The sequence below is a fragment of the Anaerocolumna sp. MB42-C2 genome, assembly GCF_030913705.1.
In the GTDB taxonomy this organism is placed as follows: domain Bacteria; phylum Bacillota; class Clostridia; order Lachnospirales; family Lachnospiraceae; genus Anaerocolumna.
In genome coordinates, this window is record NZ_CP133190.1 from 3,672,843 (window position 1) to 3,730,513 (window position 57,671).

At 35.6% G+C, this 57,671-nt stretch carries 55 protein-coding genes (2 of these 55 cut by a window edge); 43 read left to right on the forward strand and 12 right to left on the reverse strand.

Annotation, left to right across the window (positions count from 1 at the left end; translation table 11 throughout):
• The 14 genes from RBU59_RS16290 to RBU59_RS16355 form a co-directional block, all read left to right on the forward strand.
• On the forward strand, positions 1 to 107 hold the 3' portion of the coding sequence (locus RBU59_RS16290; RefSeq protein ID WP_308143562.1) for a single-stranded DNA-binding protein. Its footprint begins 331 nt before the window's first position; only the last 107 of its 438 coding nucleotides appear in the window; the start codon falls outside the window, past its left edge; it ends in the stop codon at positions 105 to 107.
• Between the two features lie 59 nt (positions 108 to 166).
• Positions 167 to 451 carry a 30S ribosomal protein S18 gene (gene rpsR, locus RBU59_RS16295; RefSeq protein WP_442871690.1) on the forward strand — a complete coding sequence of 95 codons (285 nt, stop codon included), beginning with the start codon at positions 167 to 169 and terminating at the stop codon, positions 449 to 451.
• Between the two features lie 232 nt (positions 452 to 683).
• A complete protein-coding gene (locus tag RBU59_RS16300; RefSeq protein WP_308143563.1) occupies positions 684 to 869 on the forward strand; it encodes a hypothetical protein in 186 nt (61 codons plus the stop codon).
• A 332-nt stretch (positions 870 to 1,201) separates the two neighbouring features.
• The gene (locus tag RBU59_RS16305) at positions 1,202 to 1,807 is read left to right on the forward strand and encodes a class I SAM-dependent methyltransferase (RefSeq protein ID WP_308143564.1); all 606 of its coding nucleotides are present in this window, start codon (positions 1,202 to 1,204) and stop codon (positions 1,805 to 1,807) included.
• A gap of 223 nt (positions 1,808 to 2,030) precedes the next feature.
• Positions 2,031 to 2,942, forward strand: coding sequence for a hypothetical protein (locus tag RBU59_RS16310; RefSeq protein ID WP_308143565.1), 912 nt, complete (start codon positions 2,031 to 2,033; stop codon positions 2,940 to 2,942).
• Positions 2,943 to 3,005: 63 nt separating this feature from the next.
• Positions 3,006 to 3,971, forward strand: coding sequence for an alpha/beta fold hydrolase (locus tag RBU59_RS16315; protein ID WP_308143566.1), 966 nt, complete (start codon positions 3,006 to 3,008; stop codon positions 3,969 to 3,971).
• Between the two features lie 715 nt (positions 3,972 to 4,686).
• Positions 4,687 to 5,499 (forward strand): hypothetical protein, encoded by an 813-nt coding sequence (locus RBU59_RS16320; RefSeq protein WP_308143567.1) that lies wholly within the window; start codon positions 4,687 to 4,689, stop codon positions 5,497 to 5,499.
• Positions 5,500 to 5,799: 300 nt separating this feature from the next.
• Entirely contained in the window at positions 5,800 to 6,249 is a 450-nt protein-coding gene (locus RBU59_RS16325) for a helix-turn-helix domain-containing protein (RefSeq protein ID WP_308143568.1), read from the forward strand.
• A 442-nt stretch (positions 6,250 to 6,691) separates the two neighbouring features.
• Complete coding sequence (locus RBU59_RS16330; RefSeq protein WP_308143569.1) at positions 6,692 to 7,180, forward strand: GNAT family N-acetyltransferase; 489 nt, start codon at positions 6,692 to 6,694, stop codon at positions 7,178 to 7,180.
• 582 nt (positions 7,181 to 7,762) lie between these two features.
• The gene (locus RBU59_RS16335) at positions 7,763 to 7,951 is read left to right on the forward strand and encodes a hypothetical protein (protein ID WP_308143570.1); all 189 of its coding nucleotides are present in this window, start codon (positions 7,763 to 7,765) and stop codon (positions 7,949 to 7,951) included.
• A 116-nt stretch (positions 7,952 to 8,067) separates the two neighbouring features.
• Positions 8,068 to 9,459, forward strand: coding sequence for a Cys-rich peptide radical SAM maturase CcpM (ccpM, locus tag RBU59_RS16340; RefSeq protein ID WP_308143571.1), 1,392 nt, complete (start codon positions 8,068 to 8,070; stop codon positions 9,457 to 9,459).
• A gap of 77 nt (positions 9,460 to 9,536) precedes the next feature.
• Positions 9,537 to 10,604: a TIGR04066 family peptide maturation system protein gene (locus RBU59_RS16345; RefSeq protein ID WP_308143572.1), complete on the forward strand. Its 1,068-nt coding sequence runs from the start codon at positions 9,537 to 9,539 to the stop codon at positions 10,602 to 10,604.
• A gap of 175 nt (positions 10,605 to 10,779) precedes the next feature.
• Complete coding sequence (locus RBU59_RS16350; protein WP_308143573.1) at positions 10,780 to 11,019, forward strand: hypothetical protein; 240 nt, start codon at positions 10,780 to 10,782, stop codon at positions 11,017 to 11,019.
• 75 nt (positions 11,020 to 11,094) lie between these two features.
• Entirely contained in the window at positions 11,095 to 12,762 is a 1,668-nt protein-coding gene (locus tag RBU59_RS16355) for an ABC transporter ATP-binding protein (protein WP_308143574.1), read from the forward strand.
• Positions 12,763 to 12,775: 13 nt separating this feature from the next.
• Here the strand turns inward: RBU59_RS16355 and RBU59_RS16360 are convergent, their stop codons facing one another.
• From RBU59_RS16360 to RBU59_RS16375, 4 genes are all read right to left on the reverse strand, one after another.
• The gene (locus RBU59_RS16360; protein ID WP_308143575.1) at positions 12,776 to 13,312 is read right to left on the reverse strand and encodes a permease; all 537 of its coding nucleotides are present in this window, start codon (positions 13,310 to 13,312) and stop codon (positions 12,776 to 12,778) included.
• Entirely contained in the window at positions 13,313 to 13,792 is a 480-nt protein-coding gene (locus RBU59_RS16365) for a permease (RefSeq protein ID WP_308143576.1), read from the reverse strand.
• A 93-nt stretch (positions 13,793 to 13,885) separates the two neighbouring features.
• On the reverse strand, positions 13,886 to 14,140 hold the full coding sequence (locus tag RBU59_RS16370; protein WP_308143577.1) for an FAD-dependent oxidoreductase: 255 nt from the start codon (positions 14,138 to 14,140) through the stop codon (positions 13,886 to 13,888).
• On the reverse strand, positions 14,137 to 14,286 hold the full coding sequence (locus RBU59_RS16375; protein ID WP_308143578.1) for an FAD-dependent monooxygenase: 150 nt from the start codon (positions 14,284 to 14,286) through the stop codon (positions 14,137 to 14,139). Before RBU59_RS16375 ends, RBU59_RS16370 begins: the two co-directional genes overlap by 4 nt.
• A gap of 235 nt (positions 14,287 to 14,521) precedes the next feature.
• Between RBU59_RS16375 and RBU59_RS16380 the strand changes: the two genes are divergently transcribed.
• The 5 genes from RBU59_RS16380 to RBU59_RS16400 all read left to right on the forward strand — a co-directional run bounded on the left by RBU59_RS16380 (position 14,522) and on the right by RBU59_RS16400 (position 19,733).
• Positions 14,522 to 16,201, forward strand: coding sequence for a WG repeat-containing protein (locus RBU59_RS16380; RefSeq protein ID WP_308143579.1), 1,680 nt, complete (start codon positions 14,522 to 14,524; stop codon positions 16,199 to 16,201).
• Positions 16,202 to 16,387: 186 nt separating this feature from the next.
• The gene (locus RBU59_RS16385) at positions 16,388 to 16,897 is read left to right on the forward strand and encodes an RNA polymerase sigma factor (RefSeq protein ID WP_308143580.1); all 510 of its coding nucleotides are present in this window, start codon (positions 16,388 to 16,390) and stop codon (positions 16,895 to 16,897) included.
• Between the two features lie 5 nt (positions 16,898 to 16,902).
• Positions 16,903 to 17,916, forward strand: a complete 1,014-nt coding sequence (locus RBU59_RS16390; RefSeq protein WP_308143581.1) for an anti-sigma factor family protein — start codon at positions 16,903 to 16,905, stop codon at positions 17,914 to 17,916.
• On the forward strand, positions 17,900 to 18,580 hold the full coding sequence (locus tag RBU59_RS16395; RefSeq protein WP_308143582.1) for a hypothetical protein: 681 nt from the start codon (positions 17,900 to 17,902) through the stop codon (positions 18,578 to 18,580). The genes RBU59_RS16390 and RBU59_RS16395 overlap by 17 nt, the downstream gene beginning before the upstream one ends.
• Positions 18,581 to 18,896: 316 nt before the next feature.
• Positions 18,897 to 19,733 carry a hypothetical protein gene (locus RBU59_RS16400; protein ID WP_308143583.1) on the forward strand — a complete coding sequence of 279 codons (837 nt, stop codon included), beginning with the start codon at positions 18,897 to 18,899 and terminating at the stop codon, positions 19,731 to 19,733.
• Positions 19,734 to 19,833: 100 nt separating this feature from the next.
• Here RBU59_RS16400 and RBU59_RS16405 read toward each other — a convergent pair whose 3' ends face one another.
• Complete coding sequence (locus RBU59_RS16405; RefSeq protein ID WP_308143584.1) at positions 19,834 to 21,417, reverse strand: hypothetical protein; 1,584 nt, start codon at positions 21,415 to 21,417, stop codon at positions 19,834 to 19,836.
• Between the two features lie 419 nt (positions 21,418 to 21,836).
• On the opposite strand from RBU59_RS16405, the gene RBU59_RS16410 reads away from it, so the two are divergent.
• Positions 21,837 to 23,840, forward strand: coding sequence for a methyl-accepting chemotaxis protein (locus RBU59_RS16410; protein WP_308143585.1), 2,004 nt, complete (start codon positions 21,837 to 21,839; stop codon positions 23,838 to 23,840).
• A 42-nt stretch (positions 23,841 to 23,882) separates the two neighbouring features.
• Here the strand turns inward: RBU59_RS16410 and RBU59_RS16415 are convergent, their stop codons facing one another.
• Genes RBU59_RS16415 through RBU59_RS16425 form a run of 3 tightly spaced genes read right to left on the reverse strand, consistent with a single transcriptional unit; the run spans position 23,883 to position 25,304 of the window.
• Entirely contained in the window at positions 23,883 to 24,752 is an 870-nt protein-coding gene (locus RBU59_RS16415) for a M23 family metallopeptidase (RefSeq protein ID WP_308143586.1), read from the reverse strand.
• A complete protein-coding gene (locus RBU59_RS16420; protein WP_308143587.1) occupies positions 24,749 to 24,961 on the reverse strand; it encodes a helix-turn-helix transcriptional regulator in 213 nt (70 codons plus the stop codon). The genes RBU59_RS16415 and RBU59_RS16420 overlap by 4 nt, the downstream gene beginning before the upstream one ends.
• Positions 24,962 to 24,965: 4 nt before the next feature.
• A complete protein-coding gene (locus RBU59_RS16425) occupies positions 24,966 to 25,304 on the reverse strand; it encodes a DUF3796 domain-containing protein (RefSeq protein ID WP_308143588.1) in 339 nt (112 codons plus the stop codon).
• A 261-nt stretch (positions 25,305 to 25,565) separates the two neighbouring features.
• Here RBU59_RS16425 and RBU59_RS16430 point away from each other — a divergent pair, with 261 nt between their 5' ends.
• The 6 genes from RBU59_RS16430 (at position 25,566) to RBU59_RS16455 (ending at position 34,117) form a co-directional block, all read left to right on the forward strand.
• Positions 25,566 to 28,484: a leucine-rich repeat protein gene (locus tag RBU59_RS16430; protein WP_308143589.1), complete on the forward strand. Its 2,919-nt coding sequence runs from the start codon at positions 25,566 to 25,568 to the stop codon at positions 28,482 to 28,484.
• Between the two features lie 487 nt (positions 28,485 to 28,971).
• Entirely contained in the window at positions 28,972 to 29,343 is a 372-nt protein-coding gene (locus RBU59_RS16435; protein ID WP_308143590.1) for a hypothetical protein, read from the forward strand.
• A gap of 344 nt (positions 29,344 to 29,687) precedes the next feature.
• Positions 29,688 to 30,335, forward strand: a complete 648-nt coding sequence (locus RBU59_RS16440) for a pentapeptide repeat-containing protein (protein ID WP_308143591.1) — start codon at positions 29,688 to 29,690, stop codon at positions 30,333 to 30,335.
• Positions 30,336 to 30,385: 50 nt separating this feature from the next.
• Positions 30,386 to 31,216: a helix-turn-helix transcriptional regulator gene (locus RBU59_RS16445; protein ID WP_308143592.1), complete on the forward strand. Its 831-nt coding sequence runs from the start codon at positions 30,386 to 30,388 to the stop codon at positions 31,214 to 31,216.
• A gap of 221 nt (positions 31,217 to 31,437) precedes the next feature.
• Complete coding sequence (locus tag RBU59_RS16450) at positions 31,438 to 32,379, forward strand: hypothetical protein (protein WP_308143593.1); 942 nt, start codon at positions 31,438 to 31,440, stop codon at positions 32,377 to 32,379.
• A 361-nt stretch (positions 32,380 to 32,740) separates the two neighbouring features.
• A complete protein-coding gene (locus tag RBU59_RS16455; RefSeq protein WP_308143594.1) occupies positions 32,741 to 34,117 on the forward strand; it encodes a sensor histidine kinase in 1,377 nt (458 codons plus the stop codon).
• Between the two features lie 80 nt (positions 34,118 to 34,197).
• Here RBU59_RS16455 and RBU59_RS16460 read toward each other — a convergent pair whose 3' ends face one another.
• A complete protein-coding gene (locus tag RBU59_RS16460) occupies positions 34,198 to 34,908 on the reverse strand; it encodes a LytR/AlgR family response regulator transcription factor (protein ID WP_308143595.1) in 711 nt (236 codons plus the stop codon).
• An 82-nt stretch (positions 34,909 to 34,990) separates the two neighbouring features.
• On the opposite strand from RBU59_RS16460, the gene RBU59_RS16465 reads away from it, so the two are divergent.
• From RBU59_RS16465 to RBU59_RS16515, 11 genes are all read left to right on the forward strand, one after another.
• A complete protein-coding gene (locus RBU59_RS16465; RefSeq protein WP_308143596.1) occupies positions 34,991 to 35,305 on the forward strand; it encodes a hypothetical protein in 315 nt (104 codons plus the stop codon).
• Between the two features lie 97 nt (positions 35,306 to 35,402).
• Positions 35,403 to 36,302: an alpha-hydroxy acid oxidase gene (locus RBU59_RS16470; protein ID WP_308143597.1), complete on the forward strand. Its 900-nt coding sequence runs from the start codon at positions 35,403 to 35,405 to the stop codon at positions 36,300 to 36,302.
• A 290-nt stretch (positions 36,303 to 36,592) separates the two neighbouring features.
• Positions 36,593 to 37,288 (forward strand): response regulator transcription factor, encoded by a 696-nt coding sequence (locus tag RBU59_RS16475; RefSeq protein WP_308143598.1) that lies wholly within the window; start codon positions 36,593 to 36,595, stop codon positions 37,286 to 37,288.
• A gap of 12 nt (positions 37,289 to 37,300) precedes the next feature.
• Complete coding sequence (locus RBU59_RS16480) at positions 37,301 to 38,533, forward strand: sensor histidine kinase (RefSeq protein WP_308143599.1); 1,233 nt, start codon at positions 37,301 to 37,303, stop codon at positions 38,531 to 38,533.
• A 59-nt stretch (positions 38,534 to 38,592) separates the two neighbouring features.
• Complete coding sequence (locus RBU59_RS16485; protein ID WP_308143600.1) at positions 38,593 to 39,279, forward strand: ABC transporter ATP-binding protein; 687 nt, start codon at positions 38,593 to 38,595, stop codon at positions 39,277 to 39,279.
• On the forward strand, positions 39,276 to 41,810 hold the full coding sequence (locus RBU59_RS16490) for an ABC transporter permease (RefSeq protein WP_308143601.1): 2,535 nt from the start codon (positions 39,276 to 39,278) through the stop codon (positions 41,808 to 41,810). The genes RBU59_RS16485 and RBU59_RS16490 overlap by 4 nt, the downstream gene beginning before the upstream one ends.
• 64 nt (positions 41,811 to 41,874) lie before the next feature.
• Positions 41,875 to 42,213: a hypothetical protein gene (locus tag RBU59_RS16495; protein ID WP_308143602.1), complete on the forward strand. Its 339-nt coding sequence runs from the start codon at positions 41,875 to 41,877 to the stop codon at positions 42,211 to 42,213.
• A 493-nt stretch (positions 42,214 to 42,706) separates the two neighbouring features.
• Complete coding sequence (locus tag RBU59_RS16500; protein ID WP_308143603.1) at positions 42,707 to 44,767, forward strand: DHH family phosphoesterase; 2,061 nt, start codon at positions 42,707 to 42,709, stop codon at positions 44,765 to 44,767.
• Positions 44,768 to 44,791: 24 nt separating this feature from the next.
• Positions 44,792 to 45,238: a 50S ribosomal protein L9 gene (gene rplI / locus RBU59_RS16505; protein ID WP_308143604.1), complete on the forward strand. Its 447-nt coding sequence runs from the start codon at positions 44,792 to 44,794 to the stop codon at positions 45,236 to 45,238.
• Positions 45,239 to 45,261: 23 nt separating this feature from the next.
• Positions 45,262 to 46,599 (forward strand): replicative DNA helicase, encoded by a 1,338-nt coding sequence (dnaB, locus tag RBU59_RS16510; protein ID WP_308143605.1) that lies wholly within the window; start codon positions 45,262 to 45,264, stop codon positions 46,597 to 46,599.
• Positions 46,600 to 47,118: 519 nt separating this feature from the next.
• The gene (locus tag RBU59_RS16515) at positions 47,119 to 47,775 is read left to right on the forward strand and encodes a helix-turn-helix domain-containing protein (RefSeq protein WP_308143606.1); all 657 of its coding nucleotides are present in this window, start codon (positions 47,119 to 47,121) and stop codon (positions 47,773 to 47,775) included.
• A gap of 74 nt (positions 47,776 to 47,849) precedes the next feature.
• Here the strand turns inward: RBU59_RS16515 and RBU59_RS16520 are convergent, their stop codons facing one another.
• Positions 47,850 to 48,017, reverse strand: a complete 168-nt coding sequence (locus RBU59_RS16520) for a DUF362 domain-containing protein (RefSeq protein WP_308143607.1) — start codon at positions 48,015 to 48,017, stop codon at positions 47,850 to 47,852.
• 291 nt (positions 48,018 to 48,308) lie between these two features.
• Positions 48,309 to 49,832: an exosporium glycoprotein BclB-related protein gene (locus RBU59_RS16525; protein WP_308143608.1), complete on the reverse strand. Its 1,524-nt coding sequence runs from the start codon at positions 49,830 to 49,832 to the stop codon at positions 48,309 to 48,311.
• A 663-nt stretch (positions 49,833 to 50,495) separates the two neighbouring features.
• On the opposite strand from RBU59_RS16525, the gene RBU59_RS16530 reads away from it, so the two are divergent.
• Positions 50,496 to 50,702, forward strand: coding sequence for a DUF1858 domain-containing protein (locus tag RBU59_RS16530; RefSeq protein WP_308143609.1), 207 nt, complete (start codon positions 50,496 to 50,498; stop codon positions 50,700 to 50,702).
• A 195-nt stretch (positions 50,703 to 50,897) separates the two neighbouring features.
• Here the strand turns inward: RBU59_RS16530 and RBU59_RS16535 are convergent, their stop codons facing one another.
• Positions 50,898 to 51,692, reverse strand: a complete 795-nt coding sequence (locus RBU59_RS16535; RefSeq protein WP_308143610.1) for an adaptor protein MecA — start codon at positions 51,690 to 51,692, stop codon at positions 50,898 to 50,900.
• Positions 51,693 to 52,056: 364 nt separating this feature from the next.
• On the opposite strand from RBU59_RS16535, the gene RBU59_RS16540 reads away from it, so the two are divergent.
• The 5 genes from RBU59_RS16540 to RBU59_RS16560 form a co-directional block, all read left to right on the forward strand.
• On the forward strand, positions 52,057 to 53,412 hold the full coding sequence (locus RBU59_RS16540) for a serine/threonine protein kinase (RefSeq protein WP_308143611.1): 1,356 nt from the start codon (positions 52,057 to 52,059) through the stop codon (positions 53,410 to 53,412).
• 16 nt (positions 53,413 to 53,428) lie between these two features.
• Complete coding sequence (locus RBU59_RS16545; RefSeq protein WP_308143612.1) at positions 53,429 to 54,061, forward strand: hypothetical protein; 633 nt, start codon at positions 53,429 to 53,431, stop codon at positions 54,059 to 54,061.
• A 522-nt stretch (positions 54,062 to 54,583) separates the two neighbouring features.
• On the forward strand, positions 54,584 to 56,290 hold the full coding sequence (locus RBU59_RS16550; protein ID WP_308143613.1) for a glycosyl hydrolase family 18 protein: 1,707 nt from the start codon (positions 54,584 to 54,586) through the stop codon (positions 56,288 to 56,290).
• A gap of 176 nt (positions 56,291 to 56,466) precedes the next feature.
• The gene (locus tag RBU59_RS16555) at positions 56,467 to 57,195 is read left to right on the forward strand and encodes an N-acetylmuramoyl-L-alanine amidase (RefSeq protein WP_308143614.1); all 729 of its coding nucleotides are present in this window, start codon (positions 56,467 to 56,469) and stop codon (positions 57,193 to 57,195) included.
• A 193-nt stretch (positions 57,196 to 57,388) separates the two neighbouring features.
• On the forward strand, positions 57,389 to 57,671 hold the start of the coding sequence (locus RBU59_RS16560; RefSeq protein ID WP_308143615.1) for an L-threonylcarbamoyladenylate synthase. It continues 773 nt past the right edge of the window; only the first 283 of its 1,056 coding nucleotides appear in the window; the start codon lies at positions 57,389 to 57,391; its stop codon lies off the right edge, out of view.

Sequence of the window (57,671 nt, forward strand, 5' to 3'; positions counted from 1 at the left end):
GAGATTCTAACTATCAGCAGACTTCAAGACCTGCACCAAGTCAGGCGGTTGGAGACGGTTTTATGAATATTCCGGACGGTTTAGATGAGGAATTGCCATTTAATTAAGCATTAAGAATAATATTAGTATACATTAAAAATGTATTCATCGGATAAGGAGGTCAGTTATGCCATACAATAGAAACGACAGAAATGATAGAAACGATAAAGGCGATTCTCCAATGAAGAGAAGAACCACTCGCAGAAGAAAAAAAGTTTGTGTATTCTGTGCAGACAAAAATCATGCAGGTATTGATTATAAAGATGTTAACAAATTAAAGAGATACGTATCTGAAAGAGGTAAGATTCTTCCTAGAAGAATTACAGGAAACTGTGCGAAACATCAGAGAGCTCTTACAGTAGCAATCAAGAGAGCAAGACACATCGCGCTAATGCCTTACACACTGGATTAAACCCAGTAAAGTCAAGGGTTACAGAAACAGTGTATTCGCATTGACACCACTTTTACACCAAAGTAGGTAAAAGGATACAGTGTTATAAGTAAATAGCTGAAATAAATTAGCCGTCATATTGTAAAAGATGTGGCGGTTTTTTTGTATTTAAAATTATTACATTCTAATGTCTTTCATTCAGATCTAAACTATTAACATTTCAAACCGATGGAATGCCGCCAGAAATATAGGAATGATGGAAGTTCCAATTATAATCATGGATGGACTAACCGATGAAGAAGCAATGCTGATCGTAACTGAAACAAATTTAATGCAGCGCTCCGTTGCTGATTTACTTCATTCGGAAAGGGCTCTGGTACTGGCAAGACACCATGAAGCACTGAAATGCCAGGTTAAGGGAACTTCAAAAACTGGATAAGCTGACAGAATCTGTGATGGAGAGTGTTTTAGCCGGTACCTATGACAAACCGGTTAAGGCACACTCCATTTTTATTGGAATAAAAAGGTAGATATGGTCTATTTTTAATGGTATAATTTAAGCATTGATTCGTTATAGGTATAGATTGTGAATTGATTTATACATTAATACAGGGAAAAATCATAATGCAATTCTAGAATTTGATGGCTATAAACAAGCTAAAATAGATGGCAATAGATAAAATAAGTAATCAGTACCGATTGGTTTAAATTGTGAATTAAAATTAAAGATTTTGTTATACTGTGGCAAATTGAATTGGAGGAGAAAATGACATGGAAAAAAAGACGGAGCAATCTCGAATAACATATAACAAGATGGCTTTAGAATATGATTCATCGCCAGAGGGAAGTTATACAAGAGCTCATAAAGCTGAGCTGATAAAAAAAGTCGTTGTTAAGAATGGAGATACCATCTTGGACGTTGCATGTGGCAATGGATTTCTGCTTGCGGAACTTTCTAAAAAAGCAAAAGTAAATGCTCTTGGTGTTGATATTTCAGAAAACATGATTGCAGTTGCAAAGAAACATTATCCAAATATTACATTTTTAGCACAGCCTTGTTTTCCGCTCAGCCTTGAGAATATGAGCATAAATGTGATAACTGTGTCCTGTGCATTTCATCATTTCGAACAGCCTCAAGGGTTTGCAGATGAATGTATGAGGATTTTGAAAAATGATGGGGTTATATACATGGCTGAACCATATTTTTCTCCTCTTATACGGTGGATTGCCAATATGGCTGTATTTCCATTCTCGCATAATGGAGATGTCAGAGTTTACAGTTCAAAAGAATTAAGCACTTTTTTTAAAACAGCAGGTTTTACTAAGATACAAACTTACATAAAAGACACTATACTATTTTTTGAAGCCAGAAAATAATAGTGAAATATATGTGGATGAATAAGATAGAAATGCAGATTAATTCCCTGTTGTTATAGATTGAGAAGTGAATATTATTTATATAATATACAAGTAAAATTATACAAGTCTGTCTTGTATTGACATAAATATCTTAAATGTAAAGGAGTTGATATTATGAATATGCTATACAATAAAATGTGGAGGGTGACCATATTGTAGCCCTCTAAAACTTGGAGGAATTATGGTTAATATTAAATTAGATAGTGTTGATTTTAGCTTAAAAGAAGAGCACGATTTCTCATGGCTTAAATCATTTGGCAAAGTTTTTGCTGTCTTTGCCCAAAATGATTCGGGGAATATAAGTTTTGGTGTTGATAATGGGGAAGACAAGTATTTTATTAAGGTGGCAGGCTTAAAAACAATAGAATCCATACGGACACAGCAAGAAGCAATAGCAGCCTTAAAGGCGGCAATGCCTATATACGAGGATATCAATCACAAAAATTTGATAAGACTCGTCAAGCATTATTCTCTTGGTGAGATTTATGTCGCTGTATTCAAGTGGACTGACGGTGACTGCTTATTTGACTATTGGAATTTTGAGAAATATAACAAGAATCCAAAGATTGTCCCCCCTGCAAAGTGCTTCAGGCAACTACCAATTTCCAAACGAATTGCATCAGCAGATGTGTTGTTTTCGTTTTTGGATACCGTTTCTAAAAATGGATATGTAGCCGTGGACTTCTATGACGGTAGCATAATGTATGATTTTTTACGAGATACTACGACAATCTGCGATATTGACTTCTTTAGGAAAAAACCAACATTCAATGATATGGGTGTAGATTACTGGGGGACAAAGAGGTTAAAGTCACCGGAAGAATACATTTATGGTGCTGTTATTGATGAAGCTACAAATGTATTTACACTTGGAGCGTTGCTATTTGCCAGTTTTTTCGGTAACTATACAGATACTGAAGTAAGACAGCGATATAAAATGAATGCATTTATACCTTGCTCTTTTATGAACTGGGAATTAAGCAAAGCATGTTTTGATGTTGCACTAAAATCTGTCGCTATAGAAAGGTCTGAACGGTATGCCTCGATAAATGAATTTTATACCGCATGGAAGGCAGCTCTATTCACTAAATAAGCATAATGTGCTGGCAGATTGAAATTGGTAACGATGATTATTAATAATTTGCGAGGTAAAAAAATGAACGAAAAGTTCTTCATAGAAATCAATGGGTCAAAGCAAGGCATGTTTTTGCAGAGCGAAAATACTGAAAACCCTGTGTTGCTATATTTACATGGAGGAGCTGGCTCACCCGAAATTGCATTTGCTGAAAAATACACGACTGGCTTAGAAAAGCTATTTACTGTTTGCTGGTGGGAACAAAGAGGCAGCGGAATATCATATAACCGTAAAATTACTCCGAAAGAAATGACACTTGAACAGATGGTTTCGGACACGATTGAGGTGACGCGTTATTTACGCAATCGCTTTGGAAAAGAAAAGATATATATCATGGGACATTCATGGGGTTCTTTGTTGGGGGTGATTACAGTTAAGCAACAGCCTGAGCTTTTTTATGCTTATATAGGCATTGGACAAGTAGCGCAACAGGAGCGGTCAGAACGTTTGGCATATACATATATGCTGGAGGAATTTTGCAAGTCAAACAACAAAAAAATGATACGACAATTAAAAAAATTTCCAATTGAAACTGGTGGTGACATCAGTTTAAAATATCTTATTGGAGTACGGAGTAAAGGCATGAATAAGCTTGGTATCGGTGTTATGCGAAGCATGTCATCCATGCTGGACTTTGTTGCAATTGTGCTTAGATATAAGGGGTATACTTTAGGTGAAAAGTTCAAATTTCCGCAAGGTAGCAGCTTTTCTCTAAAATGTTTGTGTGATTGTATGATTCAAATGGATTTAATAGACCAGGTACCTAGCTTGCAGGTGCCCGTGTATATTTTCCAAGGTAGGCACGACTATCAAACATCTTATGTAGTTGCAAAGGATTTTGCAACGGCGCTAAAGGCTCCCATAAAAGGTTTCTATACATTTGAAAATTCCGCACACAGCCCTTGCTTTGAAGAGCCTGAAAAAATGTGCAATATTTTACGCGTTGATGTTTTGCAAAATCAAGTAAGCTTATCTGACAAGATATAATCGTTTCACCTTATGGTGGAAACAATACAGGAAGATTATGAGCATAATCTGTAGCATAATAAATGCCAGTATGTAGAGTTAATGATATATCAATTTAAAATGAAATAATAAGTGGCAGACTAGCTAATATAGTAGTCTGTTTTTTCGTGTTAAAAAAGAGGTGATTCAATTTGGAAAATAGTAATGTTAACAAACTAATTGAACTTGTCGCAAACGAACATAAACATTTCCATCCGGTGATACAACTCCAAGCAAGGAAGATTTAGCGAATGATAATTACATCAATAAGGAGGGACAGAAGATATATGGTATTAAATAATGGTTGATGAACTGGAATTTGTCGAAAGTAAAGCCCGTGGGATTAAGCAGGATACCAGTCAGGCAAGTGGAGACGGTTTTGTAAGTTTACCGGATAGTTTGGATGAAGAATAGCCATTTCCCTGAGGAGGGTTAAAAAGAAATGCTTTAATATTGATATCAGGGAGTGGATAATAATGGTATTGAATTAGAAAGGTTATTCGGGATTTAGAATATTAGGTATACTGAATGCTAAATATTGATAGTTGTACAATTGGAATAAATAGGTAGATATAATATGTTTAAAGTGGTATAATTTGTGCATTGATTCGTTATAGGTTTAGATTGTGAACTAAAGATTTTGCAGTAATGTAGTGATAAAAATTAGTATTTAACGAGCTATTAAGGAGAATCGAATTTGATAATAAATATCGGAAATCATGAGTTTACAGAGGTATGGGATGGCGTGCTATACAAAAAACTTTCTGGCTACCCTAATATAAGCGAGTGGGAACTACGCAATATCATAGAGTTTGTTGAATATGAAAAGAATCACGGCAGAAACTGTGAAATTGAGTGTGAGGATACCAGAATACTTCATTTGGTTCAAGAAGCGATCAGTAAGAAAGAGAAGTATATGGGAATACCAAAGCCCGACAAGATAACAGAATGTACTGCATGTCCAAAACGAAGGGGATGTATGACTGATTTGGTTTGCCATACGACATCCATAGAGAATGCTATAAACATATTAAAATGTGGTAGTCTCTTATCTGCACTCAGTGTCAAAAAAGTACCAGTAGAGCAGTTAATAGCAGAGGATAGGAATGCTGCTGGAGATCCTGCTGATTACTTTGAATATATTATGTTTGCATGGGGAAATTGTCAAGCAGGAGACAGGCTGGTAATAGAACGAAAATTAAAGCGGTTTCCTACAGATGAAGATTTAAGCATAAACTTTATACCTGGTATTAGATTCTATTTTAAGTATGATGACCTTATAAAACATCCTGCGTGTATACATGATGGTGTTTTGCCGATGAAAGTAAAAGATGAAGTGATTCTAGAGGATTGGTTATATAAATTTGTAGTTCCACTAGAAGAAAAAGAAAAAATAGAAATATATATACCTGATAAGTTAAAAGAGAAGGTATTATATGTTAGAAATGACTGTTATGATATTTGGGACTGGTCTGAAAAAGTATATTCACTTGTTCGTTCGTCTAAGTGATTTACAAATTTTAATATATCTTAAGGTTCGGGTTCAATGGTTCGCAGTTGTTCTATATTACGAACTTAGGATTCATTAATAACTGAAAGGAAACATTTTTGGTTGAACTTCCCCTAGAAATGTAACAGGAAAATATACAGGAATTTGAACAGGATCTATAAGAATAATGATTGGAATGGCTAATTCCTAAGACTGAACACTATTTGCAACCATGAGTTGCTAAAAAGTACAGAGTGCTTTATGGATTGCAACCATTGATTTTGGTACACTTTTCATACCAAAATCAAGGAGGAATTTTATATGAATTTTACAGAAAAACTTTTAACGCTTAGAAAGAGTAAGGATTTAACACAAGAGCAATTGGCAGAACAACTCAATGTTTCGAGACAATCCATATCAAAATGGGAATTGGGCCAAGCTATACCAGAGTTAGATAAAATAGTGGAATTGAGTAATATTTTTGATGTTACAACGGATTATCTTTTAAAACCCTCAGAAATAGATGAGTTATCCGTAAAAACCGAAATATTAGAAAAACAACAGCAACAAATGTTGCTCAGAGAGAAACAACGAGGCATTATTCAACATTGCATTATTTATTGTGTTGGAGTTTATCTCTTATTCTTTGCTATATATTTTATTGGGCATTTTTATTTTAAGATATGGAATCCATCTATTATCTTTGCGGAATTTTTAATTGCTACAGCGATATCAATTTTTATTTGCATGAAGCATATAAAAAAAGATTGAAATAAATTGCTTATAATGAGCATAATTTGAAGATCATAAATCCCAAGTTACAGAATGGATTTGATTCGTAATTGTTATAAATTGTTTATTAAAGCTTTTTTAAAATTCTGATAAAGATAGATCACAAATAGTTATTCGTTTATATAGTTCTGCATATCAGTTTATACATCCCTATATGTATTTGGGTTGGTTTAGGTAATCTTATTACGGATCCTTCTTTAATTGAAAAAGTCGCTTACATCGAAGGTGGTTAGAATTGTGAAGTTGAGGAAAATGCAGTATAATAAATACAATAAAAGATATTTTGTGACTAGAGAGGTGAGTGATAATATGAATAATATTCGTCCCCCGTGGTAACCATTAACTCTGATTCGAGGTCCTCCAAGTGAAATGGTACCTAGACATGTAAATACGCTATATATTTTTTATGGAGGTCTAAAGAATGAAAAACAAAGAATTGATTCTTCGTCCCCTCAATGACACGGACATTGTTTTACTAACCTTGTGGTTAAATAAGGACTATATCTTGAAGTGGTATCATGAGACGGACGAATGGCTTGCGGAAATCAATGATCGGCATGGTACTTATACATGGATACACCATTTCATTGTTATGGACGGCAAAACCCCTATTGGCTTTTGTCAATACTACGACTGCTATGACGCAAACGATATGGAAGACTGGTATAACATTACCGTACCCGGCGATACTTTTTCGATTGATTACCTGATTGGTAATGAAGCCTATCTGGGGAAAGGGTATGGAAAAGCGATTATCCGGCTATTATCCGATACCATTCAAGCCGTGGAGAGAGCCATGCGGATTATTGTCCGGCCTGAAACGGAAAACCACGCATCTAACCATGTATTGATGGCGAATGGCTATGTATACGATGAGCAGCAAAAATATTACTGCAAATCTCTGAACTAGTTTTCTGAAAATTTGAACCAGCGATAGCGGTAGTAAGTTGCGGTCATATACTTCACAGAAGTATATGACCCACTCTGACACTTTCCGCTTCCTATAATACAGATTGCCAGACCCTCGTCACAGATAATGGAGTAAGTTTTACAAAGTTTTAGTTAGTTAAGAAACAGCCTACTTTTATGCTTTGAAATCAAAATGCGGATTCCGATACTAGTGTTACCATTAAGTTTTAGGACAGTCGACCAGATATGTCCTATTTTTGTGCCCCAAAAAAGAAAAAGCGTGCTGCAGACCCTTTAAAAATAGTGCATTATATCAGGATAACGACATATAAGATCGAAAGCAGCCATAATTTCTATTTTATACAAAAAGCACTCAATAATTTACAAAAACAGTAAAATTTCACAATTTTATATTTACAAATAATTACAATTATGGTAAAATTATTACATATTTAATATATGTTAATAAGACATAATTGATTAGTTGGTACATATTTGGGAGTATTAAGGAGGTTATTCATTTCTTGTGTTTTAAATAAGAGGTGATGTAACTATAGAATTAAGAAAAAGGAGGTGAATAGGTATGGAAAAAGGTAAAAAGGTTTTGAATAAGTCACATCACGCTAATTTACTCAGTACATTTTATGATCTGAGTGCTGGTTGTGGCTGTGGTTCATGCACCTGTGCCGGCTGTTCGGCAGGTTTAAATTACGGCAGTACTACGGCGGCTTTTGAAACTTCCTACAGAAGTGCTATGGACGCTCACGCATAATGATAAGATCAACCTTGAGAACATTTGATTGCTTTATTATGCAATCAAATGTTCTTGCAAACTATAATTGGTGAGGCAGCAGATATCTTAAGGAATAAACGTATAGGGAGAATGTTATGATTTATAAGGTGTTTAAGGCAAATAAAAATTCATATTTATATGACCGTCAGGAAAATCGGATTGTAAAGATCGACGAAGCCGATTATAAAGGCCTTTGTGAATTAGAAAAAGGAATAATAACAGAGGAAAATGAAAAAGTTATTAAAAAATATGAAAAATATGGATTATGTAAAGAAAATGAATTAATTGAAATCGAACATCCTAATACTGCAAGTTTAGAATTTTACTTAAATGAATGTATAGAACAAATCACACTGCAGGTAACCCAGAATTGTAATCTCCGGTGTGATTATTGCGCTTATTCGGGAAAATACAATAACCGCACACATTCAAAAAAGAGCATGAGTTTTGAGACCGCATATAAAGCGATAGATTTCCTCGTAAAACATTCAAGATGTACAAAAAAAAGTATAGTGGGGTTTTACGGCGGAGAACCATTATTAGAAATAAACCTTATAAAAGAAGTAATCTCTTATATAGAAACTAATTATGAGGGGAAAGAATTTACTTATGCAATGACTACAAATGCTACTCTGCTTACCGATGAAATTGTTAATTACCTGGCAGCAAAGGATGTCTGGTTAACAATAAGTATAGATGGACCGAAAAGCATACATGATTTAAACCGCTGTTTTGAAAATGGAAGGGGTTCTTATGATATAGTTATAAAAAATTTAGCAAGAATGAAGGAAAGATATCCCGATTATTATAGAAAATGCAGTACCAATACAGTTATAAGTCCAAACCAGGAATATGATTGTATTAAAAACTTTTTTACAAAAGATGATGTGATGGATAGTTTATATTCAAAAGTATCATTTATTAGTGATGCCTCAATCAACCGGTCTATTGTCTATGAGGATGCAGTATTTATCGAACAGCGTAAAGATGAATTGAAACAAATGTTATCTATGCTTGGTGAAATTGATAATAGTTCCACTAAGTTTCTATTTGGGGATTATGATCATGAGCTGCATCGTAAGTATGTCTCCTTGCATATGGGAGGTTTGCATGCAAAGAAGGGACATCCTAGCGGACCGTGTATCGCGGGCGGAAAAAAAACGTTCATAGATATTGACGGAAATATTTATCCGTGCGAAAAGGTACCAGAATGTAAAGAAATGACACTGGGAAACATTAATACAGGTATATCAGTAGAGAAAGCTAAAGATATGATGAACATTGCCCGTATTACAAAAAAGCAATGTCAGAATTGCTGGGCTTTTATTTTCTGCACTTCTTGTGTGGTAGCCTCAATTGATGAAAATGGTATTTCGGCAGAAAAGAGACTCAGTAAATGTAATGGAGTGAGAAGAAGTACACTGGAATATCTTAAAAACATAATTCGCCTTCAGGAATACGGGTATAGATTTGAAACGGTCAAATAAAAATTATCAAAGTATACCAAATATATGTTTCATGATTATTTGAAGACGTGAATTTATTAAGTGAAAGGATGAATTATATGAGTAGTATATTGATATATCCATTTTGCAGAAAGTTTAGTGAATTTGCCAGGTGCAAAGAAGCTTTAGAAGAATTTAATGAAGTAATACCGATTGCTCCCAAAGGTTTTGGAATGGAGGGCGATGATGTAAGTGTCTGTGATGGAGGGAATCCTCTCAATATTAAGATATGGAGTGATTATGCGGCAAATATAATACAGGCAGACGCAGCTTTTTTTGGATATGCGGATGCTAATATATCTGCAAAAAGCTATAAGGAAAAAATAAATGAGGCAATTTCTTTAAAGAAAAGGGTATTTATTACGAAAGAACTAAAGGATTTTCTTGGCGGTACATTTGATTTGCAGTCAGTAGAACTTATTGATTATACAAATTATACGCAGGAAAATGAGCTTGCATTAAATCTGTTAACAATTCCTGCCCCCGTTATCATGATTGCCGGAATTGGGGACAGATGTGATAAATTCAGTATTCAGGTGAAATTAGGAAATTATTTCTCCGAGCAGGGTTATTCTGTTTTGAATTTCGGAACCAAGGATTTTAGTAAGCTCTTTGGGATAGAGACTTTACCGCGGTTCTTATTTGAGCCCATGGATAACGGCATGAAAGTAAGACAGTTTAATTCATATATATATAACCGCGTTATAGAGGAAAACCCGGAAGTTGTTATTATTGGAGTGCCCGGAGGTATTATGCAGGTTAATCCATATGAATTTGGTGAGTTTGGCGAATTGGCATTTATAATCAGTAATGCAATTAAAAGTGATATAAGTATTCTGAGCCTGTATAACCAGGAACTGAATCAGGATTTTCTTGATCACCTGATCAAACTCTGCAGATATAAATTGAATTATCAAGTGAACTACATAAACATAGCAAACACGGACCTTCTTATACTGCCGGACGAAAAAGAGTGTCAATACACTACGGTTCCGTCGGTACATATTATGGATAATATAATAAAGACATTCCAATATGAAGATGCTTTTCTGTTTAATGCTTTAGATGAGATAAGTATGAGAGCAGCATGCAATGAGATATTGTTCGAATTGGAGGAGAATCTATAGATCTCATTCAAAACTTCTTTCTGTATTATTTGAGATGCAGTTAGAGCGGTTTCATGTCTTAAAGAGTGAAAGAAAATATAGATTAAGAAAGGATGCCCGAAAGCGGTTCTTTCACTTCTTTATTATTTGCGGAAGTATCGCAGACGGTTCTGCGGTATGTAAAGGGGTGTAAATTATGGATAAACGAGATGAAAAAATAGCTGATTTAATTGAAATTTTAAAAGCGGTTAAAGAATGCGAAATAAATGATTTAGATAGGGACTTATTTGGACATTACTATGATTTTACATCCGGAGATATGTTGGATGTATGTATGGAACTTAGAAAAAAATACAACATAGATTTAAATGAATTTATACATAGTGTAAAGAAATATACAATAAATAATATGGCGGATGCTCTATGTAAATTTTAGATATTTAAAAACTACATAGCAGGGATAATATAAATATACAATTATTGCACAATGAAAGGCAGAGTGAGGGAGCGAATGCGGAAAAGAAACCCAAACCTATGGTTTCTGAAAAGAATCTTAAGTTATTTAAAACCATTTAAAAATAAAATATGGATTATTTTAACCTGTCTTATACTATCATCAGTATTAGGTTTTTTTCAACCGCTTATTATGCGGCGAATTACCGATAATGGCATGATACAGAAGAATCTGCAGGTTATCATAGGGTCTGTTACTATTCTATTAGGGATAGTTCTGTCTAATCAAATTCTAGAGGTTTTTCAAACAAAAATATTTATTGATATTCATAATAAATTTAAATTCACAATTTGGAATCAGGCGTTTAATAAAATATTGCATCTTAAAATGGAATATTATAATGATAAAAATAATTCGGAAATTATTAATTGTGTGCAAACAGATGTTGATCATGTTTCCTCCATAATGGATCGGTTTATGATATTAAATATCAGCTTTTTATTCCGGGTAATAAGCGGTATTGCAGGATTGCTTTTCATTAGTTGGAAGCTTACTATAATAGTTCTAGTTATGGTGCCGGTAAAATATCTGGCAGTGTCAGCTATTTCCAAACAGAAGAAAAGGAAAATGGAGAAATTGATTCAAAATGCCTGTGATTTTTCCTCATGGCTGGGTGATAATATAGAGGGGGTAAAAGATATTAAACTATGGAACCTCTATAATCAACGTTATACATTTTTTGAAAAGAAGCTGAAAAACGTCTTAAAGAATGAGAAAGAAAATACGATGCTGGATACATATAATATGTGTTGTGAGATTGTATTAGGGTGGCTGGTGACCGGTTTACTCTATATTCTCGGCGGAATTCTTGTTGTTAGTGGATCTCTGACAATCGGTGGAGTTTTATCCTTTATAACATATAGCAATTACGTTACCGGACCGATTTCTTCAATAATAAACTTGAAATATTTCTTATCACGTATATATCCGTCCGGTGAAAGACTTTTTAAATTTCTTGATTTAGAAAATGAATATGATTCGAATCAAGGGATAGAGATAGACATAGAAAATCTGAAGATACAATTTAATAAGGTATCCTTTACATATAAGGAGAAAGGAGAAGTTTTAAAAGACATTAACTTTTCAGTATCAAAAGGTGAGAAAGTCGCAATTATTGGGGCAAACGGAAGTGGAAAAACAACCTTGATAAATCTATTATTACGATTTCTTGATCCAACCAGCGGTACAATAGATATTTGTAATAAAAATATAAATCAAATCAGTTTAGAAAAATATCGTTCGCTATTTTCGGTAGTGAGCCAGGATCCTTATCTGTTTTATGATACAATTCAGAGTAATATCAATCTGGATGGATCTGGAGGAGAAGCTATGGTTGAGAAAGCTTGTTTGCAAAGCGGAGCCGGGGAATTTATCAATAAATTGCCTGAGAAGAGAAATAGTATGGCAGGGCAGAACGGAGCGAAGCTTTCTGGCGGAGAAAAGCAGAAACTTGCCGTAGCAAGAGCAATCGTGAAAGATTCTCCTATTGTAATACTAGATGAAGCCACATCCGGATATGATGTAGAATCAGATACATACCTGCATGATATTATATTGAATGAGCTTATTGGAAAAACGGTAATAATGATTACACACAGGTATGAGAACTTAGCAGGAATGGATAGGGTTTACCGGCTATCCGAAGGCAGACTGGAGAGGCTTTAAAATAAATCATGATCTAATCTAGTTTCTTAGCATTCTCATAGATCGTTTCTATTTCTTTTTTTGACATGATCTTGCTTAAAATAAATGCAATTATAATAATACCCGGAATATCAATCAACAGCCTTGTTATTGCAAACCTGTTTCCCAGAGCTGCCATTTCAAAAAGAAACATTGGAACTTTGGTGGTTGACCATGCACCGATGAAAATCAGGAGATTGGTAAATTTAACACCTTTTTTCAAAAGAACGGCAGCAACCGGAAACGCTCCATAGAGAGGGCCTGCAGCAGCGGAACCTATAAAGATAGCCAGTAAGATACCTTTTAAACCGGAACCCTCACCCATGTACTTTATCATGGTTTCTCTTGGAACCCAGATATCCAGCAAGCCAAGTAATATAAAAATAGGCGGAATTACAAGTAACATTTCCCTGATAGAATTTCCGGTAATGGTAAAGGCCTTGAAACCTAACTGTCTGTTCAATATGGTTAATACAATCATGAATAGGAGTACAAATAAGAACACACGATATCTTTTTATCCATTTTTTCATTTAGATCACCACCAATCCGATTATAAAAGCAACAATAAAGGAAAATAAAAAAGCCATTAAATTTCTAAGTATAGAGATTTTTTTGCCGAAATACTTTATTTCAACGGGAAGTGTTATAATACCAACCATCATTAAGGTTGAGATAAATGCAGCTATCTGCATATAACCGGCACCATTCTCCACCAGTATAGCTGCTGTAGGGAATGCAACAAACCCGGGAATCAGTGTGATGGAGCCGATGAATGCTGCAAGAATAGTACCGAACCATCCGGATTCGGATCCTATAATTTTAGAAATAGTTTCCGGGTTTAAAACAGCAAGTAAAAATCCTACCAGCAATATAACGACAAGAAATTCCGGAAGGATATTTTCAAATGCTTTCCAAGCCTTTTTTAAAGCCATCTTTGTTTTTCTCTTATCTTTAAAAAATGAAATCAGCAGCAGGATAATTGCTAACCCATAGAAAATATAGGAATCCACGGAATTACCTCCTTTTTTTGGTTGTAATCAGATATATTTATCATTTATAATTTAGCATCATTTGGATTAAGATGCAAATAGTACTGCATGTAATTACGCACTTTTCTTTGAAGTTTTATTTCTTATGAATTTTATAACTTCAGTACCTGCCCTGGCTCCTTCATAGATAGCTTTGGATATCTGTAATAAACCGCCAGTACAGTCACCGGCAGCAAATAAGCCAGGTATAGTAGTTTCTGTATTTTCATTGATTAAAATTTTATTCTCTGCCGTAGATGCACCCACCTTTTTTGCCAGGTCCGTGCTTCCTGCAACACCAATGGCTACAAATAATCCTGAGATACTCAATTGTGTTCCGTTCTGGAATACTCAGAAGCTTTTCCTAAAGCACCGGAATCCTTACCGATAATAATAGTATCAATACCTGCTCTGGTGGTGTATAAAGAAGCGGAGATACCGGCCGGACCTTTTCCAATGATAATTACGTTTGACATATAAATACCGCCTTTCATGCTTTTTGTTCTGGTGTAATTATAACAATTGGAACATATCCATTCTGTGATAAAATCACATGCGGCCTTAACAAAAAAGCACAATGAAATCGACATAAAATCTTAATAATATTTAAAGTATCTTAAGGTGAAATTTTTGGATAAAAGATTATAATGTATATTATAGGTTTGGATTAAATAGTAACAATTAACAAGAAATGCATGGGAGGCAAAAGAATTGAAGCAACTTAGGAATTACATCAAAAAGGCAGCACTGGTAGGAGTTATAACTTTTGCAGGGTATCTCAGCTGTGCCAAAATCACGGATGTGGCGTATGCATCAGGGAGTTGCAATACGGCGATGGCTGACACCGGCCGGGTATTATTAGCGGAAAAATCGACAAAGTCAGGGAAGTCAACTGCTTTATACCCTATCTCGGTTCAAACAAAGGAAGAAGTAAAATACGGTTATATCGATGGTGCGGGTAAAACTGTTATCCAGCCGACTTATGACAGTGCAGGAAATTTTTCCGAAGGTCTGGCTGTAGTTTATAATAATAACAAAAATCAGGTAATTAATCAAAAGGGTGAGGTGATTTTTGAGACGGAGGGCTGGATTTCAGAGTTTCATAATGGGCTGGCGGCATTTTACGATACCAAATCAGATGGCAAGTATGGTTACATCAATACAAAGGGAAAAATAATTATAAAACCGCAATATAATAATGCCGGAGATTTTCGTGCGGATCATACGGCTGTTGTTTCAAAAGGTGATAACTACTATGTGATAAATAATAAAGGGAAAGCTCTTAAAACCTACCGTATCCATAAAAAAGAAGATGAATATTATGATGATATTACCGGTGACGGTTATATTATTATAAATGATTCGAAAACCTTTCTAAAAGGGGTAATATCTTTAAGCGGAAAAGTGATTATAAAACCGGCTTATGGTGAAATCGTTTATCTTGGCAATGATTTGTTTGGGGTTAAAAAGAAAGTGGCCGAGACAGAGGGGTATTTACTTAACGTAAAACCAGCTGCAATATTTAACGGCGCCGGAAAACAGCTTACACCTTATCAGTTTTACGATCTGAGTAAATTTAGTGGAGGTTATGCATCTGCTACAGATGATAAGTACACATATTTGATTAATAAGAGCGGTAAAAAAGTAACGTCACTTCCCGCAGCAGAGGGAAGAGGTACCATGGAGGTACTTGGAGATATTATTCAGGTTAATATGGATAATGAATTTACATATATGAAAAAAGATGGAACGATAATCTGGAAAAAGGATGAAATTACAAAACTTTCTTCCGGGATTACCGTGAATACATTAAAATCAAGACCAAATAAGTACGTTACAGTAAATTATCCCAAGATTAGCGGTTTAGGAGATTCGGCTGTTGAAACTACAATCAATAAGAAATTGAAATCCTTATTTACAGACAGCAGAAAAAATTTAAAGAAAAGCGACTATTTATTTGTAAGTGATTCTTTTACCGCTGAACAAATCAAAGATCTGCTGATCATTAATAAAACCGGATATGATTATCCAGTGGGTGCGGCTCATGGAACGCCCCTTAGCTTTTATTATATTATTAATGTTAAAACCGGTGAGTTCTATCAATTAAAGGATTTATTTCAGAATAAAAGTGATTATGTATCAAAACTTAATAAGATAGTAGCAAAACAGATGAAAGAAAATACGAAGAAGGGAATGGTTTATTTCGCTGATGATAAAAACTTAATTCGCAAAGACCAATTCTTCTTTATCAGTGAAGATTCACTAACCGTGTATTTTGACAGCGGAGCCATAGCTCCGTATGCGGCAGGTTTTCAAAAGTTTGAGATACCGTTTCAGGATATTAACAGTATTATAAATACGGATGGAGCTTTCTGGAAAGCATTTCACTGATTTATATAATAGTTCAAAATTAAATTTCTGAGTTTTAAAAAACCTCCGGACTGATATGTATATTATATTGGTTTGGAGGTTTATTTGTACAAAATTGTTAAAAAGAAAAATATAGTGTAACTTTTTATTCTGTTTGGAGTCTCTATTATTAGATAAGTATTTCAACATGTAAGAATGGGAGGCTGTATGGGAAAAGAATTTAATAAAGTATATGAGAATAACAAAAATGCAGTCTACAGCTACCTTTATTACATGACGAGGGATATAGGAGATGCCGAAGATTTATGTCAGGACACCTTTTTGAAGATCTACAAAAGTTTAACGAACTTTCGCGGGGAATGTAATGAAAGATCCTGGTGTATTACCATAGCACGAAATACGTTTCTGTCATGGGCGAAAAAGAAAAAACCCGATATTTTAGAAGATAAAGTTATGGAATTAATTCCTGTAGAAGGAAGCAACCCGGAGGAGGTGATTCTTGCAAAGGAAGGAAGTACCTTAGTAAAAGATATTCTTCTTAAGCTTAAGGAAGAGTATCGGACGATTATATTACTTAGGGATTATGAAGAGTTATCTTACAAAGAGATTGGTGTCATTACCGGACTGTCGGAATCAGCAGTAAAGGTTCAGATCTATAGGGCACGGGAAAAATTTAAAAAATTGTTTCATGACTATCAATCATCAGTAAGGAGGTGACATATTTGACTTGCGAATACAAGGATAGGGTACTTGATTATTTGAAAAATGATCTTACAGACGATGAAATCGAGGCGCATATTGAACAGTGTGAACAATGTAAAGCAATGGTTGAGGGATATCTGGAGAAAGAGAAAGAACTTCTGCCTGAAATCCCAAGGATTGAATCTGATAGTCCGGGACAGAAGTTTAATTTGAGAGTGATTAAATATAACAGGGGCAAAAGCCGTATTATACTGTTTACGGTAATAGGACTTATAATGGGATGGCTTTCTTTTAATTATACCATAGACACTTTTTTTATCACAAAATTAATTATGGCAATACCTTATAAAATCAGTGAAATTATTTATACAACATTACATGATGTTCCATATATATACAGAACTGAAGGAGTGATTAATGAATTTTTTCCCCAGTCAATGATTGTGACTTTTATGGCGGAGCGTTTTACACCGGTTCTGATCGGTGGTGCCATATATGGCAGTATCGGTTACTTTACCGGGGATAAAAAAATTTTTACATTAAGCAAATACCTGAAATTTGCCGCTGTCTGGTGTGGGATTATCCTGCTCTGGGTTGGGACAGTATTTGCAGGTAATACAATCAGTAATAGAGAAAATTCTGAGTTAAAGGATATCAGAGGGTTTTTTCTGAATGCAGAAGATCACGGAGATGGGTTTTATATAGATGATGAGAATACACGGGGTGAGACTTTCGAGCTTCTCTATACCGCCCTGGGAAATGTAACACAGCTTAAGGATATAAAACACTATCAAATAACGGATAATCAAACTACCGTAGAAATTTATATGGGAATAGGAAGATACTGCCTTACAACTGTTAATTGGGAGGAAAAGTTCATGATACTGGATACCGGGCGGGTAGTAGCAATACCGGATGCTTTTGCCGAACTGGTCAGAGAATATTATAATGGAAACGGTTATTTTACCGAACCGTACTCTTCTAAAACTGATTCTTCTGAAATGGAGGAAAATAATAATGAAACTTCCGATTAAAACGAAAAAAGATTGGTGTATTTTATTTTTAGTTATGTTTATAGCGTTATATTATATATCCATGTATTATAATTTTAAGATAGAAAAAATAATGATGAGGTTTGCACCGGACAAGATGAATCTAATGAATTATCCGGGAGGCTGGGGTAATCTTGTCCTTACGGGTATCATTATGACAATTCTGGTTTCCGCCCTGATGATAGTTCAAAAAGAGAAGAAGAAAAAAATATTTCTTGCAGCGGGAGCGGGTATCCTGTTTTCGGTTTTAATGTTTGCAGGTTACCTGATTCATACCAGTCTGATTGTAGGTACCAGTAAGGTTTTGCCAGCGGATCGGATTCATATAAGTGACTATGGAGATACCAATATTACTTTGACCGAAGAGACGGATGAGGGCAGAAGATTGACCGCTTTGGCAGTATCCCTTAAGGCAGAGCCGAAATCAAAACAGAAAGAATTAAAAGCCAAGGTGGTTGACCGTGAGGAGGACTTATTGAATATCTGGATATCCTACCCTAAGAAATACGGTCATAGTTATGACCTGATCCTGTATGTAGGCGGTGGCCTGATTTATTCTTATCATGGTACAGGAGAATCGGAAAGCAGGATTTTTTATGAAGATAATGGATTTTATGATATGCTGCAAAGTATAATTAAGAAATAATCGGATATACAGGACCAAAGCAGGACCTTTTATCAGCAGTTTTCAAAGCAACTTCTGATAAGTTGGAACATGTAAATTAATATATTAGGCAATTGCGAAACGAAATAGTTTTTTGAATATGCCATACAATTGATACTTGTTTCTAGCTTCAGTTGCCCTCTGGGCAAGCTTCAGCTCTGAAATTGTATGAATTGCATGGCATAAAGATACAATATGTGAGTTTCGCAATTACCTAATAAAATATATACATAACAGGAAAACTCTGGTATAATTGAAGTATTTACATAGAAGACGATAAAAGAGAAGGAGGCTTCCTATGATACCCTTGGATCATTATGAAAAGTGGTTACCGTTTTTGAAAGAGAATGCTCATTTCTATCTTAATAAGAAAGAGCATGAGGAATTTGGTCTGCTTTCGGAGGAAGAGATAAAAAGGCAGCTGAAAGATTTACTGGAAAAGCCCATTGCAAACTTTACCGTAGTAAATGAATTATATTTCAGAGCCAGATGGGCGGAAGTAATAAGAACGATTTATCATGGAGATGATTTGAAACTTCTGGAGGTAGCTACCGGTGATGCCGATATGATTCCTCAGGTAATGAGCTGTATCTACCCGGGTAGCCAGTATATTACTGCCAATATGAACAAAATTTTAAACCAAAGCTTATTGGATAAGACCAAAGATTTGCATCTGAAGATGAGAGTGATCGAAGATGATGCGGCATATATTGAGAAGCATATCGGCAGGGAGTATGTCGATGTCATTGCTTTTCAGCACGCCGCTAACGATGTAATTCAGGCTATATTATGTGACAGAGAGGGTATTGATACAATTTATTCCGACTGGATGGAAACCCTGCCGAAGATGATAGAGATATTACAAAAAGAAGTTAAAGATAACACATTGGAACAACATGCCAAAACTCCTTTTTTGGGACTTTTAAAGACTTTATCAGGTGTCCTGAAAAAAGGCGGTGTGATTGCCATAAACCACTATATGTTTCAGCTTGACTTAGACTGGGGGTATCCGGCTGACTTATTTGAAAATATGATTCCGATGGTAAGGCAATGGATGGCTGGACTGGATGGATGTGAAGAGATATTTTTAGAAGAATTTGATCCAAAGTGGTGGATTTTTTTGAAAAAAAACTAACTAAAAAGGGGTAAAGTAAAATGGATAAGTAATCATTTTGCTTTACCCCTTTTCTCATCAGACACCATGCTAGGATTAAGATGGAGTTTTTAATGAATGATTATGTATCACAATCTTCCAGTAATTGTATTTCGGCTTCAAAAAAGCGGATAACTTCTTTCTTATCCTTATTAATAGGAGCAATCTGTTCCCAAATATCTTTGATATATTCTTCATAAGCTTTAATCAGCATAGGTTCTTCTACAGACAATCGGATATCGGATAAGTATCCGGAGGCAGGGTAAGCTTCTAGAAACAAGGCTTTTCTTTCTTTAAGCAAACAATCAAACTCTCCGCTGATTAATTCATTTTGCTTATTCTGATGAACTAAGGCTATGTGGTAATTATTGTTTGTTTTTAAGAGGTTTATAACATTTCTCAGCAGGTCAATCGTTTCCGATTTGGTTATATCCAGTTTCTCATTTCCGGCATTGTAATAAAATAGTATTTGCCCGTGTTTGAAGATATGTCTTAAAGATTCCATAAAAAATATATCTTTATATTCATAATGCTTTGTATTTAACATAAATGCATGGAGTCTTCGTTTATAATATTCAAGAGCACTAAACCTCTCCTCTTTAGGAAGAGAGGATCTTTCCAGCAATCTTTTATATAATTTTTCGGGCACCATTTGAAGGCTGACACCATATTTATTCAGGTAACGCACTCCGATACTTTCTTCATTTTCCATTAAATGCTTACTGTATTCTCTTATATGTTCATCAGTGTAATATTTCATTAATGGCTGGGAATGGGCGGTTATCAGTACATTAAAATAAGAGCATAAAACGTTGATTGCCGGCTTATTTTTGAAAATCATTGCACTGTCGATGCCAGCGTAAGGTTTTGTAATAAAACAGGCTAAAGCGCCGATATCCGGTATGATAAGCGCGTCCATACCGGAGGTTATGGCATCATATTTTTTAAAATAATATGGGATAAATTTACCCGTCAGGATTAATGGCTTTGCAAAATCAATAAAACGAATTGTTCTCGCGGTATTATTATTGAACCGCAGTAAAAACAGTACAGTCCATCCGTTATCGATAGCCTTTAACAGAGAATTTTGCCAGCTTATGTAGTTGGTGGGCAGAGTACTCAGCATATCCGTATCATTATTGAGTGATATGTAGATGGTATTATCTTTGCTGCTTTTTTGTATGGCAGCGGTTTCTATAAGCTGTGCACCTGCCGTAAAAACATTATTAACTCCAAGGATGATACTGTCCTCATTGGATAATCCTATGGTATCGGGCATTAATTTAGATTTAAAATTTTGATTTACCATATGAACGGCAGGGTCATGAAGAGAAGTATGCTTACTTTCCAGGGAATTGCCTTGTGATTCTAATAGTATCTTTTGGATTTTATCTTTGTTGCTTAAGCTCTCCTCGTTATCATTGATTACTTTTAGAAAGATATCATTTAACAGCTTTAACTGAAATGAATTTAATACATTTTTGGACAGATATTCAGAAATATTAGTAATGTAGGAAGTACTTAAAGGCGGTATTCGCTTACCATGAATCCAGCGATTCACCAATGAACTGTCAACGTTAATTGCTTTGGACAAACGGTTTGCACTGATATCGAATGTAGATAGCAATAAATTTAAACATTCTCCGAATTTCATTTTTGTCTTCATAACATATTCTCCCTTTCGATTTTATTATTGCATGACTTACAATAACCCCATATAAATGTTCACGCCATACATAGATAAAATTGTCATTACCATGGCAATGACAATTAGCAAATTACAGTATAAATGATTTAAATAAAAATATATAATATTTTAAATCAACATAACAAAAAAGTATAAAAATCGACAGGAATCATTCATGTTTTTACCATTTATCGTTCATTAATAGTAAGATATATCTTTCCTCAACGGTTTACAAGTGGTATTTATTGCATAAAATCGGATATTGTTTTTGATTGATGCAGAGTCAGGTAATAAAAGTTATGCCTGCTTTTTATTCTGAATATTTTGTCTGCATCGGTAGGTTGCAGCCGTTAGGACTGAATAAATAAAAATTTATTATACTTAAGGAGGACAAGTTATTGAAATTTAAACGTATTAAAACAAAACTGGTACTATTATTCGGCACATTGCTGTTAGTTATTTGCTCTGGGATAGGAGTAGTCTCGTATCTTTCTTCTTCTGATGCTTTAGCGGATAATATAGACGAGACACTTTTGCGATTATCATTTGAAGCATCCCAAATTGTAAAAGAAAGAATAAATACCCAGTTGAATGCGCTGGAAGCTTTAGCAGGAAATGAACAACTTAAAGATACCGGTATACCCATGGAAAATAAATTAAACTACTTAAAGGGCGAGTTAAAAAGAAGTGCCCATCTTAATATGAGTCTTGCGGATACAAAGGGAAATGCTTTCCTTACAAATGGGGAGAAAACAAATATAGCCGATCGGGAATATTTTAAAACTGCTTTATCCGGAGTGAGCAATGTATCAGATCCTATTATCAGTAAAATCGATCAAAGTGTTATATTATGTTATTCAGTACCTATAAAGAACGGAGACAAGGTAATCGGTGTACTGAGTGCTATCCGGGATGGAAATGAATTAAGCTCACTGGTAAGTGATATTGGTTTTGGTAAAAACAGCGAAGCTTATATGATAAATAGTGCCGGAACAATAATTGCCCACAAGAACAGCGAACTTGTAATAGGGATGGATAATGCATTAGAGAGAGTAAAGAATGAGCCGGAATTAAAAGCGTTAACAGATTTAGAAAAAAAGATGATAATGGGTGAAAGCGGGGTAGGACAATATGGATATAATGGGATAACCAAATATATGGGTTACAGTCCGGTAGAGCGGACCGGCTGGTCACTGGCAATTACCGCACCAAAAACTGTGGTTATGGAGAAAGTTACGGATTTGGGCGTAAAAATTATCCTTATATCAGTTATTGTCCTGATATTAAGTATTATTATTACAATAAACATTGCCTCCGGTATTGCAAGACCGATTAAAGCGGTTGCTGAATATCTTAAAGTTATCGCTACAGGTGATTTTACCGGCACGGTTCCGGAAGAACTGCTAAAGAGAAAAGATGAAACAGGTGTCCTATCCAATGCTATGAATACCATGCAGCAATCCGTAAAGTACATAATTACGGAAGTTATGAATGAATCCTCTGCAGTAAGCCGGATTCTCCTTAAGATTAACAGTCAGATGGAATCGCTTGGTCAGGGCATCGAGGATATATCTGCCACTACGGAAGAGTTATCGGCCGGAACAGAAGAGACAGCTTCATCCACGGAAGAAATGAGCGCAACAACATCGGAAATTGAAAAAGCAGTTGATTCCATTGCTTTAAAAGCCCAGGAGGGTGCCATTATGGCAGGGGGAATAAGCAGGTCGGCAGACTCAATGAAAGAACATGCAACTGCTTCCAGGAAAACAACAGTAGATATTTACAACAGTACTAAAAACAGCCTGAAACAAGCTATCGAACAATCCAAGTCAGTCAGTCAGATATATGAATTATCCGAAGCGAATCTCGTAATCGCTTCCCAGACTAACCTGCTGGCGTTAAATGCTGCCATAGAAGCTGCAAGAGCAGGCGAGGCCGGAAAAGGTTTTGCGGTTGTGGCGGAGGAGATACGCAAGCTGGCAGAAGATTCGAAGAGTACAGTCTCCAGAATACAGGAAGTTACGGACATCATTGTGAGCGCAGTAGAGAATTTATCATTAAATTCCGGAAGTATTCTGGATTTTATAGACAAGCAGGTATTAAGTGATTATGAAAAACTTGTAAAAAACAGTGAGGAAAACAGTGAGAACTCTTCCGGTATAAGTGATATGGTCACTGATTTCAGCGCTACTTCACAGCAGCTCTTAGCCTCTGTGCAGAATATGGCTAAAGCGATTAATGAGATAGCAGTATCTTCTGACGAAGGGGCACAGGGCGCGAGTAACATTGCAAATAATGCAGCATCGATTACCTCCTTATCAAATGAGGTCATTAATCTGGCAAAGTCGGCGAATGATAAATCGGATCAATTATTGGAAGCAGTAGCCAGGTTTAAGATTTAAACATTATTTTGGGGGTTATATCAAAGTGGATTCATATCACAATCATAGGTTCCTTACATTATACCCCCGTGTAATATAACATTCCGGCAAGCCTTCAGTAAGTGGAAGCGGGCGAGGGTCAAATACGGAATAATTCGGTGCCGGTTCGGCAGAGATTGCTTCAAATTCTATCGGCAGTCCTGCCGAACTGTAAAAACTTATTCCGTTTTGTAATTGAAAGTGCAGATGTGGTTCTGAACTGTTACCGGAATTACCGCAGCGTGCAATCTTTTGACCGGATCTCACGACTTCGCCGGCTTTCACGCTGATACTTCCGGGTTTTAAATGTGCCAGAAGACTGTATTCACTTTCCCCATGGCGAATTAGAATATAGTTTCCACGTATATCACGGGCGGAACAATCGACCCTGCCATTACCTAAAATGAGGCTTTCGGGACAACGGGATCCGATCTCGATTACCTGACCGTCTGCAGGAGCCAGAATATCCCTGTCATAACAATGATAAGCGGCAAGCTTTTCTGCGTCACCTGTAAAGCTTTTACCATTCTCATTTAGGATAAGAAAATCATAAGCATAACGTTGGGCCGGAATGTTCCAGGAATGCGAGAACTTTTTGTCGACACCGCCATTTACAACGGTCCAGGTCCCGGTAAACGGTAAGGAGTATTTGACTTTACAGCAGTAGTTACTTTTATTTGGAAAGTGAGAACCGTAATGCAGCGGAACGTACAGCATTCCCCAAAGCTGTTTTAAGGATTGAAGGAACACAGGAAAGTTATAGAATATCCCGACAAACCCAAACAGCCAGAATAACCAGAAGAAATCAAATAATCTATAATCAAGAAAGAGACCGGGCAGTCCCAAAAGACCCAAATATTTTATCTTTTCACAAAATCTTATAAACCATCTCATTCTTTGACCTCCTCATCAAAGTAAAATAAATCCTCCACGGTACAGGAGAAAATCCCTGCAATATCCATAGCAAGCTTAAGCGATGGATTGTAGCGGCCTTTCTCCAAATTAATGATAGTTTCCCGACGCACGCCAACAAGTATCGCGAGTTCATCCTGTGTCATGTTATTTTTGGCTCTATACTCACGCATTTTTGTAATCAATGCCATACCATCACCCCCGTTGTTCTTTTATTTCAAGTGATGCAAGCACAAGAGTAAATACAGACATAGAAACAACGTAACAGGTGACCAGGGCCAGACTACTTGTTATAACAGCCGGAAATAGAAAGCGTACGAAGATTGCAAGGCCGGTAGCGGCGACTCCCGAAAAAAAACCAAAACTTGCCGCCTTCTGTACATTCAGCACGAACATCTCATCCGGTATTACATAGAAGTACCGGATATAATAAGCAAAACCAAAAAATCCCATCATGCCTCTGTGATTCTCAAATAGTCCCAGAATCCCCAGAAGTGCTAATAACGATAAAAAACCCAATTTGTTGATTTTCATAAAGAACCTCTCCTTAATAGTGATATATTTCTAACATATTGTTATAAATATATCACTATTAAGGTTCACTGTCAACCAGGAATTACCATTTTATTATTTGACATTTATTACAGGTTGAAATAGATTTTAATAATGCATACAATACTATTATGTAAACAAGTTATGTAAACAAAACTATTTATGATACCAATGATATAAGCAGCAATGCAAATATTAAATTCAGAATAAGCTGGTAATAATGAGCTGAAGGAGAAAGTAATAATGAATAAAAAGAAGAGAAATTTATTGGCGGTATTAGTGGCTGCAGGGCTTCTGTTCATAATGAAAGGGATATCGGCAGAGGCGTATATAGGCAGTATCTTTACCTATACTTATGACAACCAAACCCTTACTTATAAGGTACTTAGTGAGCCGACGGAGACAGAGAACGGAACCGCGGAAGTAATCAACCGGGAGGGAAACAATAAAAATCTAAAAGGTGAAGTAAATATACCTCAGGTGGTTACGAATAAAAATATGACATATAACGTAACCGGCATTGAGGAAGAGGCCTTTATGGATGCTGGTAGTATATCAGGTGTTAAACTGTCTGATAAAATAACCTATATTGGTGAAGAGGCATTTAAAAACTGCACGAGTTTAATAAGGATCAATATACCGGGTGGAGTTTCCGGTATAAAGGATGGTACATTTTCCGGCTGTAGCAGTCTTATAAGTGTACATTTGCCTGACGGGGTAACCTCAATTGGAAATTATGCATTTGAGAATAACAGTAAGCTTTCAATGATTAATTTACCGACAGAAATGAAAAGTATTGGGCGAGGTGCATTTTCCGGCTGCAGCAGTCTCACCTCGATAAACATACCGGAGGGAGTAACCGTCATTGAAGATAAGGTATTTGAGGATTGTAATAATCTGGCGTCAGTTATGCTGCCGGATAGTATTAATAGCATAGGCAAGTATGCTTTTTACAATTGCAGCAGTCTGAAAAATATACATTTGTCGGATGAGATTACAAAGATAGGGGAATATGCTTTTTATAATTGTTCGAGCCTTACCAGTATCAAAATACCTTACAAAGTTACTAAAATAGAGAATAGGACGTTTTTTGAATGTAAAAGTTTAAGCAAGATTAGAATATCAGATAAGGTAACCAGTATAGGTGATTTTGTATTTTATAATTGCAGCAATCTAATCAGTATTAGTATTCCGGACAGTGTTACCAGTATAGGAAATTTTACGTTTCATGGGTGTGATAATTTAAGGCCTATAAAGATTCCAAGTGGTGTAACAAGCATAGGATATGGGGAATTCCCTTATACCGGTGTCTTAGTATATAGAAATTCATACGCAGAAACTTTTTTTGAAAAGTATTTTCCTGAATATTACCAGATAGTCAACCTCCCATTGGAAGAAATGGTATTTTCTGAAGATAATAAAAATATTAAGGTTGGAGAAAGCATTACGTTGAAACCGGATTTTTATCCGGCATTTTCTTCTGATATAACAGGCAGAATTATGTGGACCAGTTCCAATTCCCAAATAGCAATGGTGGATGCCAATGGAACAGTCAGGGGAGCAGGATCCGGTGAGGCCGAAATTACCGCTGTTATGGGAAAATATCAGGCAACCTGTCACATAATCGTTGGCGGTGAGATTATTAATCCAACTTCTATTACCCTTGACGAGAAAAATCTGGTTATGAATAAAGGTGAATCTACACGGCTTACTATAAATTTTACACCTGCTGATTCAACAAACAGAGCAGTTATATGGAAAAGTTCGGATAGTTCTGTTGTTGCTGTGAAGAATGGACGTATTTATGCAAAAGAGCCCGGAACCGCTACGATTAGTGTAAGTACCGGAGCGAGTTCGGCAAGCTGCCAAATTACAGTAGAGAATCCGCTGAAAGAAATTTATTCCGACTACAGCGAGATAAAACTCAATAAAGGCGATACAAAAAAGATTACACTGTCTTATAATCCAGTGGACACAACTGATAATAGGACTGCAGTATGGAGAAGTGAAGATGAATCCATAGCTACGGTAGAGGATGGTATACTAAAGGCAGCAAGACCGGGTAAAACTAAAATTATAGCTACGGTGGGGACATTAACCCATAGTATACCGGTAAGTGTGCTGGCACCTGTAAAGTCAGTCACATTTTCTCAAGCTTCGATTGCTTTAACAGCCGGTCAAAAGCAAACAGTTACTCTTGATGTACAGCCAAAAGATACGACGGATGAAGTGGTAATAACCTCTACGGATGAATCGGTTGCGACTTATTCGGATGGCAGTATAACCGCGAAAAAGAGGGGAAAAGCAACAATTACCGCTGTATGCGGTTCATTATCAACCTCTATTCAGGTTACGGTGAGTACGGATATTAAAAGTATTTCTCTGAATAAAACAAATATGAATCTGTATCTGGGCAAAAATGAAACACCGGCTGTAGTTTATAATCCAGTAAATCCGGTGGATGATAAAACTGTTACCTGGGCAAGCAGTGATGCGACCGTAATAAAAGTAGATTCAAAAGGGAAATTGCAGACGGTAGGAACTGGAACTGCTACCATTACAGCAACTGCCGGAGGCAACAAAAAGGCATCTTGTACCGTTACGGTTAAACTTGCGGTACCTGCTGTTGTAAAAGCGGTATCCGGAGGTTTTAACAGTGCCAAAATATCCTGGGGAACCGTAAGCGGTGCCTCCGGTTACGAGATTTACGGGGCGGATAGAAAAGACGGTGTTTATAAAAAGATAAAAGATACCACTGCAAAATCTTTTACTAATACTGGGCTGACTACCGGTAAAACCTATTATTATAAAGTCAGAGCATACAGATATAAGGGAACAAAAAAAGTATACGGAAGTTTTACCTCCGTTACCGGCGCTAAACCCGTTCCCTCCATACCCGGTAATGTGAAACTGGTGAAAGTAAGCTCCGGAAGAATCAGTTTTACCTGGAATAAGGTAAGCGGTGCCTCCGGTTATGAGATATACAGGGCATCTTCCAAAACAAAAACTTATGAGCAGGTTAAGTCCACCACTTCCTTACATTTTATTAATTATGGATTAACCAAAGGAAGAACCTATTATTATAAAGTCAGAACTTATAAAATTATTGGAAATAAAAAGGTGTACAGTAAATTCTCTGCTATTTATACTGTGAAAATATGATTGAAAAAATCCGGCATAAAGACCGGCCTTGAAATATAACCGGGTGGATAAAGCAAAGGCCAGAGTGAAATAATACAATATTCAGCAATATATAAGCAGTATGCCAGGGGGAAAAGCTCCTAATATTACAGACAGTAAAGCAATTAATATCTGTTTGTTATATTAGGAGTTTTTTAATCTTATATACGTCCTAAAAGATTAAAAAGCCCTCCGGGCAGGATGCACACGAGATGCAAAAAGGATAGTATCCTTTGGTAGATGTCACTGGCGTGACTGCATTCGGCGCACAAAGCGGTCAAATCCCTCATGATTGAGTGGTTTAGGGAGTTGATGCGGACTTGTCTGTTTTGTCCTACATAAATACCCAAAAAAGGAAAAAACAGTATAAAATTAGTCCGATAGTCCAGTAGAAATTATTGATATGGTCGTATATAATTGAGACGTTGTCGAATTTGACAAAATTTTATCAAAAAAAGGAGAGTAAAAAATGAAAAGGAGATTATCAATTTTATTATCAGTTTTATTAGTACTTAGCTTGACTTTAGTTGGCTGTGGAAAAGAAGCTGCATCCAAGTATGAGGGTACAACTTGGACTATGACCGGCGGAAAAGATGCATCTGGAATTGAAGTTACAGCAGAGCAGTTAGAACAAGTCGGAGTGAGTGATTTTACACTTGAACTTAAAAAAGATGGAGTTGTAACAGCCAGTGTTTCAGGGACAACATCAGAGGGTACCTGGTCAGAAAAAGATGGTGAATTAACAATCGGTATGGACGGAGATAATCTTACAGGTACAGTAGAAGATAATAAAATGACTGTAGTACAGGATGATATGACCTTAATTTTTGAGAAAAAGTAATATCATATCAGAAATTGATAAACAAAAAACTAATTAAGAAATGACTGAATTCCTGAAATTTTAATCTGGGAAGTAGTTTCTGAAATTATGTAAAATAACAGATCGCAAATTGAAATAAGCACCAAAGGTAAGACAAAAACCAATCTGGGTGCGAATTACTTCAATTTATGATCTGTTTTTTTAGACCTGCTTTGAAACGAAGCAAATAGATAGAACTTTTCCTTACAGCTCAGTCGTAAGGCTCAATTGTAACAACTTTTCTCATTTTAGGATTGAATATGAAAAACATAATGTTACAATATTATTATAGATTAAACTGATTACTTATGAGGATGGAGACAGCTATGAGAATTAATATACCACGGATAACAGATTTAAGGGAAGCCGGTCCGCTGTTAAATCAAGTTATGGAATTACAGGCCGAAGAGCGGGCTGCGGAAAGGTTATTGTTTAATGGTGATTACCTTTCCGGCGAGGATTTATCGGGAATTGATTATAGTGTCGTTGAATTCAATAACTGCAAACTTATTGACTGTAACTTTAATAAATCAGGTTTTACCAATGTATATTTTAAGCAATGCGATATATCCAATTGTACCTTTGAGAACGGTTATTTTAACCAGGTGGAATTTATTTCCTGTAAAGGTGTGGGAAGTAAATTCCAGAATACGATTATAAAACAGGTACTATTTTCAGACGCCAACTTTACTTACACCAATTTTGAACATTCTAAATTACAGAAAGTGGGCATAACATCTTCAAACTTCAGCAATACATGTCTGGCAGAATGTACTTTAAAAGAGATGGAATTAAAGGATGTAATATTAAATAATTGCGATTTTTTTAAAACACCTCTAAAAGGAATTGATTTCAGAGAAAGTACGATAGACGGTATCTTACTCTCCGATAGCCATAAAGAACTGACAGGGGCAATCGTGGATACCTATCAGGCTGCTGCTTTAGCACGTCTTTTGGGATTAGAGATTAAATAGATTATATTAACTTTTACAGGTAAGGAAAAGGATAAGTCAATGGAGGCACCATGATCACGAAAGAAAGTATTCAATTTTTTCAGGGCAAATCCCTTAATCGGGGAGATAATTTCCTTTATCTATCTCCGCATTTTTTGCTGCAGCCGTATATTGCTAACTATACAATTTCTTTTCCGACACCACAAACAATGCCGGATGAATATACGGTTTTGCCTACCGCCAGTTCAACCCTTACCATATCGGTCAATGCTGATACCATAATCAGTGGTTTGCGAGGGGTTAATACTAAGTCATGTAATGTCGGAAGTCATGCAAATAAAATGAAGCTTCTGCTGTTAATTGAATTTCATCCGGGCGGATTATTTCCATTTATTCCAATTGACCAGATTGAGTTGGTTGACACGTCCTTTAAATTGGACGAGTTGGATAAGATATTTACAAAAACACTGGAAAACGAGCTTGTTCAATCTATGTCTGTTGAGAACCTGATTGAAACCCTGAACAGGATATTTTTAACCAGACTGACAGAAAGTAAGACAAATATGAGTGTTTTGGATATGATGCAGGTTATCGTCAGACAGCATGGAAATATTAGTGCCAAAGAGTTGTCTTCTGAGTATTATTACAGTGAAAAACAGATCCGGCGGTTATTTTTACGTTATGTCGGCACCAGCCCCAAGATGTTTTCCCGAATTGCCCGAACCAATTATGCACTCCGGTTACTGCAGAGAAACTCGGATTACCTTACTGATATTGCGGTACAATCCGGTTATTTTGACCAACCTCATTTCATCCATGATTTTAGGAGGGTTTGTGGTTTGACTCCTCAGGATTATTTACGGAATATGTCCGTTTTTTACAATGACCGGTTCAAAATGTAAGGTACAATAGAGATAGCAATCAATGCATTATCATGTTAAATAGGCAATTGCGAAACTATATAGTTTTTGAATATGCCATACAATTGATACGAATTTCATAGCTTCAGTTGCCCTCTGGGCAAGATTCAGCTCTGAAATTGTATTAATTGCATGACATATAGATACAATATGTGAGTTTCGCAATTACCTAATTATCATATTAGAATTAAGGAGGAAAACATATGCAACTTAGTGCATTATCTTTCGAGGAAATACGCCGGTGGATATACAAAAACGCAAGGCCGCTTGATTTAGCATTATGGCAATATCAATTTGAACATGGAAGCAAAGAGGCGGTGCTTTCAATCCTGTTATATTATCAGAATAGCGACGGTGGTTTTGGAGGTCCCATAGAACCTGATAATTGGAATCCGGCTTCAACACCATATAACGCACAGTTTGTTACAAGAATTCTTCGTCAGATCGATTTTTATGATACTGCACATCCTGTATACAGGGGATTATTCCGATATCTTGAGAATACGGAGCACAAAGACAGCTATGGATGGTATTTCGTTATTCCGTCAAATGACAATTATCCTCATGCCCGGTGGTGGGATTATAACCAACAGGATAATGTTTATCAGAGTATCGGAATTACGGCAATTCTTTCCGGTTTCATTCTTAGGTATGGTGATAAGTTATCAAACCTTTATCAAATGGCAGAAGATTATACAAAATCAATAGTTAAAAATCTGCCTGCAACAAAGAATTTTGGTGATATGGGAATCGGTGGATACTGCAGATTATTGGATGACATAGAAAGTGCGGGACTTACAAAAGAATTTGATTACCAAAATTTCCGTGGGATAATATCAAATTTGATTCGAGATAAAATACATAACGAAACCGATAACTTTATGGCGAATCCCCTGGAGTTTGTATTATCTCCTGACAGCAGATTCTATGAAGAAAATAAAGACGAAGTAGAAAGTGCACTGGATCAAATAATTCTCAATAAACCTGCTTCGGGTGTTTGGGACATTCCGTGGGAGTGGTATAACGGTAATAAATACCCTAAAGCGTTTGCGATTAGTGAGAACTGGTGGAAATCCTTTGAAGCGATTGAAAAACTTTTACAATTAAAGAGATTTGGACGTTTAGACAAGAATATACTATTGTAGAGAAAAGCTGTTGCAAAACTTAAGTTATGCAGCAGCTTTTTTCTAATTTCCTTAACTCAAGCACTCCTTCATAGTTTTCAGAAAAATCGACGAGTTATTACAAAATTCTACGGAGTTATGACACCTATATGGAAATTTAAACGGATTGATGTTATGATGTTACTGTTCACAGGCAACAACGCGAAGCGTGTTATTGTTCACGGAACTGCTGCTTTTTGTAGGGGAGTGAACAGTAACGTTATGATTTATGAAAAGTTATGTATAAGAATCCTATGGTTGACGCTACGAAATACTTGATGGTATTATTTATATTACAGGGTAATGACCCTATAGCATCTATTAGGAGGATATTATAAATCACATGAATTTAAATCCGTTTTTAAATTTTTTTATACAGGATTTTATTTATCAATTCTTATTGTATTTAGTTTTATGCAACGGTTATAAAAGGAAAGTGAGCAGAAAAAAAGCATATGTTTTGGCGTTTCTATCTTCCCTGTATCTTCCGTTTGTAGATGCATTATCTGCAATTTACGTAGGGGGCAGAATCATCCCCTATACATTTGAAGTAGCCATTGGTTTAAAAGTATTGATGGCTGTTGAAGAAATATTTCTATTGTTATTTATTATTTTTGTTTTGGAAATTGAATGGTATAAGTGCTACTGGTGGTCTATCATACTGCATTTTGTATTATTTATTCCTGATGGCATTTTATATGCGGATAAATTTACGCGGGTTGATACAATAAATAATTATTATATTATAATGCCGCTTACACTTAATTCATTGCCGGTCTATCTGTTATCAATATTCTGTACTATTGCTTTGGGATGTTTGTTATTTTTAGTTAGCAGATATAATCAGAAAATCAATAAAATAAATTCATTGTCAAAATGGACCTGGTATGTAATTTATACTGTATGGGCGTTTGTAGTTATAGGTTCCAATAAGAGCTATTTCAACAGCAAATATAACGGAGTGCTGAAACATTTTGACAATTTCAATTCAATATTACTTATTATTGTAGTGATTATCATAACTTTATTTACTTCTATTAATTTATATGATAAACATATTTTGAAAATGGAAAATAATTTACTAAAACAACAAAACGAAATCCAATATGCCAATTATTTAATGCAACAACAGCAAGAAATGGAGATACATAAATTATATCATGATATCGGTAACCATATAGAAACAATTCAAATATTAGTAAATAACGGAGAACATCAGGAAGCTAAGGATTATACGGGTAATCTGGTTAAACAATACCGAAATATCAGAAAAAATTATTATTGCAGCAATAAAATTATTAATGCGGTTTTTAGCCAGAAATTAAAGTTATGTGAAAAATGGAATATTTCTTATGATTTAGATATTAATATCCCGAAAACGCTTTCAATTAATGATATTGATCTTATGAGTGTAACTTCTAATTTACTGGATAATGCCATAGAGGGTTGTCATAGAAATCCTGATTCTGAAAACTATATTAATATTAAGCTGGCAATAATAGGAAGTTATTTTACTGTAAAAGTAATAAACAGTAAACCGGATGAAGCCGGTATGTTAAAAGAAAGAACCAACACCTGGAAAAAAGATAAATACTTGCACGGTTATGGTTTAAAGATCCTGGATGAAATTGTAAAACGTTATGATGGACAAAAGGAATTTATTGATAATGGCAATGAATTTTCAGCAATGTTAATGTTAAAGGCAGAAACAGAAAGTTAATATAAAACACCTTATAAATGAAATTAAGAACATCCCTCAGGATTCTTTTCTAATGGCTCGAATGTCTTTTACGAAACTATTTACAATAGCTTTCTGGAAACATATTTAACATATGCCGCATGAAAAGTCCTTGCATAGGTTTGACTGATCGGTATATTATCACCGGTTGATAATTCACAATTTTTACGGCTTACGGAACGAATGTAAGCTAAATTTATAATATAACTCTTGTGGCATCTTGCGAAAGAGTCCGTAAGTTCAGAAGATAAATCTTTTAAGGATTTTATACATTTATAAGATTGTTTTGCTTCATGAATATAAAGATACCGTCCTAAGGCTTCAATGTATTTAATATCCATACAGGCTATCTTATATTCCATACTATTATAAGTAAAAGCAAGATAGTTATTATTTTGTTTTTTATAGACTTCAAAAGCTTTCTTAAGAGCTTTAGGTAGACGTGTTTCTGCCTCAGATTTCAGTATAAAGTAAATATGGTCAACCTCATACACTTCCGTTGCCAGGTTTATATAATTGCTTATAAAAATAATGATACAGTTAGGATTAATTACTGCAAGTTCTTTAGCAAAATTAATTCCGCTGTAATTACCCAACTCAATATCTGTTATTAAAATATCATATGGACAAGTTTTGTTTTGTATATGTAAATATAAATCATCGGGGCTTAATGTTTCAACAGTATTATTCGAGAGATCTGAGAACAATTGATTTACCATTTCGCTTAGATGATTCAAGTATAATTTATTATCATCGCATATTCCTATCTTCAAGCAAGTCACCCATCCTTATAAAAAAAATATAGCATAGGGGCAGGGAAAAATCAATATATATAGTAAACTAGGAGGAAACATAATGGAAAGGGAACAGGAACTTGTAGTAAATCTGTTGCATGGGGAGAATCAAAAGAACAGAGCAGGAATACAGCAGGAATTAGAAATGGAATTTAATCAGGAGGGGGAGGAGTGCACAGATTTTACATGGGAGAATCTAGAATCTCTAAGCGGTTATATTATATCTGATATACTTCCGGTTGTAGATGATGATGAACCGGATAAAATAAAGGGGGTCTCCCTGAATCTGGTTCCAAGTGTGCCTGATCGACAATCAAACAGTGTAAGTTTATTGCATTATTTTGATGGTACGATTAAGCTATTCTATCGTTTATAATTCTTTATTGGTGTGTAAGGAATAAGTCGTTTTATTGTAGACAAAAGGAAGAAAAAAGGATAAACTACAAGTAATAATGAAAAAGCTGGAGGTAGATATGAAAGACAATAATTATAGAACCGGAGATGCCAATCTGATTACCCGCGAATACTTTGATTCCTTATTAATTGAAATGCGGCATATAGATGGGGTTAAACCATCTACTTCCTTAGAATTATTTGGGGAAACTTTTTCAACCCCTATTACAACTGCCGCATTATCCCATTTAAACGGTTATCATCCGAAAGGAATGGTAGAACTGGCCAAAGGAGCGTTTGCGGCAAACGCTGTAATGTTTGCCGGTATGGGGGATGAAACTGAATTGGAAGCTATCACTCAAACCGGTGCAAAAACAATAAAAGTAATAAAACCTTATGTGGATAATGAATTAATATTTAAAAGGATTGAACATGCGGAAAAATGCAATGTTTTAGCTGTAGGAATGGATATAGACCATGGATTTAACGGTAAAGGAGAATACGATACTGTTTTAGGCTTTCCTATGGCACCTAAATCCCTGGATGAAATAAAAAGCTTTGTGCAAGCTACTAAATTACCTTTTGTGGTAAAAGGGGTGCTTAGCGAACAGGATGCTTACAAATGCCTGGAAGCCGGCGTAAAAGGGATAGTTATATCCCACCATCACGGAATACTGGATTATGCGGTACCGCCCCTAATGTTATTACCTAAAATTGCAAAAATTGTAGATCAAAAGATACCTATTTTTGTGGACTGTGGGATAGCAAGCGGTATTGATGCCTTTAAAGCATTGGCACTTGGAGCAACAGCAGTATGTGCCGGCCGTTCCCTTATGGATTCTCTTAAAGATTTCGGGGCAGAAGGAGTTGCTAAAAAAATATCCGATATGACGGAAGAGCTGTCCGGTGTTATGGCTCGTACCTGTTCCAAAGATATTAAGAGCATTGAGCCCTCCTTAATCTGGAATAGATCGTTTTAGCACTTTGAACTGGTTTCTGTTATAATAATTGAAAGGGTCCGTCTTTCATAGTTGATTACTGATTTTTACATTAATAGTAACTGGGAAAGGCGGATTAACTATGTATAAACAATTTCCTGCAAATAATCAAAGGATTACCTGGCGCTATAACGCTGTTTTTCCCTATAAATTCCCATTAAAAAGTTGATAAATGTCAGTTTATGTATTATGATACACCTAGGACTAAATGTGAAAAGTATACTGCAAAAATACATCATGTTTAGAAGAATTCTTTTTCTGGGGGTATCATTTTGTTTACTATTTTAATCATTGAAGATAACACGGAATTACAAAATGAAGTAAAGGAATTACTCACTTCGGCCGGATATCAGGTTTTAAACGCTCAGAGCCGTTCATCTGCTTTATGTTACTTTAAATTTAACAAAATTGATTTATGTATTTTAGATGTTCAGTTACCTGATTGTAACGGTTTTGAATTCTGCCTTGAAATTCGTACGTTTTTCAAAAATCCGATTATCATGCTTACCGTGTGTAATGAAGAAGAGGATATCATAACCGGGCTTAAAAACGGTGCAGATGATTATATCACAAAACCTTTTTCCATCCGGATCTTATTAATGCGGGTGGAAGCCCAATTCAGAAGAAATGAGCTGCAAGCCCAAAAAGATACCCAGATTATTTTCAGCGGTGATTTAACAATCAACTTTGATAGCAGAAAGATATATTTAGATGAAGAAGAAATTAAATTAAGAAGCATTGAGTTTGATTTATGTGAAATATTATTAAAAAATAACGGCCGGATTATAAAAAGGGAATTACTGTTTGAGAGTATTTGGGATTGCAAAAACAAATTTATTGAAGAAAATACTCTTAATGTTCATATCAGCAGACTAAGAAAATCATTAAAAACCTACCGAGGGTCCCAGTACATAGAAACTGTTAAAAATTATGGTTACCGATGGAATGTAGATATTATTAGAAATTAATGAGGAATACTTATGAAAAAAAAATATTTTTTAGATGAACATTTTATTTTGACTATAGGTCTCCTGGTTTTTACATTTTATATTATTAATGTCAGCTATATGTCTTATACCATTAAAAACAGTTATTCGGAGAGAATTATCTCTGTCCTGGGAGCCATGTCCGAGGTTTATGGTGATATGAATAAATCCGTAATCGACACGGTGGTAAAGGATGACCATAAAGCGTATGCAGATGGTATTAAGTTATTAAAGAAATACGGATACCGTTTTAGCGGCGAGACGCTTATTAAGGATTCCGTTAATCGGGAAATTACTTATTTATCCGTATTTGAACTTACTATTATAATATTCTTGTTTCTTTGCCTGACAATTCTTTTCAACAATCATATGAAGTTTCTTAAGCGGCTAGAGGGATATCTGGACGACTTTAATAACCCCGGCGCTTTTCTTGCGGAATCCAATCACCATACAATCCGAATTATGGATAAACTACATAAACTTTATATTAATTCAAAACACAATATACTTCTGGTTCATCAGGAGAAAGCTAAAATGCATGATTTTATGGAGGATTTGTCCCATCAGATGAAAACTCCCTTAACGGTAGCCCGTTTATGTCTGGAAAGGTACATCTACGAAAATACCGGACTAAATACAAAGCGGCTGGAAGCCGGATTAAAGCAGATGGAGAAAATGACGGTTCTAATCAATTCTTATCTAAAAATAGGCATGCTGAAATCATGCAATACAAAATTAGAGATAAAGGATCATAATGTATATTCTTTTATTGAGGAATGTATTGAAGATATACAACCTCTTTTGGACAGTAAAAATATTGATATTACTGTAGCGGGTGAGCAGGAAGCAAAGTTCGGATTTGATTCTTTTTGGATGAAAGAAGCTTTAGTTAATCTGTTGAAAAACAGCATCGAACATTCACCGGAAGACTCTGAAATTACCATATCATTTATTTGCGGAAGACATGAATTTGCACTATTCATTAAAGATAAGGGAAGTGGAATAGAAGAACAGAATATGCCTGTTTTATTTGAGCGTTTTGTTTCCAGCATACGGCAGAAAGACGGCAGCAACGGCTTGGGATTAGCAATAGCAAAACAAGCTGTTGTCAGACATTTTGGCCAGATCGGAGTAAAGAATAATCAACCGTGCGGAGTCACTTTTGAGATACGGCTTCCTATACTGAAAGGTAAAGCTGCTTATAATAATTACTCAGATGTAAGATAAATGCAAGCTTCTGATCGTATAATAGTGTTTATAATTACTGGGAATGGGGGGAGAGGCAGATGTGTTTATTAAAATTAGAGGGCGTAAGTAAAACATTTGGAAAAGGAACCGGTATGGTTACAGCGCTGGATGGTATCAATCTCTCCATTGATAAGGGGAGTTTTACAACAATTATCGGAAGAAGCGGTTCCGGTAAATCTACTTTACTTAACATAGCCGGAGGGCTTTTGAGTCCGGAAAAAGGACATGTTATCCTGGACGATATCGATCTTTATGCACGCAAAGAAAAGGAGTTAGCGAGAATCCGGCGTAAAAAGGTGGGAATTGTCTTCCAGGCATTTAACCTAATACCGGAATTTACGGTATTGGAAAATATATGCCTGCCCTCCTATCTGGATCAGAATAAACCAAATATGAAATTCATTGATGATATTCTGGAAATGATAGAGATGGGTGATAATAAAAATAAGTATCCTTTTGAATTATCCGGGGGCGAACAGCAAAGGGCCGCCCTGGCACGGGCTTTATCTACGAAACCAGACCTTTTGCTTGCGGATGAACCAACCGGTAATCTGGATATAAAAAGCGGTGAGCAGGTTTTGGATGCCATTCACTACTGCTACCGGTTATTTAATCAAACAACATTACTGGTAACCCACAATCTGGAGATTGCCGGCCAGTCAAACAGAGTTATAACTCTGCAGGATGGGAAAATAGTATCAGATTCAATTGGTGAAATAATATGAATTATTTTAACATATTAGTCAAATTAAATTTAAAGAAGTATAAAAAGTCTTACCTGTCTTTATTCACTGTAATAATTTTAGCCTGTACTTTTACTATTACCGTTACCGTTCTGCACGACAGCTTGATTAAAACGGAAGAACTGCAGCGTAAGGACATTTACGGAAGCTGGAATATATCTGTGTATAATACGGATGACAACATATATAAAGATCTTAAAAATCATGGAACAATAAAAAGTATCGGTAAGATGACCGGCTATGGGGAGGTATTAGGCAGGAACGGGAGTACTTTGGGAGTAATCGGTTCAGTGGATAAAAATACGGTACATATGGGATTAAATTTTCTGGATGGAAGACTGCCCGTAAAGGAGAATGAAGTTGCCATTGAGATGTCCTATCTTTCCCTGATGGGGTATTCTTATGAACTGGGACAGGAGGTAACCCTGAAAATCCTTACCCATAATAAGAACAGTCAGGAAGAGACAACCAAAACCTTTATCCTCACCGGAGTTTTAAAAAATTATTCATCCATATGGAAAAAGGACGGTAATCAACTGATATCTTTTTTTGTTACGGATTCCGCTCTCAAAACTCCGATTATGTTTGAAAATATTTTTGGTATTATTAAAAATAAATTTGTAAAAAATACGGATGAATTATCTATGCTTACTACAAACCGGGGGGATTTTGTTAAAAATGATTATACATATAAGGAATATATTGAGAAAAGCAGAGAACGGATTGAAGCCGTCTTATCCGATTCGATTCTAATAATTCTTGTTACCTTAACTTCGGCATTTTTTGTTTTTCAAATACTATATGCTTCCCAAAAGAAGCACAAAAAAAGTTTTATTATTATGCGTAGTCTGGGAGCAAGTAAAAATCAGATTTTTTCACTTTATTTTAAAGAGTTGTTAATCGTTTTTACCATAGCCTATACAGCCGGAATTATAGTAGGTCTGTTAGTTGTTTATCTTGGTTATCAATTTGCGAAAGTATATATTCCACAGGAATTTATTATCTCGATAAATAGTTTGAAATTAATAGCTTTAATGCTTGTTCTTATGGGATCGACCCTCCTGTTTTCTTTATGTTCTGTGCTTCGTACCAGGCAGATGCCGTTAAATGGTAATTTAAATCTAAAGACTGTAAACAGAGTAATACCCTTTAACAAAAGGAAATTCAGGCCGTTGACCTTAAGAAATATGGTTAAGATATTCAACCGCTTCCATTTTAAAGAAACAATCATCTATTTTTGCCTGACAGTCAGTACTTTTCTGGTACTAGTAAGTACTGCGTACGGAGCATACCAAAAATACTATGAATATAATTATATCAAAAATACATTTTCAGCAGATTATGAATATGGCATTATGTCAAATTATAGTGAACCGCAGACACATATGACCGTGGAAGAATTGAATAAAATAAAAAAGATATACGGAATTTCCTACATCAGGACATACAGATGTTCTAATTATTTGCCGCTTTCCTGGAATAATATGAATGACAGCGATTATGCTAATTATTTAAAGAAATATTTTTATCCTAAAAATATTGGTAAATCCGGAATTTTCGCGTCTGTTTTCGGTTTATCACAAGATGAAAGGGACTACCAATATTACCTTAATGAGATAGATGAAGGAAATTTGTCAGAAGATTCTTTTTTACATGAAGATATAGTAATTGTATATTTACCGAAATATTATATGATGCCGGATGGTAAATTACAAAATGGTTCAGATGCAATTTTTAAGATATCAAAGCAACCATCAGAAAGTGTAATGGAAGATACCATTAAAATAGGGGATGAAATTGCTATTAATGGTGATAGAGGAGAAATAAAAGTAAGGGTAGGTGGGATTATATACAAATTTGATCATGAAACATCTCAATCCTTTTTAGCAAAACCATACTCCATTATCTGTAATGATACAATATATGAAAAACTAGTTCCTGAAAAAACTTATGAATATCTGCAAATTTATTCTAATAAGAATGCAAATTATGTAAGAACCGATATAGAGATTTCAAAGGTTGATGATGCATTCTATATTCAGAACTTTCGAATGCTAAAAGAAGAAGCTAAATATAATGCCATGATTACTATTGTCATGTCCTTATTACTAAACTTTATCGTTTTTGTTATTTCAATAACAGTACAGTGTAATAATCAGACAACTAGGGTAGAAGCAGATCAGATGAGGAATCATATTCTTAGTATACTGGGAATGGATCGAAATAAAATAAGATTACTATATCTTGATAATTTAATAAAAAATAATATATTTGCTGTTTTACTCGGCTTGGGGATAATCTATTTATATTATGTTGGTATTTATATAAAAGAATACGATGATTTATTTAAACGCAACAGTATATTGGAAGTAGGTAAAAATGCATATGAAGTATATTTTAGCAAGCTGCCGTGGGTTTATACAATTTGTCTTATCGCAGGTTTTGTATTATTTAATGTATTTATAACTGTTTATCCCTTATGGCGGTATCGAAAAATAAAAGATAATTTCTAAAAATGTCACATCTATGTAAGATTGCAGAGCTATAATAAAGAAAAATACAAAGGAGAGATTTTATATGAAAAAGATCATAGTATTTGTATTAACAGTAGTTATGTTATTATCATTCAGTGCAACTACATATGCTGCAGAAACAGTTGATACTAGTAAAGGTGCAGAAAGATTTGAGAGTGATAGTATATTTACACCGAATGCTTGGTATTATTCTTACACCAAAACTATAACTAAGAAGTACGCTTCAATGGATGATATACCTGAATCAATCGAATACAGCGAATATAATTCCGGTGTAGATGCTGAATGTAGCGGTACTTTAAAATTAAAATCCGTGACTCCTCAGTCAAATGGGTTATATAAGGTTGTATTTTCAGGAACTATTGGTGCATATGTTTTCTAAAGTATTCTAATCATGAGGGGAAGAAGATTAATATATATTAGAAAAAACTGGGCTTTTTAAAACCTCCGAAAAGTAGCTTGCTGCGTATGCAGCAGGCTACTTTACTTTGTGTAAGAGCTTTACCTTAAGAGTTACTGTTCACTCCCCTGCAAAAAGCAGCAGTTCCGCGAACAATAACACGCTTCGCGATGTTTAAATTCTTATAAATCTGTGATATAATAAATCAGAATATGGAATAATTTTTCATGCGTCTGAAAGGGGTAAAAGAGTGTTGGTTTTGTTCCGGATGATGATGTTGAAATCAACTTGGTAAGCGGTTAACAACACATCCTTTCCATTGCTTCCAGTTTTAAATTATAAAAAAAACTTTAACTTAACCGTTATAAATGGTATAATGTACATCACAATTAAATTATAAGGAAAACTAGGGCTGTTTTTAACTTTTGATAACTGATTTATGGCACGATATAGATTTTATAAGGAGCATGGGAGAATGAAAAGGAACATTAAAGTAAAAGGAGCGTTGAAAGCATATCTGCGCTGGCCGATTATGCTGTCAATCCTATTGGCAGGTATGAATCTGTCTATATACTTAATAGATGAGAAAGCCGGATTAGTAATGTTCGGATTCTTAATCGTGTATATCGTGGTGGCAATGCTTTTGTACTTTTTTAAAAGACCTGTTATAATAGGTGATTTAATCCGCTATGCTGCTGACTATGGTCAGGTTCAAAAACAATTATTAAAAGAGATGGCATTACCTTATGCGATTCTGGATTACGAGGGAAGACTCTTATGGGGCAATAATGAATTCCTGGATATCATTGAGAATGAAAAAACAGCACGTAAGTCGATAACCAACATATTTCCTGAAATCACTGCTGCGGTTTTGCCAAAGGATATGCAGGACAAAACAGTAAGATCAGCAAGAAATAACAGTTATTATAAGATTATTTTAAGAAAAATAATTGCTGTTGATTTTTCTGACAGCGCACCATTTGAATATCAGGAAGATGAAATGGGGTTAAACGACTGCAATACGCTGATTGCCATGTATCTCTATGATGAAACGGAGAATAAGACTCTGATTCGTGAAAATTACGAGCAGAAGATGATTACCGGGCTTTTATATATCGATAATTACGAAGAAGCTTTAGAAAGTATAGATGAAGTAAGACGTTCCTTATTAATTGCATTAGTTGACCGTAAAATTAATAAGTATATGCAGAGTATTGATGCAATCGTCAAAAAGCTCGAAAAAGATAAATATATCTTTATGTTTAAACAAAAATATCTGCAGCAGCTGCAAATAAGTAAATTCAGCCTGTTAGAGGAAGTACGAGCCGTAAATATCGGAAATGAAATGTCTGTTACCATCAGTATCGGTCTTGGTGTAAATACGGATTCTTATCTGTTAAGTTATGAATATGCAAGAGCAGCCATTGATTTAGCTTTGGGCAGGGGTGGTGATCAGGCTGTCGTAAAAGAGGGAGATAAACTTCTCTATTATGGCGGTAAGAGTATACAGCTTGAGAAGAGTACAAGGGTAAAGGCAAGAGTGAAAGCCCATGCCTTAAAAGAATTTGTTGAAGCGAAAGATAAGGTAGTAATAATGGGACATGCCATTGGAGATGTAGACTCCTTTGGAGCCGGAATCGGTATATATCGTATTGCTAAAACTTTAAATAAAAAAGCACATATCGTAATAAATGAAGTAACTACTTCCGTCCGCCCGTTAATGACCAGGTTTATTAATAATCCGGACTATGAAGAAGATATGTTTTTGAAAAGCGATCAGGCAATGGGTGTGGTTGATAATAACACACTTTTGGTTATCGTAGATGTAAACAGACCTAACTATACGGAATGCAAGGAACTTTTGTCTTTAACGAAAACCATAGTTATCTTGGATCATCACCGTCAAACCGGGGAAGCAATTGAAAATGCAGTATTATCCTATATTGAACCATATGCATCCTCATCCTGCGAAATGGTAGCGGAAATCCTTCAGTATATCGGGGATGGGCTGAGATTAAAACAGGTGGAAGCAGATGCCATGTATGCCGGTGTAATGATTGATACCAATAATTTTCTTACCAAAACCGGTGTAAGAACATTTGAAGCAGCAGCATTTTTAAGGCGTAATGGTGCGGATGTTACCCGTATCCGCAAAGCGTTCCGCAGTGATATGGACGAATACAAAACTAAAGCAGAGGCGGTCAGTGCAACAGAAGTTTATCTGGATCATTTTGCAATTACAGTGTGTTCCAGTGATGGAATTAACAGTCCAACAGTTTTGGGGGCACAGGTAGCCAATGAACTTTTAAATATTACTAATATTCGCGCAACTTTTGTATTTACTGAATTTAATGATAAAATATATTTAAGTGCCCGTTCTATCGATGAAGTAAACGTACAGCTGATTATGGAACGGCTTGGAGGAGGAGGGCATATGAGTGTTGCGGGTGCCCAGTTTACTAATTCTACTCTGGCGGAAGCAATTCAGTATTTAAAAGAAACACTGTCTGCTATGAAACAAGAAGGAGAATTATAGGAGTTATTTGAAAGGAGAATAGATATGCAGGTTATTTTATTACAGGATGTTAAGGCCTTAGGAAAAAAAGGTGAATTAGTAAATGTAAGTGATGGCTATGCCAGAAATTTTATATTACCGAAAAAATTAGGGTTAGAGGCTAATGCAAAAAATTTAAATGATTTAAAATTGCAGAAAGCAGCAGAAGATAAAAAACAAAAGGAATTATTGGAAGAAGCCCAGGCTTTAGGTAAAAATCTGGAGACAAAAACACTGGAGGTTAAAATTAAGGCAGGAGAAGGCGGAAGAACGTTCGGCTCCATTTCCTCAAAAGAAATTGCAGCAGCACTGAAAGCCCAATATAGTATCGATATAGATAAGAAAAAATTACATCTTCCGGAGCCTATTAAGACAATCGGAATTCATACGGTTCCTGTAAAACTCCACCCCCAGGTGACTGCAGAACTTAAAGTAAAGGTAAGTGAGCAATAAAGGGGATATAAGGAGGAAAGGCAATGGATGAGGCATTTATAAAAAAGGTGTTTCCCCATAGTACAGAAGCGGAACAATCGGTAATCGGATCCATGATAATGGATAAGGATGCGATTGTGGCAGCATCTGAGTTAATTACCGGGGAAGACTTTTATGAAAATCGTTATGGTGTCTTGTTTGATGCCATGCTTGAACTTTTTAATGAGGGCAAGCCGGTTGATTTAATTACCCTTCAGAATAAATTAAAAGAAAAAGACGTACCGTCGGAATTGTGTAGTCTTGAATTTATCAGAGATCTGATTACATCCGTTCCCACATCAGCCAATGTCAGGTATTATGCAAACATTGTCAAAGAGAAATCAACATTAAGACAATTAATAAAAGTAACAGAATCTATTACAAATGAATGTTATCTGGATAAAGAAAAGTTAGAGACGATTCTGGAAGATTCGGAGAAGAAGATGTTTGATATCCTTCAGAAGCGAAATTCCGGTGAGTTCGTTGGTATAAAAGATATTGTATTTAAATCCCTGGAGAGCATTGAAGCCGCCGCAAGGAATAAAGGAAGTGTAACCGGTGTTGCCACAGGTTTTTATGATTTGGATTATAAAACAGCGGGTCTGCAGCCATCAGATTTAATCTTAATCGCTGCGAGACCTTCTATGGGTAAGACTGCTTTTGTTTTAAATATTGCAGAACACGTAGTATTAAGAAATAATGTAACTACCGCTATATTCAGCTTGGAAATGTCCAAGGACCAGTTGGTAAAACGTATCATGTCCATGCACTCTAAGGTGAATTCCCAATCTATGAGAACCGGTGATTTAAGTGATGACGATTGGTTGAAGCTGGTGGAAAGTGCAAGGGTTATCGGTAATTCTAATCTGATTATAGATGATACTTCCAGCATTTCCATAAGTGAACTTCGGTCTAAATGCAGGAAATTTAAATTGGAACACAATCTGGGGCTGGTAATCATAGATTATTTACAGTTAATGACCGGCGGAAAAAAATCAGAATCCAGACAGCAGGAAATTTCAGAGATTTCCCGTTCCTTAAAAGGGCTTGCAAGGGAATTAAGTGTTCCGGTTGTTGCATTGTCACAGTTAAGCCGTGCTGTTGAGCAGCGTCCCGATAAAAGACCAATGTTATCCGACCTTAGGGAATCAGGTGCAATTGAGCAGGATGCCGATATTGTTATGTTTCTCTACCGTGATGATTATTATAATCATGATTCGGAGGAAGCAGGAATATCTGAAATTATTATTGGTAAACAAAGAAACGGTCCTACCGGTACGGTTAAACTAGCCTGGTTATCACAATATACAAAATTTGCCAACCTGGAAAGACCAGGTAATTAATATCTGTAGATATATGTTTAAAAAGTTTTGGTTATATTACCTATCCTGTTCTAACAACCAGGTAGAAGCTCTATTTTTGATATAAGCGAGTGAGTAATGCTCTTAACTTATATTAAGAAAGAGCTTTTTTTATTTCATAGGAAAGTTCTCCGAACTTCCCTATGAAATAAAAAGCCCGACTGGCAGGATGCACATGACACGCAAGGGGTAGATTGTCACCAAAGTGACAGCGCGTCAGCGCTAGAGTCTGGTAAACCAGACTCTTTCTCGTAGTAGTAATCCGAACTCACCTATTATACAAAAGCACTACGACTCTGATTTAAAAGGTCAACAGACTGGCACTTTGCACTTTGGTGGTTGCCGTTGGATTATGTCAAGGGGTGGAGAGCCGGACAAGCTTCTGCCAATCGCTGTCGACAAGTTAATTGAGAAAGTAATGTCAGTGTATTGCAATGATAAATTGCTGTGATATAATTAAAGAAGTGTAAAAATATTACAATTAACAGAGGAGGAAGAGCTATGCGCGAAACTCGATATATGATATCAGAGGCCTCAAAAAGAATTGATATTGAACAGCATACATTACGATATTGGGAGGAAGAGTTAGATTTACATATACTAAGAAATGAAATGGGGCACAGATATTATAGGGAAGAGGATATAGAGGTCTTAAAGGCTGTTAAAATCCTGAAAGAAAAAGGGTACCAGCTGCGTGCGATAAAAATGCTTTTGCCGGAAATTCAAAAACTAAGCAATTTGGATAAAGAGGAAGTAGAGAAGATGCAACAGGAATGGGATAAAAAGTATATGGATGCTATTGTGGGAGAAAGCAATCAGGCTTCCTTGTCTGTTCATGGAACGAGGGAAAGCGAACAGGACGATATTGTTGAAAAATCTGTTAATAAACTGGAGCAGTTTAAAACAATTATGAATAGTCTGATTACAGATGCTATCAGGGACAATAATGATGTATTATCGGATTCCGTGAGTGATGTGGTAACGAAAAGTGTAATTAAGGAAATGGACTTTTTACTAAGGATGAAAGAAGAAAGGGAAGAAGAGAGATTTAAACAATTTGACCGGACTTTGCGTGAATTACAAAATGGACGTGCCGAATTCGCAGCAGCAAAGATTGAGCGGTTGAAAAAGAAAAAAGGAATTTTTTCAAAAAAGTAAAATAATCAGGGGCTGAATGATGAATTAAATCCGCTGGATTTGATCCATTATTCAGCCCCTGGGTTTTGAATATATTAAGCCTCAATAGCACCGGTTGGACATGTAGCTGCACAAGCACCACAATCCAAACAAGCATCAGCGTCGATTTCATAATGACTTGCGCCTTCGGAAATAGCTCCTACTGGACATTCGCTTGCACAAGCGCCGCAGCTAATACATTCGTCAGAAATTTTATATGCCATAATTATGTACCTCCTATTTAGTTTTCTTCATTATTTTAATATAAAATCAGATATAATACAAGTTAAATCTATATAAATTTCAGGCTGTACCTTTGAAAAAAACATATTGCCAGAATACTATGTATTCAATTTAGATATTAATCCTCTTTGGTCAGCATTAATATCCTAAATAAAGAAAGCAAGAGCTGCCGCATAGAGATAAGTATACTCTATGTGGCAGCTCCTGTCCCGTTAATCAAATATATATAATATATCGATTAGCTATTTGAAGCAAGTATGATTTGGCTATAATTATTCAATTGTTAATCCTCCGCTTACATAACCCGTAACAGTATTTATCAAATTTAAGCCGTCTGCAGTTGCAGAAAGAACCAGTAACAGTCTGGTTTCGGGAGTGACCGGAATTGACAAGCCAGTCGTAATACCGCTGCTTATTGCTCCCAGAGAGACTACACCTGTAAGTGGCGGAGCCAAGGTTACTACAGCACCGGGAATTGCAGTAAAAATATTATCAGGTGTATCTGAACTATATAACTGTGCTGTAATGGTTATTGTAGTACCAACTAATGCAAGAGCCACCGTGTTACTGAAGTATGCCGCAATTGAAGTAATCGTACCTGCACGAGGAGATGAAAAAGCAAAATTGATCAGCGGCCCTAATACTGTGCCTGTAAGATCTATAGTTCCGCCGACAAGGCTGATGCCGGTTGCTGAACTACCGAAACCAATAAGACTTGTGGTACCGACTAAGCCACCGGCTATGGTAGTGAGGATAGCTGGACCTCCTGATGCAAAGGGTATAATGGCACCGGCACCGGCAGGACCAGTAGGACCAGTAGGACCAGTCAGGCCAGCAGGACCAGTCGGACCGGTATCACCAGCAGGACCAGTCGGACCGGTATCACCAGCAGGACCAGTAGGACCAGTCAGGCCAGCAGGACCAGTAGGACCGGTATCACCAGCAGGACCAGTCGGGCCGGTATCACCAGCAGGACCAGTCGGACCGGTATCACCAGCAGGACCAGTAGGACCAGCCAGACCGGCAGGGCCAGTAGGACCGGTATCACCAGCAGGGCCAGTAGGACCGGTATCACCAGCAGGGCCAGTAGGACCGGTATCACCAGCAGGACCAGTAGGACCGGCCAGACCAGCAGGGCCAGTAGGACCGGCAGGACCAGCAGGGCCAGTCGGACCGGTATCACCAGCAGGACCAGTAGGACCGGCCAGACCAGCAGGGCCAGTAGGACCAGTAGGACCAGTCAGACCGGCAGGACCAGTAGGACCAGTAGGTCCGGTTGGACCAATATCTTCTCCATAATAGATAACCAATAAAGGTGAAAATGGAATATCTGCATCATCGCTTCCGAATCTCACCACGGTTAATCCGTCAGTATTTAACAAAGCGAGACCATAATCAGGATAAATTCCGTTTATCCAATTGTTCACAACATCAGTGAGATCTATTGCGACAAATCCTTGGATATCGCAGGGAACGATGTTAATAATTTTACCGGTGGGCACAGATAGTGGCTGAGTAATGTAAGTAACTGTTTGTGTATCAAATGGGGTTAGTACTCTGTTTACCTCTATAGGGCTGGGTGTAATACCTGTTTTATCTTCCACATAAAGTACGAGAGCTGCGGCTGTGACAGCTGTAACAGGTAGTATAGGCAAAGCAAACCTAAGATAACTTACCGTTGTCTGATATAATGGATCCGTACCTACCAGCAAAAGTGGGTCGGATGAAAAATTAGTTGTTGGAAAAATACTGGATACAAAGGTGGCACCTATAGGTGCCAGGCTTAATGATGGCATTCATAATCATTCCTCTCTTTGCTTTATATATTCATATTAAGCGATTCGAAAGACCATACCTACATAAAAGCAGGACGTTTCTTGTAACAAAATAAACATTACTGTTCACTCCCCTGTAAAAAACAGCAGTTCCGCGAACAATAACAGACTTCGCGATGCACACAAAACGAGGAGGCAGCGTTCCTACGCTGCAATTCTCCGGTTTTCTGTGACAATACACTCACAAAAAACACGTCGCGTTTGTTGCCTGTGAACAGTAATAAATAAACCCCTCACCAATTAGTAATAAAAAATTTTTGTGGATTTAATAATGTACCAGTTGATAAATACAGCGGCATAAGTAGATACGAAGTTTAAATCCACTGATTTTTTAGTCAGTATCTTAGTATTTATAAAGATTATTTGTTACAGTGTCATTATATGTCATATTATGTAATTTGTGACTGCAACAAAGAAGCTCACTCGCATAGAAATGGTTTGCTTCGCTTATTACCGGATAGAATGAATGAAAGATACATTGGAAGTAAACAGTAACAAAGATACCAATCAGTGAGGGTGTGTGTTTAATTAAACCCTTGACGGGATTTATAACTTAGATTATAATGAAAGAGTTCACATATAAATAAATATAATCGTTTATAATAAACGTAAGGAGGTATATACATGGCTCAAATATCAAAAGACATGACAATTGGTGAAATTATCAGAGTTGATCAAGGTATCATCCCTATTTTAATGGCATCCGGTATGCATTGTGTAGGCTGTCCTTCCTCTCAGGGTGAATCCTTAGAAGAAGCTGCTATGGTACATGGAATGGATGCAGATCAATTATTAGGAACAATTAACGAATATCTTGGTACAAAACAATAATAAAGTGGTGCTGATAGCATTTCACAATTAATAATAACAGCCCGGAATATCTTATTCCGGGCTGTTTTGTGTTTAGGAACTTATCTTTCCGAAACAGGGTAAGTACAGTTTGTAGAACTTACCTATGAAATAAGAAAGACCTCCGTCACTGGCGGAGGTCCTCGTGTTATAAGGTCAATTATTTATTTTTGATGATTATAAAGTTGCCAGTATCTGAACTGCATTATTCTTTATAATTGCTTCGTAATGTTCTTCATAATAATAAGGGCTTGCATAAGTAGTACGTTCTGTTCTTCCGTATTCAGAAATAATATTACAGATTTTATTAAACTCCTCCGGTGAATGGTCGGATTTTGTAATGATTAGATAGTATATGGAGTTAACAGAATTTTTATATAAACTGTTAGTCCCTTTATAATAAGCAGATATTACGCTTGATAATTTCGTAACTTCATTCAGTGATTTGAAAGAATATACTTTTACTAAATTAGTCTGAAATGAAACACTTTTCTGACTGGATGAATCCTCCTCCGGAGTATCCTCTTTATTAATAGATAATGCTTCAGCAAGGGGAACGAAATCATCTTTTTCTTCCTCTGAATTCTCACCCATTAAGTCATCCATCTGACCAAAACAATTTATTATTTCATCTGCATAAGAATCATCTGCTTCGTCTTCATATAAATCTTCATGTTCATCCGTATCCGGTGAAAACTTCGAAAAACGAGTATCTAATTCGTCTGGATCTTCAACCTTGGTTATTACTAAAATTAAACATTCAGGCGAAACCGGAATGGCTTCTATCATCAAGGGAATATCCTCTGCTTCAAAACCAAATTCATAATTTGCCTGCTGCATCATATCTCGAAATAAGGCCTTTGCTTTCTCACTTCCGTAAGCGAGCTCACTAATACGTAATTCACGATCTACTAAATCATCTCTGCTTAAAGTACAGCGAATTTGGCGGTCACTAATTTTCTCTATCTTCATAGAATCACATCCTTTACTATGTGCTGGCCTGGAATAAATAGATTAAAAGTTGCAACATGCTTTAAAATAAGGTAAAGTAACACCTTTAGCTATGTTGTAAACAAAGTATAATTTAAATGCGAAATAAAGTCAATATGATTATTTATGAAAGATTTATTAAATATTTACTCCATTTCCCATAATATGACAGAGCAGCTTATTAACAATATTAACAAATAAATAAGAAAACTTTGGTGAAACCGTCGAAAGGAAAATGGTTGTGCAGGAAGTTGTTATATTGTATAATAAATATCAGGATTACTCCATTGATTTAAGCGGAAAAAAGTCATAAGTTATAGGATTTATTCTAATAAGAAAGGAGATAATGTCAGACCAGATATGGTTTCAGAAATATCGAATTATTAAATTGTTGGGACGCGGGGGTAGTGCGGAGGTATATTTAGCGGAACATATTAAATTAAAAACCCTTAGAGCAATTAAGCGTATCAGTAAGAATCATATCCAACATGAACAATTACTTAACGAAGCTTACATTCTTAAAAATCTTAAACATTCTTGTATACCTGTTATATATGATTTTGAAGAGGATGAATTTAACTCTTATATCATAGAACAGTATATCGAGGGTATGTCTTTAAAAGTATTCAGACAACAATATCGACACTTAAAAGAAAATCTTATCCTGCAATTTACAATACAAATATGTGATTTATTACAGTATCTTTACTCCATTAATAATCCAATTTTATATTTAGACTTAAAACCGGAGAATATTATTATTTCTGACAATGTGGTAAAACTCATTGATTTTGGAGCCTCTGTTTTTAAAAACAACGTAACGGAACGAAAGTTTTCATTGGGAACGAAAGGGTTCGCCGCACCGGAATTATATACTGGTAAGATACCGGATGAGAGAACGGATGTTTATGGGATTGGTGCGTTGATCTATTATATGGCGGCAGGAATATCCTATGATGGGAAGCATACAATGGGAGATCAGAAGAGATACATAAAAAAGTTATCAAAATCCCTGCAGTCTGTTATTGGTAAATGTCTCAGGCATCATTCCTTTTTAAGATACTCTTCCGTATCTGTACTAAAAAATAAACTATTAGAAATAAATCACAAAAAAATTAACCGCAAGTCAAAAGACGAGGAATCCGTAAGTATTGCAGTAGCAGGAACCCAGCACAGAATAGGTGTGACACATCTGTCTATTCTTATCACAGCTTATTATAATAAATATATTAATAAGGCTCTCTATATGGAAATAAACGATTCTAACCACATATCTGAAATTCTAAACAGGTATCAGAATATAAAGACAAAAGATGATATCTGTCAAATTTTTAATTGTAACATACTTCCTAATTTTTCTTTGAATTTACTCATTAATAAAAATGATTATCCGGTAACGATTATGGATTATGGATGTCTGGATTCAAATAATCTGCAGGATTATTTAAAAGCAGATATAAAGTTAATTATATCCGGGGGGAAAGAGTGGGAATTAGCGAATACGGAGGAAGTTATACGTCTTTTAAATAAGCAGGAAGATATAAAGTACTTATTTAATTTTTTAGATGGGAATCAGTTTGGTAAAATCATAAAACATATGGATAAGCTTAATTGTTATCGTATACCATATGAACCGGATCCATTTATGCAAAAAAATAATGATTATCTTAATGACTTTATAAAAAGTCTGTTAAAGATCTGAGAAAACAGGAGCAGTTATGAAGAGCGAACCTATTTTAATGAAAAAAATAAAAAAAGAGAAAGTTCAGGGGAAATTCATAATAGGATTAATGGGAACACATCCCGGAGCAGGAGTCACTCATTTTGGAATTATGCTTAGTAATTATTTCAGTGAGTATCTGGGACTCAAAACTGCCTTTTTAGAATGTGGTTTAAGAGATGACTTTCCATACCTACACCAGCACTTCTATGCTCCTGACGGGGATTTACAGAACCTTGATTTTTTCACAATTCACAGGGTGACTTTCTATAAGAAAAGAAACCTGCAGGGTATACCGGAGATCATAGGAGATCAATACGATTGCATCATACTGGATCTGGGAACAGATATGGTAAAAAATAGAAGTGAGTTTTTGCGCTGTGATAAAAAAATAGTGGTCAGCAGCCTGTCAGTCTGGAAAGAGCATGAAATGAGACAGTTTATAGAAAATGCAAAACACATTAAAAATAATGAACAGTGGGTTTATGTTATTCCTTTTACAGATAATACCACGGTAAACAGAGTTTCAAAAAAACTGCAACGAATAGTTTATGCAGTTCCCTATGAACCTGATCCATTTCTTTTATCAGTCTTAACAATTAATTATTTTCAAAAACTTTTTAACCAGTAAGGAATTATTTAGAAAAAAAAGAGTAGTAATTTTATTTTAAGCAAATGTTTCGGGTAAGTATAACATATCACAAATGGCCTTCTTATCCAAATAGTAAATTTCGTAACTATAAATTGTCGTGTGCACCAATTTGTTTAAAACAAAATGTTTGGGAAAAATACATAGTAATGGGTCTGTTATAAGGTATCCTCAATACGTAAGACAGAACAAATAAACAAATAAAATACTCTGAATAATTGGGCTGTTGCAAAATCTTAAGATCTTGAACTTGCGTTTAGAAAGAGGTTTCTATATCTTAAATTTTGCGATAGCCCTTTTTATAGTAATTGTATGTTGTGTTTTATTTTCCATAGGATAAATTTCGCGAAAAGCTGACTAAATTTTAACTCGATTTAAGAGATATGAATATTTAAATAAAAAAAAGTCGATTTAAATAATGACTGTGCATAAATTCAATGCTATAATAGAAAAGGTGTAAAAGTACAAATAAAAAGTACTCTATATTAGACCAGGAGGATAAGTATGGATAGAAGAACAAAACAGACAATAATCGGTACTTCCATTGCATTGGTTATCATTATTGTGATCATAGGTGCCGCTATGATCAAGAAAATTACACCAAGTGATAAAGTAATGGATTTATCCGAATATTATAAATTAGATCAGAATGAAGTTATGGTAATCATGCAAAATCAGATATACGAGAAAAAAGCTTACCTGCAGGACAAAACAATTTATCTTGATTTTGATACGATAAACGGGATATTAAATAAAAGGTTTTATTGGGATTCTAATGAAAATATTCTAAGTTATACCACTCCAACGGAAATTATTAAAACTGAGGCGGACAGTTCCTCTTATTATATAAATGAAAAGAAAAAGAAATCTGATTATCCCATTGCGGTATTAAAAGATAATGCGGTTTATGTTGCAATAGATTTTGTAAAACAGTACTCGGACATGTCATACGAATATTATAAAGATCCCAACCGGATTGTTATTAAATATCAATATGGAGATTATTTAGCTACAAAAGTTAAGAAAGCTACCCAGCTAAGATATGAGCCAAGTATTAAAAGCGATATTCTGGTACAATTAGAACCAGACCAGTCATTGACCTATGTTGATCCTAATGAAGTATTAAAAAGCGGTTTTAGCAAGGTTATGACAGCGGATGGTATCATTGGTTATGTGAAAAATAATCGTGTGGAAAAGTCTTATTATGATACATTAAAAAGTGATTATAAAGCACCTGAATATACCCACATTAAGAAAGAGGGAGATATTAATTTGGTGTGGCATCAGGTCACCAATAGGGATGCAAATAACAATCTGAGTAATCTTATAGCAAAAACCCAGGGAGTTACAACGGTATCACCTACCTGGTTTAAGATATCAGACAATGAGGGTTCCATTACATCCCTTGCAGACGAAAATTATGTAAAACAGGCACATACCCTTGGCCTTGAGGTTTGGGGTCTGGTGGACGATTTTAGTACAGAGATAAGTATGACCGATATACTCTCCCACACATCCAGCAGAGAAAAATTAATTCAGAATTTAATAAATGCTGCAAAACAATATAAGCTTGACGGTCTTAATATTGATTTCGAAAAGATATCTTCTGAATCGGGTAATGATTATATAGAATTAATTCGTGAACTATCCGTAATGTGCAGGAATAATGGGATCGTTTTATCTATAGATAATTATGTTCCCACCAGTTATACGGCGTATTATGACAGGGAGGAACAAGGTTTGGTAGCCGATTATGTAATTATAATGGCTTATGATGAGCATCACGGTGGATCGGAAGAAAGCGGGTCCGTAGCTTCTATTGGATTTGTAGATAATGCGATTAATAATATACTTAAAATGGTTCCTGGTGAGAGAGTTATTATAGGTATTCCTTTTTACACAAGAATGTGGAAAGAGACTCCTGATCAAAGCGGTAATATTACCGTTACCTCCCAAGCTTATGGAATGAGTAAAGCGAAAGCATTGCTTGAAGATAGCGGAGCATCAGCAAAATGGGATGACCAAACCGGACAATATTATGGAGAGTATGAGAAAGATGGAGCTACTTATAAAATATGGCTGGAAGAGGAAGATTCTATTGAAACAAAGTTAAAACTTATTAATAAAGCCAATGTGGCAGGGATTGCCTGTTGGAAACTTGGCCTTGAAAAAGAAAATATCTGGGATGTTATTAATAAATATTTAAATTAGTCCTAGGACGAATTTTCCTGGTATAAGTCGTTAAGAATAGCGGTCTTGTTATTTTTACAGCTCATATTCGAGGCTTTTGGCTCGTTTGATTTTTTGTGAAACTATTTAAGACAAAACTCATAGCTGAGAAATTCCTTTCATAGAATATAGTAAAGCATAGGACCCCGGTATAATATATGAAAAGGAAAGGTTTTAAAAGATATTTCAATATTTTATTTTTAATTATGATTAGTTTATCTGTATTTTTGTTAGCAGAACCGGCTATTCATGTTATGAAACAGGATGGAATTGCCAAATACTCACCGAAGCAAAAAGAGAAAGTTACCATAGTTTTAGATGCGGGACATGGAGGAGTGGACCCCGGTAAGGTAGGAGTCAACGGAGCCTTAGAAAAAGATATTAATTTATCCATAGCCTTAAAGCTAAAGAAACTTCTGGAACAAAATGACATTGAAGTTATTATGACCAGAAGCGATGACAGCGGGCTTTATTCTTCAGGTGATTCCAATAAAAAAGCTGCCGATATGAGAAAACGTGTGGATATTATTAATAACAGCAATGCATTTCTTGCCATAAGTATACATCAGAACAGTTTTACTCAGGAAAGTATAAAAGGTTCTCAGGTATTTTATTATACCAGCTCTGATACGGGCAAAGAGTTTGCCGAAATTATGCAGGAACAGTTAAAGAAAAGTTTGCAGGATGGAAATAAGAGGGTAGCAAAAGCTAACGATAGCTACTATATGTTAAGAAAGACAAAATGCCCTATCGTAATTGTAGAATGTGGATATTTATCCAATTATGGGGAGGCTGCTTTGTTAACAGACGAAAAGTATCAGGATAAAATGGCTTGGGCAATTCATCTGGGGTTAATTTCCTACCTAAATAAGCTGCTCGACAAATAATGATAGCATAATCAAAATTATAGTGTTATAATGTGCGTAAATGTGCAGTTATAAATTATATTTAACTGCCTTAAAAATCTTACAGCGGATTCGCTGCCCGGATTAAACAAGGACATTTCAATAACCAATGTTTATATGGGGTAGTAAATATGCCAACAGATGATCTATACAACGGAAGCTGGATTGAATAAGAATGAAAACACAGATAGTAACAATAGACAGTAATAATTTTAATACAACGGAATTAAAAGAAGCAGCAGAGATTCTTCGCAAAGGAGGACTGGTAGCTTTTCCAACGGAAACGGTTTATGGTTTAGGGGCGGACGGATTAAATACAGAAGCATCCGGTAAGATTTATGCTGCCAAGGGAAGACCGTCGGATAATCCTTTAATCATTCATATCGCTGATTTTAATGCTTTAAATGAATTAACTGCCGATTGTCCGGAGAATGGAAGAAAACTGGCTGAGGCCTTTT

Excerpts from the sequence above, each read along its gene's own strand:
- rpsR (WP_442871690.1), top strand. The coding sequence starts at position 167 with ATGCCATACAATAGAAACGACAGAAATGATAGAAACGATAAAGGCGAT.
- RBU59_RS16300 (WP_308143563.1), top strand. The coding sequence starts at position 684 with ATGATGGAAGTTCCAATTATAATCATGGATGGACTAACCGATGAAGAA.
- RBU59_RS16305 (WP_308143564.1), top strand. The coding sequence starts at position 1,202 with ATGGAAAAAAAGACGGAGCAATCTCGAATAACATATAACAAGATGGCT.
- RBU59_RS16310 (WP_308143565.1), top strand. The coding sequence starts at position 2,031 with ATGGTTAATATTAAATTAGATAGTGTTGATTTTAGCTTAAAAGAAGAG.
- RBU59_RS16315 (WP_308143566.1), top strand. The coding sequence starts at position 3,006 with ATGAACGAAAAGTTCTTCATAGAAATCAATGGGTCAAAGCAAGGCATG.
- RBU59_RS16325 (WP_308143568.1), top strand. The coding sequence starts at position 5,800 with ATGAATTTTACAGAAAAACTTTTAACGCTTAGAAAGAGTAAGGATTTA.
- RBU59_RS16330 (WP_308143569.1), top strand. The coding sequence starts at position 6,692 with ATGAAAAACAAAGAATTGATTCTTCGTCCCCTCAATGACACGGACATT.
- RBU59_RS16335 (WP_308143570.1), top strand. The coding sequence starts at position 7,763 with ATGGAAAAAGGTAAAAAGGTTTTGAATAAGTCACATCACGCTAATTTA.
- ccpM (WP_308143571.1), top strand. The coding sequence starts at position 8,068 with ATGATTTATAAGGTGTTTAAGGCAAATAAAAATTCATATTTATATGAC.
- RBU59_RS16345 (WP_308143572.1), top strand. The coding sequence starts at position 9,537 with ATGAGTAGTATATTGATATATCCATTTTGCAGAAAGTTTAGTGAATTT.
- RBU59_RS16350 (WP_308143573.1), top strand. The coding sequence starts at position 10,780 with ATGGATAAACGAGATGAAAAAATAGCTGATTTAATTGAAATTTTAAAA.
- RBU59_RS16355 (WP_308143574.1), top strand. The coding sequence starts at position 11,095 with ATGCGGAAAAGAAACCCAAACCTATGGTTTCTGAAAAGAATCTTAAGT.
- RBU59_RS16360 (WP_308143575.1), bottom strand. The coding sequence starts at position 13,312 with ATGAAAAAATGGATAAAAAGATATCGTGTGTTCTTATTTGTACTCCTA.
- RBU59_RS16375 (WP_308143578.1), bottom strand. The coding sequence starts at position 14,286 with ATGTCAAACGTAATTATCATTGGAAAAGGTCCGGCCGGTATCTCCGCT.
- RBU59_RS16385 (WP_308143580.1), top strand. The coding sequence starts at position 16,388 with ATGGGAAAAGAATTTAATAAAGTATATGAGAATAACAAAAATGCAGTC.
- RBU59_RS16395 (WP_308143582.1), top strand. The coding sequence starts at position 17,900 with ATGAAACTTCCGATTAAAACGAAAAAAGATTGGTGTATTTTATTTTTA.
- RBU59_RS16400 (WP_308143583.1), top strand. The coding sequence starts at position 18,897 with ATGATACCCTTGGATCATTATGAAAAGTGGTTACCGTTTTTGAAAGAG.
- RBU59_RS16405 (WP_308143584.1), bottom strand. The coding sequence starts at position 21,417 with ATGAAGACAAAAATGAAATTCGGAGAATGTTTAAATTTATTGCTATCT.
- RBU59_RS16415 (WP_308143586.1), bottom strand. The coding sequence starts at position 24,752 with ATGAGATGGTTTATAAGATTTTGTGAAAAGATAAAATATTTGGGTCTT.
- RBU59_RS16420 (WP_308143587.1), bottom strand. The coding sequence starts at position 24,961 with ATGGCATTGATTACAAAAATGCGTGAGTATAGAGCCAAAAATAACATG.
- RBU59_RS16425 (WP_308143588.1), bottom strand. The coding sequence starts at position 25,304 with ATGAAAATCAACAAATTGGGTTTTTTATCGTTATTAGCACTTCTGGGG.
- RBU59_RS16430 (WP_308143589.1), top strand. The coding sequence starts at position 25,566 with ATGAATAAAAAGAAGAGAAATTTATTGGCGGTATTAGTGGCTGCAGGG.
- RBU59_RS16435 (WP_308143590.1), top strand. The coding sequence starts at position 28,972 with ATGAAAAGGAGATTATCAATTTTATTATCAGTTTTATTAGTACTTAGC.
- RBU59_RS16440 (WP_308143591.1), top strand. The coding sequence starts at position 29,688 with ATGAGAATTAATATACCACGGATAACAGATTTAAGGGAAGCCGGTCCG.
- RBU59_RS16445 (WP_308143592.1), top strand. The coding sequence starts at position 30,386 with ATGATCACGAAAGAAAGTATTCAATTTTTTCAGGGCAAATCCCTTAAT.
- RBU59_RS16450 (WP_308143593.1), top strand. The coding sequence starts at position 31,438 with ATGCAACTTAGTGCATTATCTTTCGAGGAAATACGCCGGTGGATATAC.
- RBU59_RS16455 (WP_308143594.1), top strand. The coding sequence starts at position 32,741 with ATGAATTTAAATCCGTTTTTAAATTTTTTTATACAGGATTTTATTTAT.
- RBU59_RS16465 (WP_308143596.1), top strand. The coding sequence starts at position 34,991 with ATGGAAAGGGAACAGGAACTTGTAGTAAATCTGTTGCATGGGGAGAAT.
- RBU59_RS16470 (WP_308143597.1), top strand. The coding sequence starts at position 35,403 with ATGAAAGACAATAATTATAGAACCGGAGATGCCAATCTGATTACCCGC.
- RBU59_RS16480 (WP_308143599.1), top strand. The coding sequence starts at position 37,301 with ATGAAAAAAAAATATTTTTTAGATGAACATTTTATTTTGACTATAGGT.
- RBU59_RS16485 (WP_308143600.1), top strand. The coding sequence starts at position 38,593 with ATGTGTTTATTAAAATTAGAGGGCGTAAGTAAAACATTTGGAAAAGGA.
- RBU59_RS16490 (WP_308143601.1), top strand. The coding sequence starts at position 39,276 with ATGAATTATTTTAACATATTAGTCAAATTAAATTTAAAGAAGTATAAA.
- RBU59_RS16495 (WP_308143602.1), top strand. The coding sequence starts at position 41,875 with ATGAAAAAGATCATAGTATTTGTATTAACAGTAGTTATGTTATTATCA.
- RBU59_RS16500 (WP_308143603.1), top strand. The coding sequence starts at position 42,707 with ATGAAAAGGAACATTAAAGTAAAAGGAGCGTTGAAAGCATATCTGCGC.
- rplI (WP_308143604.1), top strand. The coding sequence starts at position 44,792 with ATGCAGGTTATTTTATTACAGGATGTTAAGGCCTTAGGAAAAAAAGGT.
- dnaB (WP_308143605.1), top strand. The coding sequence starts at position 45,262 with ATGGATGAGGCATTTATAAAAAAGGTGTTTCCCCATAGTACAGAAGCG.
- RBU59_RS16515 (WP_308143606.1), top strand. The coding sequence starts at position 47,119 with ATGCGCGAAACTCGATATATGATATCAGAGGCCTCAAAAAGAATTGAT.
- RBU59_RS16520 (WP_308143607.1), bottom strand. The coding sequence starts at position 48,017 with ATGGCATATAAAATTTCTGACGAATGTATTAGCTGCGGCGCTTGTGCA.
- RBU59_RS16525 (WP_308143608.1), bottom strand. The coding sequence starts at position 49,832 with ATGCCATCATTAAGCCTGGCACCTATAGGTGCCACCTTTGTATCCAGT.
- RBU59_RS16530 (WP_308143609.1), top strand. The coding sequence starts at position 50,496 with ATGGCTCAAATATCAAAAGACATGACAATTGGTGAAATTATCAGAGTT.
- RBU59_RS16535 (WP_308143610.1), bottom strand. The coding sequence starts at position 51,692 with ATGAAGATAGAGAAAATTAGTGACCGCCAAATTCGCTGTACTTTAAGC.
- RBU59_RS16540 (WP_308143611.1), top strand. The coding sequence starts at position 52,057 with ATGTCAGACCAGATATGGTTTCAGAAATATCGAATTATTAAATTGTTG.
- RBU59_RS16545 (WP_308143612.1), top strand. The coding sequence starts at position 53,429 with ATGAAGAGCGAACCTATTTTAATGAAAAAAATAAAAAAAGAGAAAGTT.
- RBU59_RS16550 (WP_308143613.1), top strand. The coding sequence starts at position 54,584 with ATGGATAGAAGAACAAAACAGACAATAATCGGTACTTCCATTGCATTG.
- RBU59_RS16555 (WP_308143614.1), top strand. The coding sequence starts at position 56,467 with ATGAAAAGGAAAGGTTTTAAAAGATATTTCAATATTTTATTTTTAATT.